The 57,671-nt window shown below is 39.2% G+C and carries 56 protein-coding genes and 2 other annotated features (1 of these 58 running past the window's edge); of the genes, 50 read left to right on the top strand and 6 right to left on the bottom strand.

Annotated features, from left to right (window positions below):
* The 11 genes from H541_RS0100750 to H541_RS12875 all read left to right on the top strand — a co-directional run.
* A protein-coding gene (locus H541_RS0100750) for a UDP-N-acetylmuramoyl-L-alanyl-D-glutamate--2,6-diaminopimelate ligase (RefSeq protein WP_022795446.1) crosses the window boundary here: on the top strand, positions 1–335 show its final stretch. The gene continues 1,162 nt to the left of window position 1, outside the view; the window shows 335 of its 1,497 coding nt (coding positions 1,163–1,497); its start codon lies beyond the left edge, outside the window; the stop codon is at positions 333–335.
* A complete protein-coding gene (gene mraY, locus H541_RS0100745) occupies positions 328–1,290 on the top strand; it encodes a phospho-N-acetylmuramoyl-pentapeptide-transferase (RefSeq protein WP_022795445.1) in 963 nt (320 codons plus the stop codon). The genes H541_RS0100750 and mraY overlap by 8 nt, the downstream gene beginning before the upstream one ends.
* Positions 1,291–1,459: 169 nt before the next feature.
* Entirely contained in the window at positions 1,460–2,866 is a 1,407-nt protein-coding gene (murD, locus tag H541_RS0100740; protein ID WP_156831850.1) for a UDP-N-acetylmuramoyl-L-alanine--D-glutamate ligase, read from the top strand.
* Positions 2,867–3,005: 139 nt separating this feature from the next.
* Positions 3,006–4,106 (top strand): undecaprenyldiphospho-muramoylpentapeptide beta-N-acetylglucosaminyltransferase, encoded by a 1,101-nt coding sequence (murG, locus tag H541_RS0100735; protein WP_022795443.1) that lies wholly within the window; start codon positions 3,006–3,008, stop codon positions 4,104–4,106.
* A 125-nt stretch (positions 4,107–4,231) separates the two neighbouring features.
* Positions 4,232–4,954: a cell division protein FtsQ/DivIB gene (locus H541_RS0100730; protein WP_022795442.1), complete on the top strand. Its 723-nt coding sequence runs from the start codon at positions 4,232–4,234 to the stop codon at positions 4,952–4,954.
* A gap of 188 nt (positions 4,955–5,142) precedes the next feature.
* A complete protein-coding gene (gene ftsA, locus H541_RS11125) occupies positions 5,143–6,534 on the top strand; it encodes a cell division protein FtsA (RefSeq protein ID WP_022795441.1) in 1,392 nt (463 codons plus the stop codon).
* Between the two features lie 35 nt (positions 6,535–6,569).
* The gene (gene ftsZ / locus H541_RS0100720; RefSeq protein ID WP_022795440.1) at positions 6,570–7,850 is read left to right on the top strand and encodes a cell division protein FtsZ; all 1,281 of its coding nucleotides are present in this window, start codon (positions 6,570–6,572) and stop codon (positions 7,848–7,850) included.
* Between the two features lie 230 nt (positions 7,851–8,080).
* Entirely contained in the window at positions 8,081–8,590 is a 510-nt protein-coding gene (locus H541_RS12645) for a cell division protein SepF (protein ID WP_022795439.1), read from the top strand.
* 15 nt (positions 8,591–8,605) lie between these two features.
* Positions 8,606–8,893, top strand: a complete 288-nt coding sequence (locus tag H541_RS0100710) for a YggT family protein (protein WP_022795438.1) — start codon at positions 8,606–8,608, stop codon at positions 8,891–8,893.
* Positions 8,894–9,023: 130 nt separating this feature from the next.
* Positions 9,024–9,812 (top strand): YlmH family RNA-binding protein, encoded by a 789-nt coding sequence (locus H541_RS0100705; protein ID WP_022795437.1) that lies wholly within the window; start codon positions 9,024–9,026, stop codon positions 9,810–9,812.
* Positions 9,813–9,930: 118 nt separating this feature from the next.
* Entirely contained in the window at positions 9,931–10,932 is a 1,002-nt protein-coding gene (locus H541_RS12875) for a DivIVA domain-containing protein (protein ID WP_022795436.1), read from the top strand.
* A 241-nt stretch (positions 10,933–11,173) separates the two neighbouring features.
* On the opposite strand, the gene H541_RS0100695 is transcribed toward H541_RS12875, so the two are convergent.
* The 4 genes from H541_RS0100695 to H541_RS0100680 form a co-directional block, all read right to left on the bottom strand.
* Positions 11,174–12,004, bottom strand: coding sequence for a DUF368 domain-containing protein (locus H541_RS0100695; protein WP_022795435.1), 831 nt, complete (start codon positions 12,002–12,004; stop codon positions 11,174–11,176).
* A 227-nt stretch (positions 12,005–12,231) separates the two neighbouring features.
* Entirely contained in the window at positions 12,232–12,480 is a 249-nt protein-coding gene (locus tag H541_RS0100690; protein WP_022795434.1) for a GlsB/YeaQ/YmgE family stress response membrane protein, read from the bottom strand.
* 177 nt (positions 12,481–12,657) lie between these two features.
* On the bottom strand, positions 12,658–13,902 hold the full coding sequence (locus tag H541_RS0100685; RefSeq protein WP_022795433.1) for a toxic anion resistance protein: 1,245 nt from the start codon (positions 13,900–13,902) through the stop codon (positions 12,658–12,660).
* A gap of 259 nt (positions 13,903–14,161) precedes the next feature.
* A complete protein-coding gene (locus H541_RS0100680; protein WP_022795432.1) occupies positions 14,162–15,037 on the bottom strand; it encodes a 5-bromo-4-chloroindolyl phosphate hydrolysis family protein in 876 nt (291 codons plus the stop codon).
* 300 nt (positions 15,038–15,337) lie between these two features.
* On the opposite strand from H541_RS0100680, the gene H541_RS0100675 reads away from it, so the two are divergent.
* Positions 15,338–15,952, top strand: coding sequence for an NUDIX domain-containing protein (locus tag H541_RS0100675; protein ID WP_022795431.1), 615 nt, complete (start codon positions 15,338–15,340; stop codon positions 15,950–15,952).
* A 50-nt stretch (positions 15,953–16,002) separates the two neighbouring features.
* Complete coding sequence (locus H541_RS0100670) at positions 16,003–16,431, top strand: hypothetical protein (protein ID WP_022795430.1); 429 nt, start codon at positions 16,003–16,005, stop codon at positions 16,429–16,431.
* Between the two features lie 179 nt (positions 16,432–16,610).
* Here H541_RS0100670 and acpS read toward each other — a convergent pair whose 3' ends face one another.
* Positions 16,611–16,952, bottom strand: a complete 342-nt coding sequence (gene acpS, locus H541_RS0100665) for a holo-ACP synthase (RefSeq protein ID WP_022795429.1) — start codon at positions 16,950–16,952, stop codon at positions 16,611–16,613.
* Between the two features lie 622 nt (positions 16,953–17,574).
* Here acpS and H541_RS0100660 point away from each other — a divergent pair.
* The 13 genes from H541_RS0100660 (at position 17,575) to H541_RS13105 (ending at position 28,347) form a co-directional block, all read left to right on the top strand.
* The gene (locus H541_RS0100660; RefSeq protein ID WP_022795428.1) at positions 17,575–18,021 is read left to right on the top strand and encodes a MarR family winged helix-turn-helix transcriptional regulator; all 447 of its coding nucleotides are present in this window, start codon (positions 17,575–17,577) and stop codon (positions 18,019–18,021) included.
* Positions 18,022–18,049: 28 nt separating this feature from the next.
* Positions 18,050–19,024: a beta-ketoacyl-ACP synthase 3 gene (locus H541_RS0100655; RefSeq protein ID WP_022795427.1), complete on the top strand. Its 975-nt coding sequence runs from the start codon at positions 18,050–18,052 to the stop codon at positions 19,022–19,024.
* 378 nt (positions 19,025–19,402) lie between these two features.
* Positions 19,403–19,636, top strand: a complete 234-nt coding sequence (locus H541_RS0100650; protein ID WP_022795426.1) for an acyl carrier protein — start codon at positions 19,403–19,405, stop codon at positions 19,634–19,636.
* Between the two features lie 185 nt (positions 19,637–19,821).
* A complete protein-coding gene (gene fabK, locus H541_RS0100645; protein ID WP_022795425.1) occupies positions 19,822–20,790 on the top strand; it encodes an enoyl-[acyl-carrier-protein] reductase FabK in 969 nt (322 codons plus the stop codon).
* The gene (locus tag H541_RS0100640) at positions 20,787–21,737 is read left to right on the top strand and encodes an ACP S-malonyltransferase (protein ID WP_022795424.1); all 951 of its coding nucleotides are present in this window, start codon (positions 20,787–20,789) and stop codon (positions 21,735–21,737) included. Before fabK ends, H541_RS0100640 begins: the two co-directional genes overlap by 4 nt.
* Before the next feature lie 149 nt (positions 21,738–21,886).
* A complete protein-coding gene (gene fabG, locus H541_RS0100635; RefSeq protein WP_022795423.1) occupies positions 21,887–22,627 on the top strand; it encodes a 3-oxoacyl-[acyl-carrier-protein] reductase in 741 nt (246 codons plus the stop codon).
* Between the two features lie 110 nt (positions 22,628–22,737).
* Positions 22,738–23,973 (top strand): beta-ketoacyl-ACP synthase II, encoded by a 1,236-nt coding sequence (fabF, locus tag H541_RS0100630; RefSeq protein WP_022795422.1) that lies wholly within the window; start codon positions 22,738–22,740, stop codon positions 23,971–23,973.
* 7 nt (positions 23,974–23,980) lie between these two features.
* On the top strand, positions 23,981–24,472 hold the full coding sequence (accB, locus tag H541_RS0100625) for an acetyl-CoA carboxylase biotin carboxyl carrier protein (protein ID WP_022795421.1): 492 nt from the start codon (positions 23,981–23,983) through the stop codon (positions 24,470–24,472).
* A complete protein-coding gene (fabZ, locus tag H541_RS0100620; protein WP_022795420.1) occupies positions 24,473–24,904 on the top strand; it encodes a 3-hydroxyacyl-ACP dehydratase FabZ in 432 nt (143 codons plus the stop codon). It abuts the gene before it with no gap.
* A complete protein-coding gene (accC, locus tag H541_RS0100615; RefSeq protein WP_022795419.1) occupies positions 24,905–26,284 on the top strand; it encodes an acetyl-CoA carboxylase biotin carboxylase subunit in 1,380 nt (459 codons plus the stop codon). It begins immediately after the preceding gene.
* 12 nt (positions 26,285–26,296) lie between these two features.
* Positions 26,297–27,172, top strand: coding sequence for an acetyl-CoA carboxylase, carboxyltransferase subunit beta (accD, locus tag H541_RS0100610; protein ID WP_026501500.1), 876 nt, complete (start codon positions 26,297–26,299; stop codon positions 27,170–27,172).
* A complete protein-coding gene (gene accA, locus H541_RS0100605) occupies positions 27,165–28,007 on the top strand; it encodes a carboxyltransferase subunit alpha (RefSeq protein WP_022795417.1) in 843 nt (280 codons plus the stop codon). The genes accD and accA overlap by 8 nt, the downstream gene beginning before the upstream one ends.
* 169 nt (positions 28,008–28,176) lie before the next feature.
* Positions 28,177–28,347, top strand: coding sequence for a hypothetical protein (locus tag H541_RS13105; protein WP_022795416.1), 171 nt, complete (start codon positions 28,177–28,179; stop codon positions 28,345–28,347).
* Positions 28,348–28,734: 387 nt separating this feature from the next.
* Here H541_RS13105 and rpsD read toward each other — a convergent pair whose 3' ends face one another.
* The gene (gene rpsD / locus H541_RS0100595; protein WP_022795415.1) at positions 28,735–29,346 is read right to left on the bottom strand and encodes a 30S ribosomal protein S4; all 612 of its coding nucleotides are present in this window, start codon (positions 29,344–29,346) and stop codon (positions 28,735–28,737) included.
* 608 nt (positions 29,347–29,954) lie between these two features.
* Here rpsD and H541_RS0100590 point away from each other — a divergent pair.
* The 24 genes from H541_RS0100590 (at position 29,955) to H541_RS0100475 (ending at position 56,969) form a co-directional block, all read left to right on the top strand.
* A complete protein-coding gene (locus tag H541_RS0100590) occupies positions 29,955–31,685 on the top strand; it encodes a septation ring formation regulator EzrA (RefSeq protein WP_022795414.1) in 1,731 nt (576 codons plus the stop codon).
* Positions 31,686–31,867: 182 nt separating this feature from the next.
* A complete protein-coding gene (locus tag H541_RS11110; RefSeq protein WP_052168236.1) occupies positions 31,868–33,001 on the top strand; it encodes a cysteine desulfurase family protein in 1,134 nt (377 codons plus the stop codon).
* A gap of 152 nt (positions 33,002–33,153) precedes the next feature.
* Positions 33,154–34,371 (top strand): tRNA uracil 4-sulfurtransferase ThiI, encoded by a 1,218-nt coding sequence (gene thiI / locus H541_RS0100580; RefSeq protein ID WP_022795412.1) that lies wholly within the window; start codon positions 33,154–33,156, stop codon positions 34,369–34,371.
* Between the two features lie 114 nt (positions 34,372–34,485).
* Positions 34,486–34,983 (top strand): thiol peroxidase, encoded by a 498-nt coding sequence (gene tpx / locus H541_RS0100575; RefSeq protein ID WP_022795411.1) that lies wholly within the window; start codon positions 34,486–34,488, stop codon positions 34,981–34,983.
* Positions 34,984–35,142: 159 nt separating this feature from the next.
* Positions 35,143–36,192, top strand: a complete 1,050-nt coding sequence (locus H541_RS0100570) for an alpha/beta hydrolase fold domain-containing protein (RefSeq protein ID WP_033420680.1) — start codon at positions 35,143–35,145, stop codon at positions 36,190–36,192.
* A 339-nt stretch (positions 36,193–36,531) separates the two neighbouring features.
* The gene (locus H541_RS0100565; RefSeq protein ID WP_022795409.1) at positions 36,532–39,192 is read left to right on the top strand and encodes a valine--tRNA ligase; all 2,661 of its coding nucleotides are present in this window, start codon (positions 36,532–36,534) and stop codon (positions 39,190–39,192) included.
* A 22-nt stretch (positions 39,193–39,214) separates the two neighbouring features.
* On the top strand, positions 39,215–40,519 hold the full coding sequence (locus H541_RS0100560; protein ID WP_022795408.1) for a bifunctional folylpolyglutamate synthase/dihydrofolate synthase: 1,305 nt from the start codon (positions 39,215–39,217) through the stop codon (positions 40,517–40,519).
* 201 nt (positions 40,520–40,720) lie between these two features.
* Positions 40,721–41,410, top strand: coding sequence for a RadC family protein (radC, locus tag H541_RS0100555; RefSeq protein WP_022795407.1), 690 nt, complete (start codon positions 40,721–40,723; stop codon positions 41,408–41,410).
* A gap of 280 nt (positions 41,411–41,690) precedes the next feature.
* Positions 41,691–41,891, top strand: a complete 201-nt coding sequence (locus tag H541_RS0100550) for a cold-shock protein (RefSeq protein ID WP_026501497.1) — start codon at positions 41,691–41,693, stop codon at positions 41,889–41,891.
* A gap of 198 nt (positions 41,892–42,089) precedes the next feature.
* The gene (gene mreB / locus H541_RS0100545) at positions 42,090–43,124 is read left to right on the top strand and encodes a rod shape-determining protein (protein WP_022795406.1); all 1,035 of its coding nucleotides are present in this window, start codon (positions 42,090–42,092) and stop codon (positions 43,122–43,124) included.
* Between the two features lies 1 nt (position 43,125).
* Positions 43,126–43,977 carry a rod shape-determining protein MreC gene (gene mreC, locus H541_RS0100540; RefSeq protein WP_022795405.1) on the top strand — a complete coding sequence of 284 codons (852 nt, stop codon included), beginning with the start codon at positions 43,126–43,128 and terminating at the stop codon, positions 43,975–43,977.
* Positions 43,977–44,507, top strand: a complete 531-nt coding sequence (gene mreD, locus H541_RS0100535) for a rod shape-determining protein MreD (protein ID WP_022795404.1) — start codon at positions 43,977–43,979, stop codon at positions 44,505–44,507. Before mreC ends, mreD begins: the two co-directional genes overlap by 1 nt.
* Before the next feature lie 56 nt (positions 44,508–44,563).
* Positions 44,564–44,690: a sequence feature (ribosomal protein L21 leader region), on the top strand.
* A 17-nt stretch (positions 44,691–44,707) separates the two neighbouring features.
* The gene (rplU, locus tag H541_RS0100530; RefSeq protein WP_022795403.1) at positions 44,708–45,016 is read left to right on the top strand and encodes a 50S ribosomal protein L21; all 309 of its coding nucleotides are present in this window, start codon (positions 44,708–44,710) and stop codon (positions 45,014–45,016) included.
* A 10-nt stretch (positions 45,017–45,026) separates the two neighbouring features.
* Positions 45,027–45,362: a ribosomal-processing cysteine protease Prp gene (locus tag H541_RS0100525; protein ID WP_022795402.1), complete on the top strand. Its 336-nt coding sequence runs from the start codon at positions 45,027–45,029 to the stop codon at positions 45,360–45,362.
* A 59-nt stretch (positions 45,363–45,421) separates the two neighbouring features.
* On the top strand, positions 45,422–45,706 hold the full coding sequence (gene rpmA, locus H541_RS0100520) for a 50S ribosomal protein L27 (RefSeq protein WP_022795401.1): 285 nt from the start codon (positions 45,422–45,424) through the stop codon (positions 45,704–45,706).
* A 146-nt stretch (positions 45,707–45,852) separates the two neighbouring features.
* Entirely contained in the window at positions 45,853–46,851 is a 999-nt protein-coding gene (locus H541_RS0100515) for a class I SAM-dependent methyltransferase (protein ID WP_022795400.1), read from the top strand.
* Positions 46,852–46,883: 32 nt separating this feature from the next.
* Positions 46,884–48,077, top strand: coding sequence for an acetate kinase (locus H541_RS0100510; RefSeq protein WP_022795399.1), 1,194 nt, complete (start codon positions 46,884–46,886; stop codon positions 48,075–48,077).
* A 286-nt stretch (positions 48,078–48,363) separates the two neighbouring features.
* Entirely contained in the window at positions 48,364–50,034 is a 1,671-nt protein-coding gene (locus tag H541_RS0100505; RefSeq protein WP_026501496.1) for a formate--tetrahydrofolate ligase, read from the top strand.
* Positions 50,021–50,626 (top strand): 5-formyltetrahydrofolate cyclo-ligase, encoded by a 606-nt coding sequence (locus H541_RS0100500; RefSeq protein WP_022795397.1) that lies wholly within the window; start codon positions 50,021–50,023, stop codon positions 50,624–50,626. Before H541_RS0100505 ends, H541_RS0100500 begins: the two co-directional genes overlap by 14 nt.
* A gap of 119 nt (positions 50,627–50,745) precedes the next feature.
* Positions 50,746–50,973: a binding site (T-box leader), on the top strand.
* Positions 50,974–51,064: 91 nt separating this feature from the next.
* Positions 51,065–52,213 carry a 5-methyltetrahydropteroyltriglutamate--homocysteine S-methyltransferase gene (locus tag H541_RS0100495; protein WP_022795396.1) on the top strand — a complete coding sequence of 383 codons (1,149 nt, stop codon included), beginning with the start codon at positions 51,065–51,067 and terminating at the stop codon, positions 52,211–52,213.
* Positions 52,214–52,301: 88 nt separating this feature from the next.
* Positions 52,302–53,462: an amidohydrolase gene (locus H541_RS0100490; protein WP_240470877.1), complete on the top strand. Its 1,161-nt coding sequence runs from the start codon at positions 52,302–52,304 to the stop codon at positions 53,460–53,462.
* Between the two features lie 231 nt (positions 53,463–53,693).
* Positions 53,694–54,653, top strand: a complete 960-nt coding sequence (locus tag H541_RS11105; RefSeq protein ID WP_022795395.1) for an ABC transporter ATP-binding protein — start codon at positions 53,694–53,696, stop codon at positions 54,651–54,653.
* The gene (locus H541_RS0100480) at positions 54,640–55,458 is read left to right on the top strand and encodes an ABC transporter permease family protein (protein WP_022795394.1); all 819 of its coding nucleotides are present in this window, start codon (positions 54,640–54,642) and stop codon (positions 55,456–55,458) included. The genes H541_RS11105 and H541_RS0100480 overlap by 14 nt, the downstream gene beginning before the upstream one ends.
* 353 nt (positions 55,459–55,811) lie before the next feature.
* Positions 55,812–56,969 (top strand): ROK family transcriptional regulator, encoded by a 1,158-nt coding sequence (locus H541_RS0100475; protein WP_022795393.1) that lies wholly within the window; start codon positions 55,812–55,814, stop codon positions 56,967–56,969.
* The last annotated feature ends 702 nt before the right edge of the window (positions 56,970–57,671 follow it).

The following is a 57,671-nucleotide window of genomic DNA, read 5'->3' as shown; positions in this document are numbered from 1 at the left end:
ATAGAGATAAATCAATTCGACCAGGATTAGGTAAGGCAGCTTTCACATTGGCTGATCAAGTTGTTTTAACCTCTGAAAGTCCTCGGGATGAGGATCCTAATACCATCATCGATATGATTATTGCAGATAATAGTGGTGCTCCATATAAAAGAGAAATCGATCGTCGTAAGGCGATTCACCAAGCTATTGCACTAGCTCAACCTGGAGACACTGTCGTTTTATCTGGTAAGGGAAGTGAGAATGGGCAGATCATCGGAACAAAGTCCTATCCCTTTGATGAATATGCCTATGCTAGAGAAGCTATCAAGGAATGGATGAGTGAGCATCATGTCTAATGGAATTTATTTATTTATCGCATCATTATCATTTGCTTTATCGGTTTCACTGATGCCCTTTTGGGTCCATTGGATGAAACATAAGCAATATGGGCAGGCTATTCGAGCAGAAGGCCCAAAATGGCACGAACAAAAAAGTGGGACACCTGCAATGGGTGGCGTTATTATCTTGGCAACGGTCTTACTTTTTAGCCTTTTACTGCCATTATTCGATCTACCAACTGACCCTATCTTTTATTCATTGGTCTTTTCTTTAATGGCATTTGGCCTGATCGGGTTTACGGATGACTTCTTAAAGATATTCAAGAAAGAAAATGAAGGATTAAAGTCACTTCAAAAATTTATTGCTCAATTAGTCATTGGGTTGATCGTCATGGTTTGGTTAGTCAGTCATGATCACACCCTCGTCATTCCATTCTTTGCTACACCGATCCATATCGCTTTGTTGGTCGTTCTATTCGGTATTATATGGATGACTGGTTTTTCCAATGCCGTTAATCTGACAGATGGCATCGACGGCTTGTCAGGCTCAACGACGATCTTGTCGTTACTTTTTTTTCTGATTTATGCGCTGCATGTAGAAAATTATGGTATCGTTCTATTTATCAGTATTTTAATTGGCGGGATTCTTGGCTTTTTATGCTATAACTTCAAACCCGCTAAAATATTTATGGGGGATGTTGGCTCTTTAGCAATTGGTGGTGCCTTAGCTGCTATTTCATTAGCATTAAACCAACCTTGGTCTTTATTAGGGATTGGTCTCATTTATGTGATTGAGACCTCAAGTGTGATTCTACAAGTAGCCTATTTCAAGAGGACCGGAAAAAGGCTATTTAAAATGAGTCCTATCCACCATCATTTTGAAATGAGTGGTTGGTCAGAAAATAAAATTGTGATCGTCTTTAGTGTCGTTACAGTTATTGTCTCAGCAGTAACATTGCTGTGGATCTGGTAGTAAGTGATTTTTATATCTTTGTCAGAAAAATAATGATGAGGAACGTGATGATTTATTATCTTACATAATAGACAATGGATGTATAGAAATATAGACTCATGAAAGTATAAAATCTTTAAATAGGAAAGCATGCAAGTATGGAAGCAATAATAATGTGAATTGGGTAAAAATGGTCAAAATCACAGAAAATAAAAGAGGGATTGTTGTGAAAAAGTGTGAGGATCTAAAACAAAAGCATGTCTTAGTTCTTGGCTTGGGTGTGACTGGTTTACCAGTTGCAACAGTCTTACGTCGATTAGGAAATGAGGTAACTATCAATGATCGGCATGAACCAGCAGATGAAGAAACGGTTGAAACGTGCCAAAAGCTAGGCATTGGTTTAGTAACTGGGAGCCATCCAACTAACCTATTGTCTGATAAAGCAATCGATCTTGTCGTCAAAAATCCCGGCATACCTTATGAAAATCCGATGGTCGTTAAGGCGCAAAGCTTGAACATCCCTGTTATAACGGATCTTGAGTTAGTTTCGTTATTATGTGAGGGTGATTTGATTGGAATAACAGGTAGCAATGGAAAAACAACAACGACTGAGATGACTTATCTGTTGTTGAAAGCTGCTTACGACAAGCGTGTTCACTTAGGTGGGAATATAGGAATTCCGCTGATGACCGTTATTCAAACGGTGAAACCAGAGGACTACTTGGTAATGGAACTGTCAAGTTTCCAATTAGCAGGAACTAAGGCCTTGGCCCCTCATATAGCTGCTATCACAAATATCTACTCAGCCCATCTTGATTATCATCATTCACGAGCTGCCTATATTGAAGCAAAAATGAACATTACGAGACACCAAACGGCCGACGATTATATCATATATAATGCTAATGGTGAAGAATTACCGTCTTTGGTTACTTCACATTCCAAGGCTAAACAGATTCCATTCAGTTCAAGTCGTCGCTTGGAAAATGGCTATTGGTGTGATGATCACTCAATTTATTTTGGCGATCAAAAACTCTTCGATAGTTCGATCGTAACAATTCCTGGTATTCAAAATAAAGAAAATGCAATGATAGCAATCGCCGTAGCTCGTTTATTGGGAGTCAGTGATGAAGTGATTGCGGAAAAATTACCAACTTTTAAGGGCGTTAAACATCGGTTGCAGTTTTTAAAAAACTATCATGGCGTTGATATCTATAACGATTCCAAAGCTACTAACATTGCAGCCACTAAAACGGCTTTGCATAGTTTTGACAAGGATGTTGTGCTAATTGCTGGAGGTCTAGATCGTGGGAACGGATTTGATGACTTAAAAGAAGCCGTTAAACCGGTCAAAAAAGCGTTTGTTTATGGCCAAACAAAGGAAAAATTAGCAGATTTCTTTACGCGCTTAGCGATTCCAGTTGTTGTTGTCCCTGATCTTGAATGTGCTACAAAAGAAGCCTTCAAAACTATCCATTCAGGAGATACATTGCTCTTTTCACCTGCCTGTGCAAGTTGGGATATGTACCATACTTTTGAAGAACGTGGTGATCATTTTATATCCTTAGTTACACAATTGACAGCAGACCAAAAGTAGTGAAAACTCAGTTTTGAAGTTTTGAAGGTCAATATTAAGGTCGATATTTAGGGTCAATATTTAAAGACAATAGAACAGTTAGTAAGATTTTGGAGAGATTTAGTAACAGTTAGGACTATTTAGGAAGTTTAGGTGACTTATGAAAGATCAAGAAAAACCACTTAGGATTGTTTTATCTGGTGGTGGAACAGGAGGACATATCTATCCTGCCTTAGCGTTGGCAGAAACGATTAAACAGTGTTCTCCAGACACAAAATTTTTATATATTGGTTCAAAGCGCGGGCTAGAGAAAAATATTGTTCCAAAATTTGGATATGCATTCGAGTCTTTGCGTATCCAAGGGTTGAAACGGTCATTATCTTTGGACAATATCAAGACAGTTTATTACTTGATGACAAGTATTGGAAAAGCTAAGAAAATGCTCAAAGAATTTGCTCCGGATGTTGTTATTGGTACGGGGGGATATGTGTGTGCACCAGTGCTTTATGCGGCACATCTCTTGAATATTCCTACAATCATTCATGAACAAAATAGCGTCGCAGGTGTCACCAATAAGTTATTGAGTCGTTTCGTAGACCGCATTTGTATTTCTTTTGATGATGTGCGGAAAGATTTTGCGGGACAAGAGAATAAAATCGTAATGACGGGCAATCCACGTGGTCAACAGGTAGTAACTTACTTGAAGGAACATCCCATCACCTCAAAATCAGGGGTTGAGGTCGTTATTTTTGGTGGAAGCCGGGGATCTGAAGTGATCAATCAAGCATTCGTCGATGCTTTTGATGGGTTGAGCGATAAACCTTACCACGTTACCATGATCAGCGGGGCAATCTTATATGATGATCTTTTAAAGGCTTTAAATGGTAAAAAGGCTAAGAATATTACGATTGTTCCTTATGTCGATAACATGCCAGAATTATTTGCGATAACAGACTTTGTGGTTTGTCGTAGTGGAGCGACAACCCTGACTGAGTTAACAGCGTTAGGGTTAGCTAGTTTATTGATTCCGAGTCCATATGTGACACATAATCATCAAGAAGCTAATGCATTAAGTCTGGTACATCAGGGCGCTGCAGAAATGATTCTTCAAAAGGATTTGACTGGTGACGCAATGGTTACTGTGATTGATCGTTATGCACTTGATCAAACTAAACGCCAAAAAATGGCAGAAGAAGCAAGAAAAATGGGTATTACCAATGCTAGTAATCGCATTATCTCTATTATCAACGATGTCTTGTGACTTTTGTGATGGTCTATCGCAAATAATTTGGTAAACTATAAGAGAAGTGTCGAGCTGCGATGTAATTGGTGAAACGGAAAAAACAGGTACGCTAGAATACTAAGGTTGTGAGGGTGGCGGATATCATGCGAGAAAAAAGGGTCATAATTCCAAGCTGGCCATTATTGGCTATCCTTTTCACGCTCTTAGTGTTGTGGGGTGCTTTTTTGAGTTCGCCATTTGGTAAAGTCACTACGATCGAGGTGAGTGGGACGCATGATTTAGATGCGACAACCCTGGTCAAAGACATGAATATTAAGCCTGGGATTTCAGTCGTTGATCTTTGGCTAAAAGAAAAAAGTATCGAAAGTAACGTCGAAGCGAGTTCGCCTCAAGTATTAGCTGCTGACTTTTCGTATACGAAGAATATCGGTTGGTGGCTCAAAGTGGACGAGGCTAAAGTTTTAGCATTGTGGCAAAATGGAGATAGTTATTTACCCATTTTGAAAAATGGTCAGACGTTAGAGGCAGTCGATCCCAATGAAGCACCTATTTTACCCATTCTTATTACGCCAAATGATTGGCATGCAAATAAAATATTTCTCGAATCTTTGAATAATCTCGATGATGCGGTTAGGACCAATATCGTTTCGATGACTCTTGCAGAGGATTCTGATGAAGTCTCTCTAACAATGAGTGATCGGCAAGTTGTTATTGGCATATCAGATACAATCATGGTAAAAATGGCAGATTATCCAGCTATGAAAAAGGAAATAGGAAATAAAGAGGGAATTTTGTATCTAGACGAGGGTGCATATTTTAAAGAAAGTGATCAAAATGAGACAGTACCGGTAACACAAGACAACTAATGTCTTCTTTGCTAATTGATGTCTAATAATGTCTCTGCATTACAATTTAAAGAAAACTAGTTTACAAACGAAAAAATCGGTTAAGTAATAGTAAAAGAACTCATTTTTTTAGCTCATTTATGCTAGAATAAGTAAGTATACTAAAGTATAAAATAATTCATATTGAAAGTAAGGAGGTTTCAATAAACATGCATCATAACAGAGTTTATGTCAGTTTAGATATTGGAACCACTTCAATCAAAGTCGTAGTTGCTGAATACGTTAAAGGTCAATTAAATGTTCTCGGGGTTGGAACTGAAAAAACGAATGGATTGAGTCGTGGCGTCATCGTCGATATTGATGACACTGTCACGGCAATCAAGGAAGCTGTCAAGATTGCTGAACAAAAATCTGGAACTACGATTAAAGATGTTGTCGTAGGGATTCCTAGCAACCAAATTCAAATCGAACCTTGCCATGGTATGATTGCTGTGGCCAGTGACAATCGAGAAATAACCGATAAAGACGTCTATAACGTGATAGCGGCGGCTAAAGTAAGATCAGTCGCTCCTGAGCGTGACATTATTTCAGTATTACCAGAGGAATTTATAGTAGACGGATTTGATGGTATCAAGGATCCACGTGGTATGATTGGTGTTCGCTTAGAGTTACATGCGAATATGATCACCGGTCCACGAACGATTATTCATAATATCAAACGCTGCGTTCAAAAAGCGGGATTGAACTTGATTGATTTGGTGGTCCAACCTATTGCTAGCGCTCAAGTAGCTTTGACAGATGGTGAGCGTGAGTTTGGCACGATTCTACTTGATATGGGTGGCGGTCAAACGAGCGTATCGATTTTTCATGAAAACCAATTGAAATTCTCATTTGTCGATCAAGAAGGTGGCGAATTTGTCACACGGGATATTTCGATTATTTTAAATACAAGTCAAAAAAGTGCTGAACAATTAAAGTGCGAATATGGGTATGCTATCGCCTCTCACACATCTGATCAAGAATTTTTCTCTGTTGAGACGATAGGAAAGAAAGAACCAGTGAAAGTGGATGAACATTATTTAGCTGAGATTATTGAAGCTCGGTTACTCCAAACTTTCCAAACACTCAAACGGGCTTTAGCCGAAGTGGATGGTCTAAGGTTACCAGGAGGGATTGTCATAACTGGTGGAGCAGCATCTTTACCAGGAGCTGTTGAATTGGCAGAAGAAGTATTTGAGATTCCGGTTAAACCGTTTATGCCAGATCAAATGGGCTTACGTCATCCAAGTTATACGACCAGTCTGGGTCTTGTAACTTATGCTTGCCAATTAGATGATATTCATCGTATAGCTCAGCAAAGTGAAGCACCGCATCCGATTACTGAAAAAGGAGCACCGATGAACCAGTCGTCGTCATCGGAATCTTCTCGGAATCTTAATACGAACGATCTAGCAAACTCAAAAGAGACTGCTAGCAACCCGCAAAAACAAACGGCTCAAAAAGCCAGACCTAAAGCAAAACATACAACGACTAAACCAAATAATCCAAATGGATTTTGGGCTCGTATCAAAGCCTTTTTTAAATCTCTGATGGAAGAATGACAAATGCAGTGGTTAGCTGCTAAGGAGGATAACAAATGGAATACTCATTTGACAATGCAATGGAAAATGGTGCTGTGATTAAGGTGATTGGTGTCGGCGGAGCAGGTAATAACGCTGTCAACCGTATGATCGACGAAGGTGTTCAAGGTGTTGAATTCATCGTTGCAAACACAGATACTCAAGCTTTAAAAAATTCAAAAGCAGAAACAAAGATTCAATTAGGGCCTAAATTGACCAAGGGATTAGGGGCAGGATCTGTGCCTGAAGTTGGTGCAAAGGCTGCTGAAGAAAGTGAAGAAACCATTCAAGCTGCTCTAGAGGGCGCAGATTTGATTTTCGTTACAGCAGGAATGGGTGGTGGAACTGGAACTGGTGCTGCACCAACTGTTGCTAAAATCGCGAAAAGCTTAGGGGCTTTAACGGTTGGCGTTGTGACTCGTCCATTTAGCTTTGAAGGTCCTAAACGCGGACGTTTTGCGGCAGAAGGCGTTGCTGCAATGAAACAAAATGTAGATACATTAGTCATCATCTCTAACAATCGGTTACTCGAGATTGTTGATAAAAAGACACCAATGCTTGAAGCTTTCCGTGAAGCCGACAATGTTTTACGTCAAGGTGTTCAAGGTATTTCAGACCTTATCACTGCGCCAGGTTACGTTAACTTGGATTTTGCCGATGTTAAGACAGTCATGAAAGATCAAGGCTCTGCATTGATGGGTATCGGTGCTGCTAGTGGTGAAAACCGTACGGCAGAAGCAACTAAGAAGGCTATTTCTTCACCATTACTAGAAGTTTCAATCGATGGTGCTGAACAAATCCTATTGAATATCGCTGGTGGTCCAGATTTGACCTTGTTTGAAGCACAAGATGCGAGTGAGATTGTTGCCCAAGCCTCAACAACTGAAGCCAATATTATTTTGGGTACTTCAATCAACGAAAACTTACAAGATGAAGTCATCGTAACCGTTATTGCTACTGGGATCGATTTAGATAAGCGTAATGAGCGTAAAGCTGTTAGTGATAAAAAATCATCACCATTCAATAGTCGGACACCAAATTCACGGCCACAAGCTAGTAGACAATCAGATTTTAATGAAGACACTACAAGAGCTGAACGTGCTCCACGTGAAAAAGAAGATAAAAACTTGTTTGGAGATTGGGATTTGAAACGTGATCAACCAAATCGTCCAGCTCCAAGTGAACAAGAGGATACAACTGGTTTTGACACGAATTTACCGCCAGTAGAAGAAAATAAAAAGGGTACTGATAATGATGGGTTGGATACTCCACCTTTCTTCCGTAAGAGAAATCGATGATCTGAGTACTGATAAACAGCCTGAACATGAAGTTCATAGATAATAACTTTATAGTATCCTTACGATATTATATGAGGATGGGGCTTTTTGTCCCATCCTGTTTTTTAAAAACAAGTATTAAAAGTGACCAGACAGAGTTCTTGTGGATCTCTAACGTTGGTTACAGAAATGATCCGCTTAAGTGGTCAGTTAAAGTGGTCAGTGAAAAAGGATAGGGAGGTATTTAGATCATGGGTTTGATGGATTCGCTCAAAAATTTTATTTTAATGACAGATGAAGAGGAATATGAAGATTACGAAGAGTCAGAGGATGTTGAGAAAGCTGCTTCATCGTCAACGCCAATGGAACATACGGAGGCTTCTAGTCCATCATCAAGCAGTCGTTCTTCTAGTATGAATAACAGAAGAGAGCGGTATTTAGCACCATTACCTCAACGTAATAAAGGAAAAGTCTCACCTGCACCGGTTTCTAAAATCCATGTGGTGGAGCCAAAGGTTTATGCTGAAGTTGAACCAATTGCAGATGAATTACTCGGCAATCAAGCATTGATTATCAATTTTAAAAATGTTGAGGATGTTGAAGCCCAACGCATTATAGATTTCTTAGCAGGAATCGCCTATGCCGTCGGTGGTGACTTACGAAAAGTTCGTGATGGTATCTTTGTAGCAACACCACCATCAATGACGATTGATGGTGTCTTAGAGGATGCTGAACAAAATGAAAGATTCTTCTCATCATGATAAGGAGGTAAAAAAGTGGGCAATTTTGTATATTATGTATGGCGAGCGTTAGATTCTGCCATTTATGTCTATTCTTTGCTTCTTGTGGTCTATGCCTTGATGAGTTGGTTACCAGGTGCTAGAGATTCAAAACTAGGCGAATGGGTCGAAAAATTAGTGCGACCTTATCTGGAGATATTTGATCGTGTGATCCCATCTATTGGTGGCATCGGCTTCTCAGTAATGGCAGGCGTGATATTTTTACAACTGGTACAACGTGGATTGTATATCCTATTTGTCAGAATTATGATGATGATCCACTAAGATGATCTTCTCCATAATGGACTGGCGTTTTGGTGGTAGGGGATAACAGTAGAACCGTTGTGGAGTAAGTTAGCCAAAAGCTACAGGATTAGGGATAGACGTGTCACAGTTAGACAATGAGGATAGATAAATGGCAACAGATTTATATCAACATTTTAGACCAGAAGAACAATTATTTATTGATCAAATCGAATCTGCTAGGGCGCAAGTTTTGGATCATTATTCGCCATTGTTGTTGCACTTCCTTGATCCAAGAGAGCAATATATCGTTTTGAGCGCTTTAGGAAAAGAAGGAGACGTTCGATTTAGTTATCGCGGAGGATATCATGAAAGTGAACGCAAACGATGCCTACTTTATCCTGACTACTATGAGCCTAGAACAGAGGACTTTGAGATTGGTTTCTTAGAGGTTCATTATCCTGTAAAGTTTGGGAACATTTCTCATCCAAAGATTTTAGGCAGTTTGATGAGTGCGGGGATTAAAAGAGAGCTTTTTGGAGATATTATCACAGATGGCACAAGGTACCAGATTATCTTAGATAAGACAATCATGGATTATGTGGTGACTCAGGTGACCAAAATAGGTAAGATGACGGTTCACCTAGAGCCAATCACTGAAACTAACTTGGTCATCCCAACTGATTTTTGGGAGCCGATTGAAACGACTGTGAGTAGTTTGCGCGTTGATGCAGTTATTAGTTCGATTTTTCATGTTTCAAGGCAAAGAGCTAAGATATTGATTCAACATGGGTCTGTCAAACAAAATTTTGCCATCTGTGAAAGACCTGATGCCTTATTGGATATCATGGATATTGTTTCCGTGAGAGGCCATGGTAGAATAAGAATCGATGAAATATATGGTCGTAGTAAAAAGGATCGCGTGCGAATCGGCGCCAGTATACTTGCAAATAATGGCTGAGCATTGGATAATAACAAGTGAAAGAAAGTCTTGAGATCATTTTTGAAGCGTGCTAGTTTTGTAACTGTAGCTTCAAACTGTCAGGATGACTAGTGATTTAAAAAAGGAGAGAATAATTATGGCAATAACCCCAATAGATATTCACAATAAGGAATTTAATACACGATTCAAGGGATATGATCAAGAGCAAGTCAACGATTATTTAGATGATATCATCCAAGAATTTGAGACATTGCTTCAAAAGAATCAAGAGCTTGAAAAGAAAATTTCATTTTGTGAAGAAAAAATTGGTCATTATGAAGGTATTCAAGAAACCTTGAATAAATCGATCATCGTGGCACAAGAAGCAGCAGACCGTTTGAAGAAAAATGCAAACAAAGAAGCAGAAATGATTATTTTTGAAGCTGAAAGAACAGCTGATAAGTTGTTGAAAGATGCAGCTCGCAAGGCAACTGCTATTAATCGTGAGACGGATGCTCTGCAACGTGATTCTCGTGTCTTCCGTCAAAAACTACAATTATTGATTGAAACACAATTGGAAATGGTGAAAAGCGAAGAATGGGATGAATTATTGAAATCCCAAAAAGATCCTGAAGTTGTTCCGCCAACTGTTAAAGAAGTTGTAGATGCCCGTCGTAAACGTGTGAGAAGAATGGAACGTGAAGCTAATAAGCAATTAGAAAAACGTGATGTTGAACTTCATGATGCTAGTCTGGATGAGACAAGAGCATTCGAACCAATTCATCGTCCAAAACCAACTGATTCTGAAGAACTTCCTGAAGAACCAGTACGTAAAGCACCAAAAGTAACCGCAGAAGTAGCGCCACAGTCAAAACCTGATCAATCATCGGCTAATGAACAAGCTGAGGAAAAAGCTGTAACGCCTGAACAAGACAGACAAGAAGAGAAGCCTGTGGATGTCGTTGTATCGACTGACCAAGATCAAGTGGTTAAAAAGGATGAAGAAGTTACTCCAACAGAAGAACTGACACCTGAAGCGCGTGCTAAAGCAGAAATCGAAAAGAGATTGCGTCGAAGCGAACGTCAAATCGAAGAAGAAAACTACGATTCTAAAAAACCTGTGGCAGCCAAGCATCAAGGATCATTTGACGACGAGTAATAGAAAGATATAGTGTAACCCTGTTCTAGAATACTAGAGGTTAACAGTGGTATAGAACCTAAAAAGAAGATAAGCATGGCAGAAGGTAAATCATCTGCCATGCTTATCTTTTAATTTTTGGTTGAACTATTGTAACTGACAACGTAACTGACGACATGATTGACGTCGTTATTGTTGATTTTACGGTATATCTTTCCCACAAATGAATGGTCATTAGAAAAGTAGGGTCATATTAGGAGGTTTATTTGTACTTGTTTTCTAGTCTGCTCATGAAAGCACCCAACCATGTGCCAGCTAGGAGTAGTAAGATACAACCAATATAGTCTCCGAAACCAATGCCACTATAATCTGTCGGAATAATCATTACAGTTGATGCTAAAACGATTCCTAAGATAAAATGGAAAAGTTGTGGAAAGGCAATGCTGAAGATATAATTCATCAGTTTGGATAGCAGTAACACAGTAGCCAGTCCACCGATTCCAATTGGGATAATGATCGCAAAATCGAAGTTCTTGAACCCATCCGCCATGAGTTTGTAGAGGCCCATATAGAGTAGAAAGTTTGAAGGAGATAGTCCTGGAACGATCATTCCTAGAGCAATCAAGACACCTGCAAAGATCCAATTCAAGAAAGTTGGTTCTACCACTGTAAACAGTGCTGAGCCTTGCCATAAGAAGAGACTACCCGCAATGAAACTAACAGCAAGAATAATATATTCACGAGTTGATCGTCCTTCTTTGCCAGCTTCTTTCCAAAGAGATGGTAGGGTCCCTACAATGCAGCCAACGAAAAACCACAAGATAACTGTTTCGTAGTTGCCCAGTAGGAAACTAACACCAAATGATAATAAGAAAATCCCGAATAGAGCTCCTAGGCCAACGGGTAAGAAGAACAGGAAATTCTCTTTGAACTGCTTGGTGAGATTAGCTAAAAAGCTGATCATCCGTTCATAGATTCCAAAGATAGCAGCTAGTGCGCCACCACTAACACCTGGAAGAATAAAACCTGAACCGATAAACATTCCTTTGATGAATCGCAGCCAAAAGCTGCCGTTTTTTGAATCTTCAGTCATTGTAATAACCCCTCGCATTTTTGACAATAAAATATCGGAAAAAAACATTTCGTCTTTTTCCGACGTTGACCCCATATTATCATAGATCATGATAGATTGGGTAAACTTTATAATTTATTAACTATTTGCTAGCTAGATGCTAGCTAGACGCTAACTGGATGCTAACAAGCTGTTAACTAGGCGCTAACGAGATGATGGGTAATTAAAAGTAAGCTGCTGAAAAAAATCTACTTACTGGTTGCTTTTAGGATCCAACTTACAACGAGTATCAAAATAATAGCACCTAGTAGACTTGGAATGACAGTGTAGCCACCTATTACAGGTCCAAGATCTGGTAGTAAAGCTCCACCAACCCAAGAACCTAACATTCCTGCAACAATATTACCAATAATACCTCCAGGAATATCTTTTCCTAGAATTGCGCCTGCTGCCCATCCGATAACGCCACCAACAATTAAAGACCATAACCAACCCATAAATAATTCCTCCTTTAATTTTTTTCTAATATCGTCAACAAAACTGATGACGACTAATTGACTCGCATTGCCACAACACGACTACTCAAGAGAGATAAGCTCAGAAATATCGTATAGGGATGCTATCAACTATACACTAATTATAAAAGAGAACATATTTAAAGTAAAAGAATATGATTATTGACCACTCTGCTCGCGTCTACTGATTGAGAGCAATTGTTGTTTCAATTGATTTTCCATGACACCGAGCTCTTTTTCTGCTGACCGACGTTTTTGTCTACCTTCTTGTTGGATACGGACTGTTTCTTCAAGCGTTTCTAGCAAGTCGTTTTGCGTCTTTTGCAAAGTCTCGATATCAATGATGCCACGTTCGTTTTCTTTGGCAGTTTCAATAGAGGATTGCTTCAACATTTCTGAGTTTCGTTTCATCAGGTCGTTGGTTGTTTCAGAGACTTGACGTTGTGCCGCTACAGCATCACGTTGACGGAACAAGGTCATTGCAATAGCAATTTGATTTTTCCAAAGTGGAATTGCAGTCGTGATAGAGGACTGAATCTTTTCCGCTAGTGCTTGGTTAGTGTTTTGGATTAAACGAATCTGTGGTGCTTGTTGAATCGTCATTTGCCTTGTCAATTTTAAGTCATGATTTCGTTTATCTAATCGCTCCGCAAAGGCCCGTAAATCACTGACAACTTGGACATCCATTTGATTTTTAGATCCAGTGGTCTTAGAAACGGCTTGAGGGATTGTGACTGTTTCTAGTTCCTCAAGTTTTACTTCGCCAGCAGCAATGTAAACATTCAATGCTTCATAGAAGTTTTTATTCTTTTGATAAATTTGTTCGAGTGTTCGATTGTCATTCATCAGACCAGATTTTGACTGCTTGAGTTTTAAAGCAATCTTGTCGACTTGTGTTCCTACTTGTTGGTACTTAGCAGTCATTTGGTAGACCGATTGTTTTGCCTTCCCAAACCATTTTTTTAGGACATTATTTTCTGCTGCCGCTAATTCTTTTGGATCAGTCTCATTCAATTTGAACATTAATTCAGTGAGGGATTCACCGATTTCTCCGGTGTCCTTATTTTGAACATGGAGTAACATTTGTTGACTAAATTCACTCAGTTGCTTTTGTGCGGCAGCTCCATAAGTGATGATAGCTTGCGGATTAGATTCATCGATTTGTTTTGCTAATGCACGTGCTTGCTGTTGCCGTTCTTCAGTCAATGTATCGATCAATTTTGATTTTGGCGCTTCATCTCCTGAATCTAGATCAAGGTTTTTTGGCGTAAAATCAGCCGTTGTATCGTTTGGATCTCCAAAGGGATTTGATAAGAGGGCGTCAACATCATTTGACTGTCCTCCGTTTGAGGTATGATCTTGATTGTCTGGTGTCAGTTGGTTTGAAATATCGTTATTTGCCATAGAGAAACCTCCTAATAGGTTGAGTTGTTACTTCCTTAAGTTATAGTGACATCCTAATGTCTGTTGATGTATCTGGCGTAATTTTATGCACCTGTCGTATGCTGATATATTGTCTTGATGTTATGACAGTGATGGGATCAGGGTAAAAGGATTAAGGTGAAGAGTATATGAGTAATGGTATTTCGGTTTATTATTAAATCCAAAATACCATAATTAAGACGACTAGTGTAGCTTTAATGATATTCTCAGTGGTGAAGGATTAAAAAGCATCGAAGTCTTGAGCAGATACAGCTGCTTTTTCCTTTTTTAAACTTTCTTCGAGTTCACGTAAAGCCATGTCTGGAACTGCACGTTTTTCTTCTTTTGACATTTCCAGTAATTGTTTATCTTGTTCTAATCGCTCTTTAGCGAGCTGTAAGTCAATTGTGATATCGTCAATGTCATCCGACATGAATTCCCGATATGACCGTTGTACACTAGCACATAAGGCTTCAACGGTTTCGATACTATCAGTCATTGTTTGAAAAGTTTCCTTTGATTTGCTGACATGTTTTTCAATGTCTAAATATTTTTCACTGATTTCTAGCAAAGAAGGAATGTAAGAATACAATAAGGCTTCAACTTCGTATAGTCGTTTTGGTGCCATGGTGATCTCATTGAAATAGTCTTTCAAGATCGGGAACAAGTCATATCTTGTCATGACTGCTTTTAATTTGGTCGACCGACGAGTTGTTTGTTCAAGTGCAATGACTTGTTCTTTTGTTTTGGCCATTTGCCTTCTGAAAAAAACGATATCATTCTCATCAAGCCCTTGCTCTTCATAAAATGCTCTCTTTGATGGAGAGAGGGGAGGCAAGTCATTCTGTCGCTTATTACGTTTCAGTGAAAAACGTTTATGACTAGGTTTATTGAATTGTCTCAAGGTGATCCAACCACCGATATAACTGAATAAAACACTTCCAGTTACAATGATAGCACCGTTAAAAAATCCACCGATACCGGACATGATCGCCATTACGAGAAATCCCATTATCATTCCAATCATAACACTTGTCCATACCAAGGAATAATTCTTCAGAGAATAAGGATCTTGTTGCTTGTTGTCAGTTTTATTATTGAGATCAGTTGACTTCATGGGCGAGTCTCCTCTCTTTCTATAGTAACAGTATATCAATGTTAAGGCTAAAATGTATAAGACTTAAGCACGATTTATCTAAAACTTTTACAAAGTTAGTTGTCAAAACCCTAGTGGTTGCGTATTCTTAAAGAGAAACGTGCTTATAAATAGAAAAAGAAATTGTAGAAAAAGAAGTAATAGAAAGAATAGAAGTAATAGATAGAACTGAAGAAATAGAAGCAGTAGAAGAAAGTGAAGAATAGAAGAAATAGTAGGAATCGCATAACTAGAAAACTAAAGACGAGTGAGGAAAACGTGATGACAAAAGAAGAGCATGTGTTTTATAAAAATGATTTAATCGCAAGCAAAACGGATGATGAAAAGTTCTATGAAAAAACACTGAAAAGGGAACAGATTTTTAAAGGAAAGTTTTTAGATGTTGTCATCGATACAGTTACTCTGCCAAACGGCAAAGAAAGTACCAGAGAACTCGTTCTTCACCCTGGCGCTGGTGCAGTGATTGCCTTTAATGATCAGGATCAATTGTTAGTAGTGAAACAATTTCGAAAACCTTTTGATAAATGTTTGATTGAAATACCAGCAGGGAAAAAAGATCCAGAAGATGCCAGTCCACTTGTCACCGTGAAACGGGAACTAGAAGAGGAGACGCATTATATAGCAGATCGTTGGAAAGAATTAAGGACGACGGCTTTGACATGTGGCTATTCCAACGAATTATTGACCTTCTATGAGGCTAGTGGGTTACACTTAAAAGAAGGGTCGAAAGCAGCAGATGAGGATGAATTTTTAGATGTCGGTTGGTTGACTTATGACCAACTTCATCAATTGATGGTGGATGGGGTCATTATTGATAATAAAACACAATTTGCTTATGACTATTGGACAAATAAACGATTGAGGGTACAAAAATGACATTAGTAGTGCTTTAAATAGAAAGCAGTTGATCAATGGAGGTGATTTAAATGGGTAAACCATTACTGACGAGAGAAGATATTAGAAGAGCAAAAAAAGAAAAACAACGTGCTCTGAAACAATCTAAAGAAGAGGTTGAATACCGTAGAAATGATGGTAGTGATTCTGATGATGTTTATGACGACGGCTATGATGATATCTATGAGGACAACTATGATAGTGGTTATAAAAGTAGACAGCATTATGAAGATAGTAGCCGATTTGAGGATAGAGATCAGTTAGATGATGAGGATGGCTATCTAGAAGAACGAGAAGATGAGGATAAAAAGTCTGAAAGCTTTTTTAAGCGTCATAAAAAGCCTAGATCACGATTTGAATCGAACGAACGCCTTAGACGGTATAACCGCTTCCTCACAAAAGGGATTATTATTACTGCCGTATTGATTGTGATAGTGATAGGAGTGGCATTCTTTATCTAGAGGTCGTTTTACTAGCGGTTATCTTTAAGATATACGATGAGCTTGCAAAGAATTTGTCTTTCTCCAGAGAGGCATACTTAAAACTTAACTGATAGATGAAGAAGTTACTAATAAAGCAGTGTTAAAACACTGTTAAAAAGAGATCGACCACAAGTGTAGAACTTGTGGAACGGCCTCTTTTAATTTAAGATCACAACTGCTATTGCAAGATCATTGGAATGCGAAATAGTGACCTTTTGCTCACCAGTGTAAGGAGAGCTCACTACTGGCTTGCCATACTCTCCCGGTAAGATTTCAATGTCTAACATAGAAAGTTTACCACTGATGCCAGTGCCATAAGCTTTCGCAAAGGCTTCTTTGGCAGCAAATCTCCCTGCTAAGAATTCATATTTTCGATGTCCTTTTAATTCTTTGTAGAGGTCAAGTTCAGCTGGAGTAAGAACTCGGTCAACAAATTTAGCTTGTTTTTCTTGAGCTTGTTTTATGCGGTCTATTTCGATAATATCACTGCCTATTTCCATGAGATGCTCCTTATATCTGTCATTAAGCTTTATTGACATTGTTTAGTTATCTTCTACTAAGAGTGTATTTAATATGAGTGTCGTTAACATGAGTGTCGTTTACGTGGGTGTATTTAACAAGATAGGTCAAACCAAATCTTTTAGGTCATCTATGTTTCTATTATTAAGGCCCTATGCTTCTATTATATAAAGAGCTTCTACTATACTGCTACTATATAGTAGAGAGCTTCTATTATATAGAGATATATTTTTATAGAAAACATTTAAAAAATACCTCTTAAGATAATTTTAACATTTTCATTTTAAGATGTAATCTCTAAAAAATAACAGTGTTTTTGATAGTCATTTATGACGCTGTTCTGTTTTTCTCGGTAAAGGTAAGCCTGTAAAAAGTGCGATGATATCGGTTTTTCTTTTGTTTGATTATACAAGTGCTAGTGGTTAAATGGAATTATTTTGGTATCTTGATGTTCTATTTTGAGGGTTGTCCATTTTTTTAGATGATATTTTTAAGCTGAAAAAGGGTTGACGGTTAGAAAAGCGTTCGTTATGATATAAATACTTTGATTATCAAAGTATTTTTCTGAGAGGTAAGGAGGGAGACGTATTAGAGGTGAAAACGATGGAGCAACCGCAGTTTAAGGATGTTAACAACTACTTAGTGCATGTATTCGACGAGATGTTGAGAATTGAAGAAACTTCACTGAAAGAGAGTGATTTTCATGACTTGTCGATGAAAGAGATGCATACGATTGCTGCCATTGGTTTATATGGCGATAAACGAACTTCCCAAGTAGCTAAGGAATTACATGTCACAGTTGGAACCTTGACGGTATCTGTTAATACCTTAGTCAAAAAAGGTTATGTCTTACGGGTTAGGCAAGAGAAGGATCGACGGGTTGTCAATCTGAAGTTGACTAACCGTGGTAGATTATTGTATCGATTGCATGACAAGTTTCACCGGACGATGGTCAAACGAATCATTACTGATTTGGATGATCCGGAAGTTAGTGCTTTACTGGGAGCTTTGAAAAGTTTATCGAACTATCTTAGCGAGATCAAAATTTAACTCGTTATAAAGGAAGTGACCACTTACTGTGCGTATTGTAAAAACAGGGTCGTATCTCCCTGACACGATAGTGACTAATGATGACTTAGCAGAATATTTAGATACTTCTGATGAGTGGATCCAAAAAAGGACTGGCATTAAAAAGAGGCATGTTGCAAAAGGTGATTCGATCGAGAGTATGGCTTATAAAGCTGTCGAAGATCTTTTTTTCAACTCAATAGGTACAGTGGTTGATAAAAATGATAATAGTGATTTGACCGATAAAGTCAATTGTGGAGAAACAATAGACTTTATCATTGTCGCTACCATGTCTCATAAAAGTTCAAGTCCCGGAATTGCCAATCTTATCCAAGCTAGACTTGGTATCACACAAGTCTTTTGTCTTGATATTTCTGCTGCTTGCAATGGCTTTATTGCCGCATTAAGTGTCGCTAATGGTTTGTTAAAAACACCCACTTACGGGCGTGGTCTTGTTATCGGAGTCGAGAAGATGTCAGATATTTTAGACTGGACAGACCGTTCAACTGCTTGTCTTTTTGGAGATGGGGCTGGGTGTGTCTTAGTCGAGGCTTCTGATGCTCTAGTTTATGCAGAGTCGATTAGTAGCGACGGCGCGCATGGTGAGGATTTGAAAGCACCTCTTGAACAAGCGAAACTTGAGATGAATGGCAGAGGTATTTTTAATTTTGTTAGTCGAGAAGTTCCTAAAAATATCTTATCGACCATTTCTAAAGCGGGACAATCTATAAAAGCTATCGATTATGTTCTTGCACATCAGGCCAATAAAAGATTATTAGGGATGATTAGCAAAAAAACAGGTATAACAGAGGATAAATTTCTGTCCAACATCGATGACGTAGCTAATACATCTGCCGCAAGCATTCCTTTGTTACTGGATAAAGTCGTCAAAGACGGAATTATAACACTAGAAGGCAAGCAATTGGTGGTGTTTGTTGGCTTCGGTGGCGGTTTGAACTGGGGGAGTATTGTCACCCTCGTGTAATTTTTCGCCTTTAATTAGTTTGATATTCAAACTAATTTAGCAGTAGTGATAGTGCATCAGAAAAAGAACATTGAGTATGAGTAGTCGTTTATCATTTCTATAGTAAATACCGTTAATAGCGTTGATACAGTAGATACCGTAGTGACCGTTGATGAAATAGAGGCAGTTGATACAAATTTTCAACTGGAGAAATAAGTTAATAAAACTACTCATACAATAAGTCAAAACAACTACTCAGTTCGATAATTCAGAACAATAATTCAGAACAAAACTCAGAACAATAAGTCAAAAGAAAAATAAACAAGAATAAAGCAAGTAAGACAAATCAATTAAGACAAATCAAGTAGGTAATCATACAAATATATGGAGGTCATTATTATGACAACAACTTTCGATAAAATCAAAACTATCATCGTAGATCAATTAGACGTAGAAGAAACAGCTGTAAAGCCTGAAACAAACTTTGAAAATGACTTAGATGCAGATAGCTTGGATCTTTTCCAAATCATCAATGACATTGAAGACGAATTCGATATCGTAATCGATACTGAAGAAGGATTGATTACAGTTAACGATTTAGTCGCATTTGTTGATAAAGAAGCCACTAAATAACTTCTAGTCACTGAAACAACTAGTACCTCAAAGAAGTGATAACCATGGAGTTATGACATCAAGGCAACTTGATCATGAGGGGCTAGTTCTTTTTTATATTTAATACTTTGATATTCAAACTAAATAAAAGTAAGTCGTAACTAGCAAGTAGTTATACTGAAGTCAAAAGCGAGAGAGTGATTCAATTGAGAACGAAACTATGTGATTTATTAGGAATAGATTATCCGATTGTCCAAGGAGCAATGGCTTGGGTAGCAGATGCTAAGCTTGCCAGTGCTGTTTCTAATGCAGGCGGTATTGGTATTGTAGGAACTGGTCATGATCCAGTTGATGTAGTTCAAAAGAAAGTGGAAGAAGTGAAAGCTTTAACAGATAAACCGTTTGGTGTTAATGTGATGCTTCTTAATCCTCATGTTGAAGAAGTTGTTTCTTATCTCTGTCAAGCCGGTATTCGATTAGTGACTACCGGAGCAGGTAGTCCTGGTAAATACATGACAGCTTTTCAAGAAGCAGGTATCAGAGTAATTCCGGTCGTTGCATCTGTTGCATTAGCCAAACGGATGGAACGGTTAGGTGCCGATGCTGTTGTTGTTGAAGGTATGGAAGCTGGTGGACATATTGGTAAGGGCACGACGATGAGTTTATTACCTCAAGTTGTTGATGCTGTATCAATTCCAGTTATCGCAGCAGGTGGTATAGCCGATGGTAGAGGTGTAGCCGCTGCGTTGATGCTTGGAGCAGAGGGTGTCCAAATTGGGACGAGGTTTGTGTGTTCTACTGAATCTCCTGCTCACGAGAATTTCAAGAATGCCATTTTAAAAGCTAGTGACCTGTCAACTATTGTTACGGGTGAACTTGGAGGGCATCCAGTACGTGTATTGAGAAATCAATTAACCCGAGAGTATGCAGCGCTAGAAAAAGCGGAAACAAGTAAGGAAACTCCTGATTTTGCTAAAATGGATGAACTTGGGCGCGGTGCTTTGAGACGTGCGGTAGTGCTAGGGGATACCCAACGTGGCTCTATGATGTCTGGTCAAGTAGCTGGACTAGTAAAAACAGTCGCTCCTTGTAAAGATATCATCGAAGAATTAGTGCGTGAGGCGGTTGAAGTCTATCATGCTCGTGCCTCTTATTTTAATGAGGGTAAATCATGAAAACAGCAGTGATCTTTACAGGACAAGGGTCCCAATATGTTGGGATGGGACAAGATTTTATTGACACTTATCCTGAAGTCCGTCATTTTTTGACTGAAATGTCTCAAAAAACGGCATTAGATCTCATCGACATTTTTTTAAAGAATAAAGAAGCACAGGCTCAAACTAAATGTGTACAGCCTGCGATCGTGGCTCTTGAACTTGCGATTTCTAAGGTAGTTATGCCTCTCCTTAAGAATAACAACCACGTTCATGTTTTTGCTGGACATAGTTTGGGAGAGTATACAGCACTTGCTGCGAGTGGTTTAGTGAGTCCTGAATCTCTTCTTGACTTTGTTGTCAAGCGGGGACAAGCCATGGCTCAGGCAACTTCTCATTCGGATGGAATGATGCTCGCTGTGATCAAAGTTCCCCAAGAAAAATGTGATGAGCTGTTGGAGGAGTTCAAAGGACGCGTGTGGGCGGCTAATCTTAATAGTCCGTTTCAAACAATCTATGCGGGCCATAAAGAGGCAATTTTGGCCTTTGGGAAAGCACTAAAAGCGGCAGGTTACAAGAAAGTGATGCCGTTAGCGGTTGAAGGAGCTTTTCATACCCCATTGATGGCATCAGCACAATCCTTACTTGGTCCGGCTATTAATCGATTGGTGAGGGAGATAAAAGAAAACTGGTCCCACTGGCAGAATACAGCTGACGTTATCTATAGCAATGTCAGTGGAAAGCCCTTAACACTAGAAGCTTGCCGAACCGAGTTTAGCGATCATTTAGTCAAGCCAGTTGAGTGGCAGAAAACGGTTGAAAACTTTGTAGCAGATGGCGTGACACGTGTGATTGAGATTGGTCCAAAAGCAGTTCTGAGCAAGTTAGTCAAGGCGACCACAGACCAAGTGGAAGTTATTTCCATAACTGCAGTTAAAGACTTAGAACAATTGAAAACGACTCACTAATTATAAGGAATTAGGCGTTATTAGAAATAATGAGGTGTCATTTTAATTATTAGGCGTAACTTAAAAGTAATTAGGTGTTTTTAAGCGTAATAATGAGTAAGTATGAAAGTAAGTACGAGAGTAAGTATGAGAGAAAGTAAGGTGAAGGAATGGCTGAATTAGAAAAGCAACCTGTTGCATTTATAACTGGTGGCACTAAAGGGATCGGACTTGCGATTGCTCAAAAACTTTATAAAGATGGTTATCAGGTTATTTTGACAAGTCGTCATGCTCCAAATGAAGAAACACTTGCTTCTTTTGTTGGCGAAAATGACAGCACACCAGTTGTTTTAACCGGGTCTGTTGCCGATAGTACAGAAGTAAAAGACATCATTGATGAGATTTTTAGTCGTTTTAAACGCCTAGATGTTATTGTCAATAATGCTGGAATTACCTTAGATAAGTTGATTCTACGGATGAGCGCAGAAGACTTTATGTCCGTAATCGAAACAAATTTATTGGGAACCTTTAATGTGATTAAAGCTGTGACACCTTATTTCTTAAAACAAAAGAATGGTGTGATTATCAATATGGCAAGTGTTGTCGGGATTACTGGTAATGCTGGACAAACGAATTATGCGGCGAGCAAAGCCGGTATTATTGGTTTGACTAAGTCTGTTGCCAAAGAGCTAGCTGGACGTAATATCCGATGTAATGCCATTGCACCAGGGTTCATTGAGACAGATATGACTGCTAAGTTGAATGAAAAACAACGGTCTGCAATCTTGCAAGAGATTCCGCTAAAACGATTTGGACAAGTCGACCATATCAGTGAAACAGTCTCTTTTTTGATTCAAAATGATTATGTGACTGGGCAAGTGATAGAGGTCAATGGCGGGTTACATATGTAGTTATTTGGCCTGACCTTGTTTTTTCAAGATATCAATTAGTGGTGAAAATCACAAAAAAAAACAGTTTTATTAATCATGATAGGGCATAAAAAGAAAGTAAAGGTGAATAAATGACTCGAGTAGTGATTACAGGTACAGGAGTTGTCAGTTCGTTAGGAAATGATACCAAAACATTTTGGACTAATGTTTCGGCCGGCAAAAACGGTATCAAACCTATTACAAGTTTTGATGCTAGTGAGACAGGTATAACAGTAGCAAGTGAAGCAAGTGATTTTGATCCGACACTTACGATGTCGCGAAAAGAATATCAACGAATGGACCGCTTTAGTCAGTTTGCCATTGCAGCAAGTGATGAAGCATTAAAAAATAGTGGTCTTGTGGTGGTTGAAGAGACAACAGATGATATCGGTGTATTAGTCAGTTCAGGTATTGGTGGCCTACATGCCATTCAAACAGGGATTTTAAAAATGGCTAAAAAAGGGCCAAAACGGGTGCCACCACTTTTTGTGCCATTAACAATTGGTAATATGGCTGCGGGAAATATCGCTCAAAAGTTTGGAATTAGAGGGATATCTCTAGACATCGTCTCAGCTTGTGCCTCAGCAACTAATGCAATCGGTGAAGCTTATTTAAAGATCAAACATGGTGATTTGACCGCTTGTCTCGCTGGAGGTTGTGAAGCCACCATCAATGAGATTGGGATTGCAGGTTTTGCGGCACTGACGGCTTTATCGACACAAACTGATCCTGAACGAGCTTCAATTCCATTCGATGCCCGTAGAGATGGTTTTGTAATGGGTGAAGGAGCTGGCGTGATTGTTCTTGAAAGCTTAGAGAATGCGCAAAAGCGTGGCGCAACTGTTTTAGCTGAAGTTGTTGGCTACGGCTCGACTGCTGATGCCTATCATATGACCGCCCCTAGGCCAGACGGCAGCGGTGCTGGTAAGGCATTTCTTAAAACACTAGAAGATGCTGGTATTAAGCCAGAAGAGGTTGACTACATCAACGCTCATGGCACAAGTACACCAACTAACGATAGCGGGGAAACAACTGCTATCAAGTACGCTTTTGGAGAACACGCCAAGCATATCCCTATATCAAGCACCAAAAGTATGATTGGTCACCTTTTGGGTGCTGCTGGTGGTGTTGAAGCTATTACGTGTATCGAAGCCTTGCGTCATCAATTTGTGCCACCAACTCGCGGCCTAAAAGAAGCCGATCCGCAGTGCGACTTGGATTACGTGCCTAACGTCGGAAGAGCAGCGGACCTGACTTACGTATTGTCAGATTCCTTAGGTTTTGGGGGCCACAACGCTGTATTATGTTTTAAACGCTGGGAGGAATAAAACTATCATGGATGTCAAATCACTGATCACTCAATTTGATGAGAGCACGATTCGGTTTTTATCCTTGACACAAGGAACTGACCAACTGATTTTATCAAAGGATCCATATCAAGGTCCTTCAGAGTCAAACGGTAATGGTGGTCATGATCAAGTCGCTGTCACACACGCAACTGACTCTTCACCAAAAGAACCAACAGAAGTGATTAGCACAACTGCTAGTCCTAATGAGGAAGTTGATAGTGATGATAGTCAGTTCATCGCTGTTAAAGCACCGTTGGTCGGGATTGTCTATTTAGCGCCAAATCCTGGAGCAGAATCTTTTGTTTCAGTGGGCTCTGTCGTTAAGAAAGGACAAGTCGTCTGTATCATCGAAGCAATGAAAATCATGAATGAAGTCGTAGCACCAGTTAGTGGGACTATCAAGAAAATCAACGTCACTAATGAAGAGGTCGTTGAATATGATCAACCACTTGTAGTGATCGATGAGGAGGAAATATAAATGGAACTAACTAGTCAAGAAGTAATGGAAATCATACCAAATCGTTACCCAATCTTCTTTATTGATAAGGTGACTGAATTGATCCCTGGTCAAAAAGTCGTTTGTCAAAAAAATGTTACAATCAATGAGCCCTTTTTCCAAGGTCACTTTCCAGGTGAACCTGTCATGCCGGGTGTCTTGATTATAGAGAGTTTGGCCCAGGCAGGGTCAATACCATTGTTGAAACAAGATGATTTTAATGGTAAAACAGCTTATTTAGGTGGATTGAACAAAGTGAAATTTCGTCAAAAAGTTGTCCCTGGAGACGTACTACGTTTAGAAGTTGAGATTGTTAAATTAAAACGAAACGCTGGAATTGGTCTAGGAAAAGCGTTTGTAGGTGACAAAAAAGTATGTGAGGCGGAAATGACTTTCATTATTGGAGCTGAGTAAATGTTTAAAAAAGTACTCGTAGCGAATCGTGGTGAGATAGCGGTTCGAATAATTCGTGCCCTTCGCGAAATGGGCATCAAATCTGTTGCAGTTTATTCTACGGCAGATCGTTTAGCACTTCATACGGTGTTAGCAGACGAGGCAGTCTGTATTGGTCCGCCGCGTGTCGCCGACTCTTATAATCATAAGATTCAACTGTTGAGTGCTGCCCTAACGACTGGAGCGGAAGCTATTCATCCAGGATTTGGATTTTTGTCTGAAAATAGTCAGTTTGCAAAGATGTGTGAGGAATGTGATATCACATTTATTGGCCCAAGTTCCGAGGCTATCCATCGAATGGGTAATAAAGCAGTTGCAAGGGAAACCATGATCAAAGCAGGCGTTCCTGTCATTCCAGGGAGTGAAGGCTTTATAGACGATTGCGAAAGTGGACTAGAGTTAGCAAAATCACTTGGCTTTCCAGTCATGCTCAAAGCTGCAGCTGGTGGTGGTGGTAAAGGAATGCGTGAGATCCACTCTGAAGAGCAGTTCAAACAATTGTTTGACCAAGTTAAGCTAGAAGCTGGAGCTGTATTTTCGGATGACCAGGTATACTTAGAGAAAATCATTACTCATGCACGTCATATTGAAGTTCAGATTTTAGGAGATAGCTTTGGAAATGTGATTCATCTTGGCGAACGTGAATGCTCGCTGCAACGTCAACATCAGAAAGTTCTGGAAGAGGCTCCTAGTAGTTTTATTAGCTCAGATGTGAGAGAGCAGCTGGGAAAAGCAGCAGTTGATGCGGCAATCGCGACTCATTATGTGAACGCAGGAACTGTTGAATTTTTGGTTGATCAAAATCAAAACTTCTACTTTATGGAAATGAATACCCGATTGCAAGTAGAACATCCTGTCACTGAAATGGTCACGGGAGTTGATATTGTTAATGAACAAATCCGAATTGCAAGTGGCTTACCTTTGACTTACAGTCAAGAAGATATCAAAATCACTGGTCATGCTATCGAATGTCGGATAAATGCTGAGGATCCGACACATGACTTTAGACCAGCTAGTGGGAAAATCACTGATTTGATTCTTCCAAGCGGTAGTCTAGGGTTAAGAGTAGAGAGTGCCTTATTTGCGGGTAGTGGAATACCCCCTTTTTACGATAGTATGGTAGCAAAGGTCATCACCTATGCTAAAACACGTGATATAGCATTTCGGAAAATGAATCGAGCTCTTATGGAGTTTATGATTGATGGTATACCAACAAATATCGACTTTCAACTCGCTTTGATAGCAGACAAAGGCGTTCTATCTGGTGCATTTGACACACATTATTTAGAGGAGCATTTTTTAAGCAACTTTTTGAAAGCTCATAAACAGAGTGTCGAGTAATCATTGAAATGAATGGAAGGGGTGAATAGGGTGTTATTTAAAAAGAAAAAACCCCAAGTCATCATACCGAGTAAGCAGGAACGGGATAAAATGCACGCTAAAATCCCAGATAATTTGTATTATCGTTGTCCTAGTTGTAAAAAACTAGTTTATGTGGGTGATTTAGCAGTTGAACGTTTCTGCCCTCATTGCCATTATATTTGGCGGATGACTACAAGTGAACGTATCGCTCAATTATTGGATGAATTAAGTTTCACTGAGTGGCTCCCTGAAACCAAAATTTCGAATCCACTATCGTTTGATAACTACGATCAAAAAGTTAAAGCTACTAAAGAAAAAACGGGATTAGATGAGGCAATTACGGTTGGAGAAGCCACAATAACAGGCCAGCCATGTGCGATCGGAATTATGGATAGTCGATTCATTATGGGGAGCATGGGGCAAGCAGTTGGACAGAAACTAACGCACCTGTTCACTGAAGCAACACATAAAAAACTTCCGGTTGTTTTAACGACCGCATCTGGTGGTGCCCGGATGCAAGAGGGAATTTTATCCTTGATGCAGATGGCAAAAGTGAGTAGTGCGGTTAGTAATCATAGTAAAGCTGGGCTTTTTTATTTGGTGTTATTAACGGACCCCACAACTGGTGGTGTGACAGCTAGCTTTGCGATGCAAGGTGATATTATATTAGCAGAACCTCAAGCACTAGTCGGATTTGCCGGACGACGAGTCATTGAACAAACCTTAAAAACGACTTTACCTGATAACTTCCAATCATCAGAAGAAGTTCTTGAAAAAGGATTTATTGATGCTATTGTAAACCGACAAGAACAGCGAAAAGTCATTGGCTCGTTATTAAAAATGCATAGAGGTGATCTAAATGTCTAAAACGAATGAGTTGATTGAAAAGTTGACAGGCAAAGCGCGTCAGAAGGAAGCAGTAGAGGACGCTTATAGTACTGTCAAATTAGCCAGAGCTAAAGATCGACTGTCGACTGAAGACATAGCCCATCATATTTTAGATGATTTTATCGAATTACATGGAGATCGTTACTATGGCGATGATAAGTCAATCGTGTCGGGGGTCGGTTTCTTAGCGGGTCGGCCGGTCACTTTGATTGGGTCGCAAAAAGGACATACCTTAGATGAAAATATAGCCCGAAACTTTGGCTCAAGTTACCCAGAAGGTTATCGTAAAGCTTATCGGATGATGGAACAGGCAGAAAAGTTCCAAAGACCAGTCTTAACTGTTGTGAACACAGCCGGTGCTTACTGTTCGCCAGAGGCTGAAAGTAGGGGAATCGGTTCTGCAATCGCTCAAAACCTATTAGTGATGAGTCAATTGACGGTTCCGATAGTGACCTTGATCGTTGGCGAAGGAGGATCTGGTGGTGCATTAGCGCTAGCTTTTTCAAATAAAGTCTGGATGATGCAGCACAGTATGTATTCGGTTCTGTCACCTGAAGGATTTGCTAGTATTCTATATAAAGATGCCAATTTAGCAAAAGAGGCTGCCAATAAAATGAAATTGACTCCTAATGATTTGCTTGACTTAGGGGTTATTGAACGCATTATAATAGAAGAAAACGAGTCTGATAGCATTCAAAAGAAGGCACTCATGGCACAACTAAAAGCTGATTTTATCTTAGAACTCAGTCAGTATGATCATCTATCTCCAGAAGAAATTGTTGCACAAAGACAAGCTAGGTTTAATCGGTTTTAGACAGCCGATAAATCTGCTTATGGGTGATGTGTTGGGCGATATGATATAATGAGATATCAAGACATTAGCTGATTTTAAAGAGTGATGCATTTATAAAGAGAGATGCATTTATAAAAAATGAGAAGCTTTGTCTATAGGACGTCTAAATAGTAGTAGGGGATGTGTCAGAATGAATGAAACAGTGAAATACTGGTTAGTCTTTATTGCAGTTTTTGTTGTTATCATGGTAGCAAGTGTGATTCTTAAATTAGCAGTAGGATTGATCACGATGATCGCAACAGTTCTTATTTTGGGCTTTATCGGCTATCAAATTTATCTAGCTGTTAAAGATAAGAAGTAATCAGCCTAATCGCTTTTAAAAGGCTTACTCGCTATAAAAAATCACTGGCTATAAAAAAGTACTAGCTATAAAAAGTATCAGCTATAAAAAAGTACTAGCTATAAAAAAAGAGATTTGACAAATTATCTTGTCAAATCTCTTTTTTGAATATCAGTAAATTGTATTGTCAGTAAGGCTAGTCATCAATTAAAAGGACTATGTCATTCATTTATTAGAGGTTAACTGAATCAAAATCTTGCTCACGTCTATCACACAAAACCTCATTAAAGTGTATGTGAAAGTGTATGTGTATGTGAGTATCGAAGAAAGTGTGAAGAGTAGCAACAAGTAGTGATTAGCTAGTCGTATAATAAAGAAATCGACCTATTAAAATGAAATGCCTTATGATTAACTTAATGTGTTGTAGTATTCAACGATGAATGATTCATCGACATCTTGTGTCAATTCTTCGCGAAGTGGTAGACGGTTCAACGAACCTTCTAATTTATCTTCGTCGAACGTCAAGTATTCAGGACGACCGAATAGGCCTTCTAACGAACTCTTGATGATCACTAGATCTTTTGATTTTTCACGAACTGAGATAACTTGTCCAACTTCCACTTCGTATGAAGGGATGTCAACACGTTGACCATCAACAGTGATATGGCCATGGTTTACTAATTGACGAGCTTGACGACGAGTGTTTGCAAGACCTAAACGGTAAACAACGTTGTCTAAGCGACGTTCTAGTAAGACTAAGAAGTTAACACCATGTTTTCCTTCTTTAATTTTACCAGCTTTTTTGAATAAGTTTGAGAACTGACGTTCATTTAACCCATACATAAAGCGTAGTTTTTGTTTTTCTTGTAATTGTTGTCCATATTCTGATAATTTACGACGGCTGTTAGGACCGTGTTGACCAGGAGCATAAGGACGACGATTTAATTCTTTACCTGTTCCAGAAAGTGAAATACCTAAACGGCGAGAACGTTTCCAGCTTGGGCCTGTATAACGAGACATATAAGTTTTCCTCCAATAATATAGTTTGGAGTAAAATAGCTGATCCAATGATCGTGCGTGTGCAGCTCATTTTAGCTGTTCACCCTTTGCAGCCGCGGGTTACTAGTGCTCGCGATTGAACGCGTAACGATCTGTTGACACTCTCACTTCATTGGTGCTGCGTATTTTACACAATCATCATTATAACGCATCATGAGTGTAGCAGTCAATAAAAAATGCTGTATTATTAGCCTGTTAACGCTTGATTGCTAATGGAAGCGAAGTGCTCTTCCTTTATCAGTGACTCTGGTAGGCTTTAGCAAGGGGAAATGAGCTTAAAATCATAAAGCGATAACCTTTTTTTGTGAGATACATGACGTTAAACGTTTTTTTTGGTATACTCATGTATGATATTATAGAGACTAGTAGCATCATTAATAGAAGTGTTGTGTCTAATTGGTGTCTAACAGATGTTTTATAGATGTCTAATAGATGTGTTTAGGTGTCTTTAGGTGTCTTATAGATATAAATCATTAGCACTACTGTAAGTGATCGTGTGAAAAAGAGTTAAAATTGTTAATAGCAGAGAAAAATAATTGTGGCGAGTCACAAGTACTGGAGGAATGGCAATGAATGCCGGCACAGGTTTCATGAATTTACTGATCGGGATCATCATTATCGCAATCATTGGGTATTTTGTATTCTATTATTATCAACATAAGCAAAAAAAGGATATTTCAGAATTGCAGAATCAAAGAGAAGATCTTATGGCGGTTCCTGTAGCTGATACATTATATACCCTGAAAAATATGAATTTGACCGGTCAAACGAGAAGAACATATGAATCATGGCAAGCAACTTGGCAAACGATCACTCGTTTTTCTCTTCCTGAGATTGAAGCCGCGATTATTTCAGCACAACAAGCCAATGAACGCTATAATCTGGTAAAGGCAACTAAATCGATTGATTTTGCAAAACAACAGTTGAAAGAAGCTAAACGTAATATTGATAAAGTTTACAAAGCTTTACAACGTTTATTAGATAGTGAGGAACAAAACCGTAAGAAGGGTGAAGACATCCAAAATGATTATAATGAGCTTCGAAAGAACTTGTTAAGTCAAAGTTTTACTTATGGCGATGCTCTTGATTCTTTGGAGAAACGATTATCTTATTTAGAACTAGACTTCACTAAATTCCATACTCTTTCAAACGAAGGGGACCATATGGAAGCAAAAGACGTCTTGTCTCAGATCGAAACTGAGATGACTGAACTGAATGATGTTATAAAACAAATACCTGAGTTTTATAAGGAAATAAAGGAAACATATGAACCACAAGTGGAAGACTTAGAAAATGGTTACCAACGATTATTGAGTGAAAAGTATCTCTTTAATGACATCGATGTTGAAGCTGATATTAAGGCTATTGAGGACTTAATCGTATCAGCTGAAAATAGTATTAAAGGCATTAAATTAGGAGATGCCCGTAAGGAACTTGACAAAGTCAAACGGGAGATTGATCAGACTTATGACGAAATGGAAGCTGAGATTACGGCAAAACAATACGTCGATTCACATATCCAAACAGTGCATCTTCAACTTGAGAAGGCACTCAAAAACAATCGCTACGGAGCTTTAGAAGTTGACCGTATGGGTCAAAACTATATCCTCCATAATAATGAGGAAGTTAAAATTGCAGAGTTTCAATCACAATTAGAAGAAGAACAAGATAAGCTGAATCATTATGACGAACAATTAGCAGACAATGCTGTAGCATTTTCCTTAGCAAAGGATTATTTAGAGCTTCTTTTAAAACGGTTGACTGATATCATGCATCAACAAAGTGACATGATGAAGCAATTAGCGACCTTAAGACAACAAGAAGAAGCTATCAAAACGAACCTAGATGAGTATGAGATTGAGCTACGGAATATGAAGCGTCATATTGAAAAAGCTAACATCCCCGGTTTGCCAAAATCTTACTTGGATCTTTTTTTTCAAACATCTGATATGATTGAAGCTTTGAATAGTGAATTGAATCGGGTTCGTATTGATTTGCCGGTGCTCAATGCAAAAGATGAAGCAATTGCTAAACAAATCGAACGCCTTGAAGATTTGACAGATTCTATTGTGGACGATGCTCATTTAACGGAGGCTATGATTCAATATGCAAATCGTTATCGGTTAGATAATGAAACGATTGCTTTAGCAATTCAACAATCACTGGCAATATTTGACCGTGAATATGATTATAGCCGGTCCCTTGAGATCATTGAAAAGGCGTTGGCCAAGATCGATGCAGAGGCACCACAAAATGTGCGACAATCTTACCAACGTGACAAAGCAAACCGCGTGTTATAGTTGCTTTAGCAGTTGTTATTAGCTGAAGAATCGGTAAATAGATATAAGACAACAGTGGGGAGTGCGGTTTTGCCGCCTCTCTTTTTCATTGAACAGGGTAATGTTATTTGCTTATCTGAGAACTGAGACTATTACTGAGATTACTGAAGTATTATAGAAGTATTATGGAAGGAAAATTAGAAATGATTTATATCGACAATAGTGCTACAACACCAATCGATACTAGCGTTTTAAACACCTATCAAAAAGTTGCCACGCAATTTTATGGAAATCCAGGTAGTTTACATGTACCTGGTGTTAAAAGCTATCAACTGTTAGAAAAGGCGCGTAAACAAGTGGCCGAAATGATTCAGAAACAAGAAGATGAAGTTATCTTTACCAGTGGTGGCACCGAATCGAATAATCTTGCGATTAGAGGTACTGTTTTTGCCAAAAGAGAATTTGGAAATCATATGATCACTTCAACGATTGAACATCCCTCAGTTTTGAATACAATCGCTCAACTGGAATCGATGGGCTTTATTACAGTCACTTATTTGAGTGTTGATCAAAATGGTGTGGTTGATCCAGAGGAAGTTAGTCAGGCCTTACGACCAGAAACAATTTTGGTTAGTTTAATGGCAGTTAATAATGAAATCGGTAGTATCCAACCCATTTTGGCAGTTGGTGATCTTTTGGAAAGTCATCAAAATGTCCATTATCATGTGGATGGTGTACAGTCTCTTGGAGCGTTTCCAAGTATAATTCCGCATGATAGGATTGACCTGATGACCTTTTCTGCACATAAATTTCATGGTCCTCGGGGAGTTGGCTTCTTATATAAAAAGCATGGCAGAACAATCCAACCTCAATTAACCGGTGGTGGACAAGAGAGACAGTTGCGTAGTACGACAGAAAATGTTGCTGGTATTACAGCGATGGCTAGAGCTTTGCGATTACACCCGAATCACGGGAATGCTGAGCCGTTACGTCAATTACTAAAAAGAGGCATATCGGCTTGTGATAACATCGTGTGGTTATCTCCCACTGACGGGGTACCCTATATCAATTGTCTAGCAATTAAGCATGTGAAAGGGGAAGTTCTTTTACACGCCTTGGAAGACGAGGGGATCTATGTGAGCACGACGAGTGCTTGTTCTAGTAAAACACATAGTGGCCCGCAAACCCTACTTGCCATGGGTATCGAGAAAAAAGTGGCAGAAGGAGCAATACGCTTGTCTTTTTCTGACCAAACGACTAGTTCAGAAATCGAACATGTCTGTGAAGCCTTGAAAAAACATGCGAATCACTTTAAAACTGTTTTTCAAAATCATTAGAAACTAAGGTTATGGCGAACTAAAGCTATGGATAAATTATACTGTGGCTAATTAAAGCTATTGTTAAATAGAGTGATTGAAAAAAAGACAGTGAGAAAACGATAGCGTAGGCAGGAAACAATTGGTAAGGATAGAATGGAGAATGACGCGTTGTGGAGACTTTGAAACCGTATATTTTGGTTCGTTACGGCGAATTATCAACTAAAGGAAAAAATAAAAGAAGATTTACTCAGCAATTAGCCAAAAATATTAAACGGCAGATTGATGGGCTAGGGGATACGATTGTTCGAGCTGGGCATGATTATTTGGAAATTCATCTAGATGAATCCCACATCTCAGAAGCATTAGAACGTTTGAAGTCTGTTTTTGGGATTCAATCCTATTCGCCAGTCTATAAAGTCAAAAAAAATATGGCTGCAATTGAAGCAACGGTGTTACAATTACTGGAAACTGAAGACCTTATTGGTCAAACGTTTAGAATTGCCACTAAGCGTGCTGATCATACTTTTTCACTTGATACCAATGCTATCAACCGAAAACTTGGGCAAGCTGTTGTTGACCGGTTCAAAGGGCTAAAGGTTCAACTGAAGAAGCCAGATATTACGGTAAAGGTTGAAATTCGAGAGGAAGCAGCCTTGATTACCACAAAAGTTTATCTTGGTGCTGGTGGCTTGCCAGTCGGAACGAGTGGTCGTGCGTTATTGATGCTCTCTGGAGGCATCGATTCAGTGGTCGCTGGTTATTTGGCGATGAAACGTGGCATTGAGATAGAGGCGGTTCATTTTGCTAGTCCGCCATATACTAGTCCTCAGGCCGTTCAAAAAGCGAAGGATCTGACAAAGATCTTGACCAAATTTGGCGGTGATATTCAATTTATCACTGTTCCATTCACCAAGACACAAGAAGAAATCAAAGAAAAGATACCAGAAGGCTATTTAATGACGATTACCAGAAGAATGATGTTTAGGGTGATGAACGACCTCTGTGCTGAACGGGAAGCACTAGCCATAGTTACTGGTGAATCGATTGGACAAGTGGCTTCTCAAACCTTGATAAGTCTTGATGTTATTAATGCTATGGCAACTTATCCGGTTATAAGACCTTTGATTACTTATGACAAGTTAGAAATCATCCAATTGGCGAAGGATATCGGAAGTTTTGCCATTTCAATCCTGCCATATGAGGATTGTTGTACTGTATTTGCTCCACCAGCGCCAAAAACGAAGCCAAAAAGTGAAAAGTGTGACTATTATGAAGAAAGTATAGCTGTGTCTGAACGAGTTGATGACTCAGTTAAAGGCATCTTGGTTGAAAACATTAAAACGGTTGGTTCTCAGACTGAATTAGAAGAGATGGATGATCTCTTATAGGAGGGCTAAACCATATTAATTAACTTTCACTCTATTTTTAGTTATAATTTTTAGTGTAAGGGTCGAGTAAATTCTCGACGACAGATATCATTACACTAAAAAGGAGCGGGATGTATGCAAGTAACATTTAAGGGAAGTCCAATAGAAACTAATGGTAATCTTCCGATAGTTGGAAAAGAGTTACCACAATTTAAATTGACTGATTCAGATGGCAAGTCATTTTCTAATGCAGATTTGGTTGATCATGTCACAGTGCTCAGCATCGTACCAAATATTGATACAAGTGTTTGCGATGCACAATCGAAAGCCTTCCATGAGAAAGTCTCACAATTGGATGGTGTCCAATTAGCAACTATTTCTGTCAATACTGCAGAAGAGTTTAATAATTGGTGTGCTGCTAATGGTATTGAAATGAGAACTGTCCCAGACTCAGATCGAGCATTTGGTAAAGCACTAGGACTTTATGTGCCAGATAAAGATATTATTGCTCGGGCGGTTATTGTAGTCGATCAAGATGGTAAGATTACATATGAACAACTTGTACCAGAGATTGCACAAGAACCTGATTATGATCAAGCTGTTGAAGCCGCAAAAGAAGCCTTAGTTGCCTAATTGCTAAGAGAAAGAGCCACAGCATCCGTTGTGGTCTCTTTTTTTAGCTCGTGTATGTTCCGTTGAATTAAGTAAGTAGCATATAGTTGAGTATAAGTTGAGTATAAGTTGAGTATACTTCGTTGGTATGTATGACAGGATTAGGATTATTGGTTTTTAATGTCGAAAAGGTGGCAACAGATTGTAAAGAAAAAGAGTAAGTATTTGGTAACAGCACTTGCTGCTGCCTTGGTAGGGATTCCCTTGGTAACAAAAAGAAGTTGGTCTAGTCGTATCACACGGTTCTTTATTCCCAAATATACTACGAAACCTATTTTGGAAGATCCTAGACTGTTTGCTGTATTAAAGCGCTTTTTGCTAGCTAAGGGTTCTATCCCATTTAGAACACCTCGTAGCCGCTACATCCATTACAGCTTAGATATTTTTAAAGGAAATTTAGAATTGACAATTTATCCGGGGCTTAAATTAAAAAGACAAGGAGAATTATCTCGAGCTGATACGGCAGAAAATGAAAAGACTATTGGAGAAAGTGTCACTGCGACCAGAAACCCTGCTGCTCCTTTACTTTATATCCATGGTGGAGGCTATGTGGAACAACCTACAGAGTATCATTACCGCTTTTTATGGCGATTAGCAACAGCTTTGAAACGGCCAGTTAAGCTTTTTGTTTATCCTGAGGTACCTGATGAGGTTGCTGTTGATGTTATTTCAAAGACTAGTGAGTGGTTAGAAGCGCAAGAGAGAAGTATCGTTTTAGGTGATTCTTCAGGCGGTGGTTTGATCATGAGTGTCATGCAGGTTACTCAATATGAGCCATTGGCTTTAGTGTTGATTTCACCATGGCTAGACGTTAGTATGACGAATCCAGACATTGTTTTAAATGAGAGTCATGATGCCACCCTTTCAAGGGCCGGTTTACTTGAAATCGCAAAACTATATGCTGGTGATTTAGACCTATCTGATCCGCTAGTCAGCCCTATCAATTATCCATTTAAAAAACTGCCAAAAATGGCTATCTATATAGGTACAAACGATATGTTCTTAGCAGATGTTCGAAAATTTGCCCATCTCATCAAAACAGTGACCCCAGCCCTTCATTATGTCGAAGCACCTTATATGGAACACGTCTATCCCATTTTGCCGACAATCGAAGGCGAAGCAGCTGTTCGGGACATTATTCGCTATACTAAAGAGATTTTTTATACTTAAAGTTTGAATATTCAGGCGCGTCATGCTACACTAATGGCAACATTCGGTGATCAAGAGGAGTACTAAGTGCTGCATTTATAGAGAGAGTCTTGAATGGTGAAAGAGACTTATATCTCACTTAGGAAGGTTGCTTGGGAGAATCGTTTCGGAGTCAGACTTCGTTATCAAACAAAGTGGTGATTACTGCTTAAGTTTTTAGCTGTTGATCATTAGTGTGGTGGTACCGCGGTAACTCGTCCGACACAGTTGTGTGGGGCTTTTTTTGTGGCCAATTTTTAAGGCGGATGAGTTTTTAGGACTTGTAGAAAGAGTAATTTGATGAGTAGAAAGGAGTCAACTATGGCTGAAATAGGAGCAAGTAAAAAAGGACAAATGTCAACGAAGTATCAACCATCTGAGGTTGAAAAGGGACGTTATCAAGAATGGATCCAATCAGGAGTTTTCAAGCCGAGTGGGGATCTTAAGGCTAAACCGTATTCAATCGTTATTCCACCTCCCAATGTCACTGGAAAGCTTCACTTGGGACATGCATGGGATGTTACTTTACAGGATATGTTGATTCGCTTTAAGCGGATGCAAGGCTACGACACGCTGTGGTTGCCTGGAATGGATCATGCTGGAATCGCTACGCAAGCAAAAGTTGAGGCAAAATTGGCAGAGTCAGGTCTTAGTCGTTATGATCTAGGTCGCGAAAAGTTTATAGAGAAGACTTGGGAATGGAAGGAAGACTATGCTAGTACCATTAGAAAGCAATGGGCTAAGATGGGGATTTCAGTCGATTACGACCGTGAGCGTTTCACTTTGGACGAGGGTTTGAGTGATGCTGTCAAAAAGGTGTTTGTTGATTTATATAACAAGGGAATTATTTACCGTGGTGAGTATATCATCAACTGGGATCCCAAAGCACAAACAGCACTTTCAGATATTGAAGTTATCCACCAAGACGATGATGGTGCTCTCTATTATATGACGTATCCATTAACAGATGGCAGTGGGGTCGTTGAGATTGCGACGACTCGTCCAGAAACCATGCTTGGTGATACTGCGGTTGCTGTTCATCCGGATGATCCGCGATATCAAGACATCATAGGTAAGACCGTTACTCTTCCGTTGCTCAATAAAGAAATACCAGTTATTGCTGATACTTACGTCGATCGTGACTTTGGGACTGGCGTTGTGAAGATTACTCCGGCTCATGATCCTAATGACTTTTTGGTCGGAAATCGTCATGACTTACCACGTGTTACCGTCATGAATCCTGATGCAACTATGAATGAGAATGCTGGGAAATATGCTGGGTTAACACGAGAAGAAGCCCGAAAGGCCATCGTCTCTGAGTTAAAAGCACTGGGACGTCTTGACAAAGTTGAGCATATGGTCCATAGTGTTGGTCATTCAGAGAGAACAGGAGTAGTGGTTGAACCAATGCTGTCTACTCAATGGTTTGTCAAGATGGACGGTTTAGCTAAGCGGGCTATCGACAACCAGTCCGACCCGAATAATCGAGTTGATTTCTTCCCTAAACGCTTTGAACAAACCTATTTGACTTGGATGGAAAATGTTCATGATTGGGTAATTTCGCGGCAACTTTGGTGGGGCCATCGTATTCCAGCTTGGTACCATAAAAAGACAGGTGAGATGTATGTTGGCATTGATGCACCAAAAGACAGTGACAACTGGGAGCAAGATCCAGATGTCTTAGATACGTGGTTCAGTTCTGCCTTATGGCCATTTTCAACGATGGGGTGGCCTGATGCAGATAATCCAGACTTCAAACGGTATTTTCCTACAGATACATTAGTGACTGGCTACGACATCATTTTCTTTTGGGTTAGTCGGATGATCTTTCAAAGCTTAGAGTTTACAGGGAAAAGGCCATTTAAAAATGTCTTGTTACATGGGTTAATCCGTGCAGCAGATGGCCGTAAAATGAGTAAGTCTCTTGGTAATGGGGTTGACCCGATGGATGTCATCGATAGCTATGGGGCAGACACACTACGGTGGTTTTTAGCGACTGGTTCAGCTCCAGGTCAAGACGTTCGCTATAGTGAAGAAACCATGAAGTCATCATGGAATTTCATCAATAAAATATGGAATGCCAGTCGTTTTGTGCTCTTGAATCTGGAAGGATTTACTGTTCAAGATATCGATTTGAACGGTCCTAAAACACTTGCCGACAAATGGATACTGAGTCGATTGAATGAAGTCATCCAAAAAACAACTGAATTATTTGATAAGTTCGAATTTGGTGAGGCAGGTAGACAACTGTATCATTTCATCTGGGATGATTATTGTGACTGGTATATTGAAATGGCTAAGGAAACACTGACTAGTGATGATCAAGAAGCAGTCCATATGACTAAATCGATCTTAGCTCACACGCTCAATAACATTTTGAGATTGCTTCATCCTATTATGCCATTTGTGACAGAAGAGATTTGGCAAAGTACACCTCACAAATCTGAGTCAATCGTTGTAGCGCCGTACCCAACTGTAGATGACTCTTTGATTGATCCTACTGCAGTTAAAGAGCTAGATATTTTAGTTGCAGCTATCAAAGCAGTCAGAAACATTCGCCAAGAAATGGATACACCACTCTCTAAACCAGTGACTATTCTGATCAAACCGACTCAAGATGCTGTAAAAGAGATGTTGATTGATAATACGGCTTATCTGGAACGTTTCTGCCATCCTGAATATTTAACCATCTCAGAACAGGTGACAGCACCTGCCCAAGCTATGACGGCTGTAATCGATGGGGCGGAGATCTATTTACCACTAGCAGGGTTGATCGATGTTGATGAGGAGATCAAACGGTTAGAGGGCGAATTAGTGAAGTTAGACAAAGAAATCGAACGAATCGACAAAAAATTAGCGAATGAAAGCTTTGTTTCTAAGGCACCTGAGAAAATTGTAACAAAAGAAAAAGAAAAGCGTATAGGTTATGTGAAGCAACATCGGTCAGTATCTGATCGGATCGAGACCTTGCAACAAAACTGATGAGCCATAAGGAGATAGTGAATTGAGTCAGAGTTTCAACACTATAGTTGAGAAGTTGTATGCTGCTAAAAGTGGTCAGCAAAAATTTGAGCGGATGCAGAGGATCACAAAGCCTCTTCTCAAAGAATTGCAAGAAGTGTCATTTGTTCATATTGCGGGAACAAATGGGAAAGGGTCTACGAGTGCTTTTTTAGACCGCTTGCTCCTTGATCATGGTTTTTCGGTTGGGTTATTTACCTCTCCCCATCTGTATTCGGTAACCGAGCGACTCAAATATAACGATGAACAGATCACAGAAAGTGATTTTGTCACTCTTTATGAAAAAACCTATCGGATGATTGCAGAGTGTTTTCCAAATGATCTAGATAATTTAGGCTTTTTCGAGTGGTTGACCGTGATGAATTTTGTGTTTCTCACTGAGATGAGGCCAGACGTCGCTATATTAGAAGTAGGTATTGGTGGGCTTAGAGATTCCACAAATGTGATTGATCCTGATGTAACGATTATTACGACAGTAGGCCTAGATCACCAAAAAATGTTAGGCAATACGATTGATGAGATTGCTATGCAAAAGGCTGGTATTATTAAAAGCCGAAAGCCTGTTTATGTGGGTCGTATGCCAGAAGATGCTTTGTATACGGTAGAAATGACGGCTCAAGCTTACAATGCACCGGTTTATCTTTTGGATAGAGAGTTCAAAGTTAAAAATGTGACTGACGTAGACAGCGGACTTACCAGTTTTGATTTTATCAATGCACAAGCTAATAGTCATTATCATTTGACCTGCCCTTTGATTGGACGCTATCAAGTTGATAATCTGGCATTAGCCCTAGCATGCTTTGAGTATTTGATGGCTAAAAAACACCATCATGTATTAGAAAAAAGATTACCCGAAATATTGATGCATACATCATGGCCAGGCAGATTTGAAAAGGTGTCAACTTATCCCGTTACTTATATTGATTCTGCTCATAATGTGGCAGCAGTTGCTCATTTAATGTTGACGGTCACACAAAACCCAGCTTTTAAGAGTAAATCGATTGTCTTGGTCTTTAGTGCACTAACGCGAAAAAACTATGCGGAAATGCTAGATTTTCTACGCCAAAAGTATCCAGAATATCCGATTGCTTTGACGAGCTTTGATGATTCCCATAGTTTGACTAAATATCTGGTTACGAAGTGGTTGCAGCCAAATAATGTGACTTTCTATCCATCGATTAAAGCTGTTTTATCTAAGTATAGAGAAACTGACACGCAATTGATTTGTTTTGGATCTATCTATTTTATATCGGAAGTCCGATTAGCATTAGTTGGTCCAACAATCTAGTAATGACTCATTAGATTATCTTCGCCAACTGATAGGATCTTTTCATCTGAATCATCTGGATCATCTGGATCATCTGGATTATCTGGAGACTTTGGATTATCTGCCTAGTCTGCAGCAACAAAGAAAAAAGACAAAAAGCTAATAAATCATAGTAGCCCTCTTTTCTCGTCTTTTGATGAGTGAAGGGGGTTTTTATGTCAAATGGTCGTTTCTATTTCTACAAAAGAGGAGTTCCCATTAAATGAACAACCAAGGGAACGTTTATTACATCAAGGTGCAGATGCACTAGCCACACATGAGTTATTAGCCATTTTGTTACGGACAGGTTCAAAAGAGTATTCAGTGATGGGATTAGCCTTACACATCCTGCATGAATTTAAGGATCTAACACGCTTGCGGCGGGCTTCTTTAACTGAGCTACAGCAGATAAAGGGAATTGGAGAGGTAAAAGCGGTCGAATTGAAGGCAGCTTTTGAGCTTGGTCAACGGTTAGTGAATGCAGATCCAATTCGTGGGCAAACAATTCGTTCAGTCACAGATGCTGGTCGGTTGTTTGTACAGGAATTGGCAGATGAACACCAAGAAAAGTTGATAGCACTTTACCTTAACACTAAGAATAATGTCATTATGCAAAAGACGATCTTCGCTGGCTCTTTAAACAATTCGGTCGCTCATCCAAGAGAGATTTTTCGGGAAGCTGTCAAAGAATCTGCAGCTAGAATTATGGTGGCGCATAATCATCCGAGTGGGCAAACGACACCGTCTAAGGCAGATCTAGACTTTACAAATCGATTAGTCGAAGCAGGGCAATTAATTGGTATCGAGGTGTTGGACCATGTGATTGTCGCGGACCATGATTTCATATCATTTAAGCAAGAAGGGTATTTATAACAAAAAAGTTAACTTTCTAATACATATATCACTCACATTAAATGAGTCAGAGAGCTAGTGGCTTATGTGCTAAACATTATCGTAATAAATCGTCGGATTTCAGTGAGATAGCCATGAGAAGCAAGCAAAATTTCTTTTAAAAGGTTGCAATGAACATCATTTGATGCTAATATAATGGTAGTGTTTTTGTTAGGAAATCAATGCTGAGTAATATCAAAATTATTTACCAATCAAGAATATGAATATAATGTGTCAAAAGACACGAGGAGGACATTCGTTCATGGAACAAGGAACAGTAAAATGGTTTAATTCAGAAAAAGGTTTTGGATTTATCGAACGCGAAGGTGGAGACGATGTATTCGTACATTTCTCAGCTATCAACTCTGATGGCTTCAAAACTTTAGAAGAAGGCCAATCTGTTGAATTTGAAGTTGAAGAAGGCGCACGTGGCCCTCAAGCCGCTAACGTAACCAAAATCTAATTCAAATTTATCAATGAACAAACCGACCAAAGGGACTGCCAAACGCAGTCCTTTGGTTTTTTTTTATCCTTTTTAGTGATTCTTATTTGTATAAGTCATAAAGTTACATTAAAGTTGTGGAAACGAAAGCATTCAATTTAATATTTTGGTATACTAAATCAAGGTATTAGACGGTGGATTTTTAAAGGAGACATTTAAATGGCATTAGCAATTAGTCCAGCAAAAGTTGGAATCGATTTAGGAACTGCCAATACGATCGTTTATGTTGAGGGTAAGAGAATCGTCTGTCACGAACCTTCTGTAGTCGCAAGACATAGCGGGTCTGGGGCTATTCTGGCCATTGGTCGAGAAGCTTATGACATGATTGGTAGAACACCAAAAAGCATTACAATCGTGCGGCCATTGAATGACGGTGTAATAGCTGATTTTGAGATGACTGCTGCTATGTTGAGTTATTTTATGAGAGCTGCTGAAGTTAAGCATTTTATCAAGCCTGACGTCATGATCTGTGTTCCAAGTGGTGTAACTCCAGTCGAACAAAAAGCAGTCAGAGATGCGGCACGGCTAGCTGGGGCAAGAGAGGCCTATGTAGTAGAAGAGCCTTTTGCTGCTGCTGTTGGAGCCGGGCTACCAGTTAGTGACCCAACAGGTAGTATGGTAGTCGATATCGGTGGCGGCACAACTGATGTTGCCACTATATCATTGAATGGCATCGTCAAATCGACGACACTTCGTATTGGTGGCAATTTGATGAATCAAGCTATCGAACAAGTAGTAAAAGATGAACACCAAGTGTTGATTGGCGAGAGGACAGCCGAATCATTGAAGATTGCTATCGGATCAGCAAGTGAACGGTTTGCTAAGAAGTACCAGCCCATGACAGTTTGTGGTCGGGATTTGGTGACTGGCCTACCTAAAAATATTACAGTTGATCCAGTCTTGTTAGCACGGGTATTAGCAGAACCAATCGATCGGATCATTTCTGCAGTTAAGACAATCTTAGAAGAAACCCCTCCGGAGATCACTAGTGATGTGATAGAGCATGGTATAGTGCTGACGGGTGGAGGAGCATTGCTTCATAATATCGCCGATGTGGTTGCTCAAGCGACCAAGGTACCTGTCTTTATTGCCAATAGTCCGATGGCTTGTGTCGCAATAGGAACAGGCAAGATATTGAATGATGGAAGAATATTGAAAAAGAGTTTTAAAAACAGTAAACAAATGAGGGACTAGCGTGAACCATTTTTTCTCGAATAAAAAATTAATTGGCCTCTTAGTTGGTGTTATCGGTATAGTGACACTATATACCGTTTCAAGTCGGTATGCGCCGACAGTCGTCACTAAGGGAATCAATGATGTATTGGCACTCCCCGCACGTGCATTAAGTACCCCAGGGAACTTATTAAGGGACTTTGTAGACTCTGTCAATGCATTGACGAATACTTATGAAGAAAATCAATCTCTAAAACGTAAAATAGAAACGACATATGAGTTAGAGGCCCAAGTTGCTGATCTTAAAAAAGACAATGAAAAGATGAAGGACCAATTAGACGTCGTCGATGGGTTGAACGACTATTCATTGATCAACGCTAGTGTTATTGGTAGAAATCCAGATTCATGGTTGGAACAAGTTATTATTAATAAAGGTTCTCAAAACGGTGTTGAGATGGATATGTCAGTAATGAGTGGCAATGGCTTGATAGGTCGAGTGACAGAAGTCAATCTGACAACCTCTAAAATTACGTTGTTGACTAGTTCTGATACAGCAAATACTCGTATTGCAGCAATGATTCAATCGGATGATAAAGTTGTTTACGGAACGATCTCAAACGATCCAAGTCATAATCAACAATTGATCATGACACAGATTGATCAAGATGCGGATATCAAAGAGGGGGATCAAGTCGTTACCTCAGGTTTAGGTGGTATTTCACCAAGGTCCTTATTGATTGGGTCAATTGAATCTGTCAAGATGGATCAATATGGTCTCTTCAAAGAAGTAACCATCAAGCAATCAGCCGATACGAATGATATTCGATATGTGACTTTGGTCAAACGTTCGAGTGAAAGTGAGGAATCTGAGTAATGTTAGCGAGACTCCACTATAAGCGTGGCTACTGGTTATTCCCACTAATGATTTTGATGATGCTTTTAGATGGTGTTCTTGCCTCGACCTTACAGGTTCTTTTATCGACTCAAAATTATGTGATCGTGCCACACTTATTGTTAATGACAGTGACCCTGTTTAGCTTTTATGCCACTGATGAACCCGTGGTGATCTATGCAGGGATAATTGGCTTTTTGTATGATTCCTATTTCATTGGATACTACGGTGTTTACCTCTGTGTCTTTATGGTAGTAGCGTATTTAACGCGACTGATTTCGCCATTCTTCTCTCAAAATGTTTTGTTTGCAACCCTCATTGTTATCTTGGGAATGGCGGTAGCGGACGGAGCTGTGTATCTGTTTTATCAATTTAATGGGATGACATCCATGACTTGGATCCAATTTATGGTCCAACGAATGTGGCCAACTCTCTTATTTAATACCGTTTTATTTTTCTTTATCTATAATCCATTGAAATTTATCAATAATTGGATCCACTACCGAGCATAAAGGCTTGACGGTAGTGGGTCTTTTTGGTAAAATTCGTATGTTGTAATTGTGTAGCACCACAGCTACAACCGCTCAATTATTAGTTTCTAAGCATGATTACCAATCTATCGTTGTCAAAAGGCATTCTTTTGAAGAGGATCGGTTGAGTAACATCACTATTATTTGGCGAGTCTGAGTCTAATCAAACAGGAGGTGCACAGATGTACGCGATAATTAAAACTGGTGGCAAGCAAGTAAAAGTAGAAGTTGGACAACCAATCTACATTGAAAAGCTTGATGCTGAAGAAGGTACAAAAGTATCATTCGACGAAGTTATTTTACTAAGTGGCGATTCTGTTAAGGTGGGAACACCATTCGTAACAGGCGCAACAGTAGAAGGTACCGTTGAAAAACAAGGACGTCAAAAGAAAGTTGTGACGTTTAAATATAAACGTCGTAAAGACACACACCGTAAACAAGGTCATCGTCAACCATATACAAGAGTGATGATCGACGCCATCAACGCTTAATCTATAGCAAATGATTACTTGTCATTTTGTTAGAGAAGATGGGTTATTTTTAGGATTTACTTGTAAAGGACATGCTGATTTTTCAGAGTATGGTAGTGATATCGTTTGTGCTGCTGTTTCGGCTCTGACACTATCAACGGTCAACTCGTTGGAAAGCATCGGTAAGGTTGTTCCTCAGGTTGAAAGTGCAGCTGATGATGGTGGCTATTTAAAGGTTCGTTTACCTGATAGCAACACATTGTCCAAGAAGCAATTAGACGTTTGTCAAATCTTAATGCAGCATCTTTACCTAGGATTAGTGAGTATTTCCGAAGAATATCAAGCCTATATTAGCGTGTTGGATTGACTAGATTGTTGTTGCTCTTTAGGGGGCATGATTTAAAAAAGCACTGGGAGGTGCACACGATGTTAAAATTGAACTTACAATTTTTCGCTCATAAAAAAGGTGGCGGTTCTACTGCCAATGGCCGTGATTCTATCGGTCGTCGTTTGGGCGCTAAACAAGCTGATGGAGAATACGTTTCAGGTGGATCAATCTTGTTCCGTCAAAGAGGAACTCAAATCCATCCAGGCGTTAACGTTGGTAAAGGTGGCGACGATACTTTATTCGCAAAAGTAGATGGTGTCGTTAAATTTGAACGTAAGGGTCGCGACAAGAAACAAGTTTCTGTATACCCTACGGCTAAATAATCACCTTAAAAACAGAGGAAGGTTGGAACTTGGTTCCAGCCTTTTTTATTTGAAAGATTTTTCTTTCAGAATAATCTTTAGTTATTTCTGAATATAACTTATAAGGAGACTATTTTATAGTATCTTAGTTCGAAAGGTGGGAAAAAATGACTAAAGCACATTTAACTGGCTACCGTATTCTACAAGAAAACATCGATCTTTTAAAAGAGGAATTAGGCTCATCTGAAGTTGAGGCACTCGTTGAAACATTACAGAACCTTGCCCATGGTAAGAAGGCTCAAATTGTTGATGGGTTACCAAGTCCGCAAAGTGTAGAGAAATTAAACGAAGGCTATCAAAGTATTAGTGATTATTTAAAAACGCCGCAAGATTGGCGTTTAGCTATTCAGTTAGCCTATTTTCATGCCTGCAAAGAAGATCATATTCAAGCAAATCATATGATGACACCAGAAGCAGTTTCTTTGATTGCTGCTTTATTAGTCAAAGAGCTTGTCGCAGATCAACCATCGATTCATTTGTTAGACCTTGCTGTTGGTGGTGGGAATCTATTAGTGACTGTGACAGAATATCTTGAACAAACCCATCAAGTAGTAGCAGATGGTGTCGAAAATGATGATCTGTTGGTGGCTTTGGCTGAGAACATGGTTGAATTGACAGGGCAACCAGTCAAGCTACATCATCAAGACAGTTTGCAAAACCTGCTAATTGATCCCGTCGATTTTGTTGTGTCTGACTTGCCAATTGGCTATTATCCGATTGATCAAGTCGCTGAACATTACCAATTAAAGCGGTCGGAGGAAAAAAGTTATACCCATGAGCTCATGGTTGAACAAAGTTTGAAGTGGTTGAAAGAAGATGGATTTGGGTTATTTCTATTACCGACACACATCTTGAATGATGAGAACACCAAAAATATGATTGCTTTTCTTAACAAAGAGGCTCATATCCAAGCAATTCTGACACTACCAGTCTCGTTTTTTAAGGATAGTCATCAACAAAAAAGCATTTTGATCGTTCAAAAACGTGGTGAGAAGGCAAAGCAAGCAGATCCTGTACTGATTGGTGAAATACCAGATGTGAAGAATTCGGATAAACTGCTTCACTTTTTAGCTAAGTTTAAACAATGGCATCAAAATATGATATAGTTATTCTAGAATTTAACAGAGGAGCGAAAGACATGTCAAAAACAATTGCTATCAATGCTGGGAGTTCAAGTTTGAAGTTTCAGTTATTCATTATGCCTGAGGAAACAGTCATTGCGAAAGGGTTAATCGAACGGATCGGTTTACCAGTTGCTAATGTGACAATCGAATATGGGGACGATGAAAAATTCAAGTTAGAAAAGCCAATCAAGAACCACGAAGAGGCTGTTGAGATTTTACTTGAACAATTAACTGCATTAGGAATCATCAAGAACTTCGACGAAATTACTGGTGTCGGACACCGCGTAGTCGCAGGTGGCGAAACGTTTAAGGATTCCGCAAGAATGGATACAGAAGAAGATATCCAAAAAGTGGAAGACTTGGCTGAATTTGCACCATTACATAATAAACCTGAAGCTGTCGGTATCAGAGCATTTAAAAAAATCTTGCCTGACATCACTAGTGTTGCTGTATTTGATACGTCATTCCACACAACAATGCCAGAAAAAGCGTATTTATATTCAGTGCCTTATGAATACTATGAAAAATACAAAGGACGCCGTTATGGTGCTCATGGCACGAGCCATCGTTATGTTGCTGACCGTTGTGCTAAATTAATGGGTAAACCCATTGAGGAATTAAAAATTATTACCTGTCATTTAGGGAATGGTGCGTCAATCACAGCTGTCAATGGTGGAAAATCCGTGGATACATCTATGGGCTTTACACCCCTCGGTGGACTCACAATGGGGAGTCGTTCTGGTGATATAGATGCTTCGTTAGTTGGTTTTTTGATGAACAAAACGGGCATCAATGATATTAATGATTTTGTTGATATACTAAATAACAAATCAGGCTTATTAGGACTTTCTGGTGTCTCTAGCGACATGCGAGATGTTCAAAATGCAGCCAAACAGGGTAACCATCGCGCCCAAGTTGCTTATGAAATCTTTATTGACCGCGTTCAAAAATATATAGCTCAGTATATAGCTGTCATGAATGGCGTAGATGCTATCGTCTTTACAGCTGGTATTGGGGAGAACTCTGTTGTAGTGCGTCATGATGTCATTGAAGGAATTACATTCTTTGGATGTGAGATTGATGATGAACGGAATAATGTTCGTCATGAAGCGTTAATTTCTTCTGACGATTCTAAAATTGCTGTGTATAACATCCCAACAAACGAAGAATTAATGATTGCTCGTGATGTAGAACGCTTGAAAAAATAAATCGAATGAATTACGTTGAGACTTTTAAAACTATAGGGACTATTTAGTTTGAGTTCTTGTAGTCATAGGATCATAAGATGTAGGGAAGCTAGTTTTAGCTTCTTTTTTTTATTTCTTGAAATAAAAAAGAACATTATCTCCATTTTTAGAAGATAACATGATAGAATGGGTGTTAATGGCGTATTAAAAAGTTTTTTTGTTAGTAAATGTTCGCTTTACGTCATAGTTTGGTGATGGTGCACTATCAATACAGGTTACAGATGAATGGAGCGATATATTAGTGGATATGAAAACAGATGTTCAAATTGCCCAAGAAGCTAAGATGAAACCAATTAACGAGATTGCTGATCAATTAGGAATTTTGGATGACGAGTTAGAGCTATATGGTCACTATAAAGCAAAAGTCTCATTAGATATTTTAAATCGTTTGAAAAACCAAGAGAATGGCAAGTTAGTCTTGGTCACTGCTATTAGCCCAACACCAGCTGGTGAGGGCAAGACAACGACCAATGTCGGGTTATCGATGGGGTTAAATAAAATTGGTAAAACAGCCATATCAGCATTACGTGAACCGTCTTTGGGACCATGTTTTGGAATAAAAGGTGGGGCAGCTGGTGGTGGATATGCTCAGGTTGTTCCTATGGATGATATTAATTTGCATTTTACTGGTGATTTTCATGCCATCACGTCAGCTCATAATTTACTAGCAGCCATGTTAGATAATCACTTACAACAAGGGAATGAACTCGATATCGATCCAAAGAGAGTAGTATGGAAACGGGTGATCGATATGAACGATCGTGCGCTTCGTAATATTGTAATCGGGCTCGGTAAAAAATCTGATGGAGTGGTTAGAGAAACTGGCTTTGATATCACTGTTGCTTCTGAGATTATGGCTATATTGTGTCTTGCGACGTCTTTAAACGACTTGAAGGAACGTCTTGGGAAAATAGTCGTAGCTTATACCAAGTCTCATCAGGAGGTTACAGCAGCTGATTTAAAGGCAACGAGGGCGATGACGTTACTCTTAAAAGATGCTATCAAACCAAACTTAGTGCAAACCGTTGAAAATACACCAGCTCTGATCCATGGTGGACCATTCGCTAATATTGCTCACGGTTGTAACTCTGTTATGGCTACCAAGGTAGCTCTTAAATTAGCTGATTACACCGTTACCGAAGCTGGTTTCGGTGCAGATTTGGGGGCTGAAAAGTTCTTTGATATCAAGTGTCGTTTGGCTGACTTAGCTCCTGACGCAGTCGTAGTGGTAGCCACAATCAGAGCACTTAAAATGCATGGTGGTAAAGCTATCAAAGAATTAGGCAAGGAAGACCTATCAGCTCTTTCAGAAGGCTTTGCGAATCTTAAACAACATTTAGAGAACATTGCAAAATATGGTGTTCCGGTGGTAGTAGCTATTAACCGTTTCCCATCGGATACGCTTGAAGAAATCAAATGGTTGACGGAAAGTTGTGCCAAGCTAGGTGTCAAAGCTATTTTGGCAGAAGAATTTGTTATAGGCGGGGATGGGGCTATCGATTTAGCGAAGGCTGTTGTTGATATCTGTGACACTAAATCTGCAGATTATCATCCTCTCTATGATGATAATTTGCTAATCACGGAAAAAATCGAGATCGTTGCAAAAGAGATTTATCGAGCTAAGGAGGTTACTTTTACGGCAGAAGCCAAAAAAGAGATTCGAACCTTAGAGAAATTATGGTTAGATAAAATGCCGGTCTGTATTGCTAAAACACAGTATTCGTTCTCGGATAACCCAAAACTATTGGGAGCGCCTAGAGATTTTTCGATCACAGTTCGTGATGTGAAAGTATCCGCTGGAGCAGGTTTCATCGTAGCAATTACTGGGCGTATCATGACGATGCCTGGCCTTCCGAAAGTACCTGCAGCAGAGAGAATGGACATCACTGAGTCGGGTGAGATCATTGGTTTATCTTAAAGATGAGCAACAGTTACTGGTCGCTAAGAAAAAGCTTAGAAATGAGATATTACAAGAAAGACGCTCCCTGGATAGAAACTATCGTGACGTGGCGACGAAAGCCATCACAGAAACTATCTTGGCTATGGCTGAATTCACTAGTTGCCAATGTCTCTTTACCTATATCGGAGTAGGAGACGAATTCGATACAAGAGAGTTGATCAATCGATCAGTCTCAGAGCAGAAACGAGTTGGTGTCCCTAGAGTTAGTGGAAAGCACCAACTCGTGATCCATCAGTTTCAGAATTACGATGCCTTGACTAAAAGTTCCTTTGGCTTGTTGGAACCCCAGAGAGAATCGCCTATAATCGAACCTGCTCAGTTAGATTTGATTATTGTTCCTTGTGTGACAAGTAATCTTAAGGGGGAGCGTCTCGGATATGGTGGGGGGTTCTATGATCATTTCTTAAGAAGTAATCAAGTTAAAGCTGTTACTGTTTTACCGATTTTTTCTCCATTACTTCGTGAAGATATTCCATTAGGGGAGTATGATCAAGCTGTTGATATAGTGGTGACTGAGTCAGGAATCGTCTATAATAGGACCAATCTGTGACGTGTCATCAGGCAAATGATTAAAACTTAATGATAGTAACATGAGAATAAGTGTTGACAAATGAGAACGTAACCTTTATGATTTTCACAACTTCATTTTTGAAGAACAATACATATAGGAAAATAGCGTTGAGGAGAAGAGTAACTGATAACGTTTGGGAAGAGAACCCGGTAGAGTGGGAACGGGGACTAATGTTATCAGTGAAGATGAACTCTGAGCTATGAAAGGGTTAGTGCCTTTTCATCGGGAGCAATCGTTAATTGCCGGGTTTTATCGGAAACCGTCGAGGTAATAGTCGTGAGACTATTATAAATTAGGGTGGTAACACGTATTTTTGCGTCCCTTTACAGTATTTAGACTGCTGTGAAGGGCGCTTTTCTTTTTGTCGGGAATAACAGTAATAGTAGCTATCAGAAAATCATTAGGAGGAAAATAGTTATGACAACCAAAACAATTCAAAAACGGACCATTTCACCTTTTCGCTATGATATCGTAGGAAGTTTCTTGCGACCAGAGCGGTTGAAACAAGCTCGGGAGCAGTTTATAAAGAAAGAAATTACTCATGATGAGCTTAGAAAGATTGAGGATGAGGAAATCATTGATCTTATCAGAAAACAAGAAAAAGCGGGTCTCAAAGCTATCACAGATGGTGAGTTTCGAAGAAGTTGGTGGCATTTAGATTTCTTTTGGGGATTGAATGGGATTAGTTTCAAAGTTCCAGATCATGGGTACCAATTTGTAGGGGAAGAAACTCGTGCTGGTACAGTAACGGTCACTGGAAAAATAAGTGGCGAAAATCATCCTTTTGTGGAAGATTTTAAGTTTGTAAGAGATCACGTGAGTGAAGGCACACAAGTCAAGCAAACGATTCCTGCTCCAGCCCAATTGTTGATTGCTTTAACCATTGGTGAAGAATTGGCTGATGCTAGAAAATTCTATGACACCAATGAGTCTTTGGTAGATGCTATTGTTCAAGCCTATCAAACAGTCATCAAAGACTTTTATGATGCGGGTGCTCGAACTATTCAGTTTGATGATTGCACGTGGGGCTTACTAGTGGCAGAGCCTCCAGATGGCATTCCTTTATTGGAGGGACAGACTGAGCTTGGAGCTCGTGAAGCGTTAAAGCATGTTTTTGTAGATATCAATAACCGAGTTATCACAGGTCTTCCGGATGATCTCATCATTAACACACATGTCTGTCGCGGTAATTATCATTCCAAATGGGCATTTAGTGGTTCTTATGATTTTGTCGCTGATCCGTTGTTCAACTATGAAAATGTCGATGCCTATTACCTAGAATATGATTCTGATCGTTCAGGAGGATTTGAGCCCTTAAAATTAGTTTCAGAGGATAAACTAGTTGTGCTCGGATTAATCACCTCAAAATCCGGACAGTTAGAAGATCGTGCGGTTATCATCGACCGTATTCACGAAGCAGCTCAATTTATCGACTTAGATCGTCTAGCATTGAGCCCACAATGTGGTTTTGCCTCGACTGAAGAAGGCAATGTCTTAACAGAAGAGCAACAATGGACTAAAATTGCATTTATCAAATCTATTGCTGAAGAAGTTTGGGGCGACTAGTAGGTGATAAATGGTAATAGGATGGTAGAAGATCCCAATACATATGAAATGATTGTTCATTTAACTGGAATGGAAGAGGAGGTAAAAAATGGCTGAAATGACAGATAAAATCGCTATTAAGCAGGATGTGGTGACTAAGGCCATCAAAACAAGGCATTATATTCACGCTCACCCTGAGTTGTCTGGTCAGGAATTTGAGACTACAAAACTGATCACCAAAAAATTGTTAGAGTTAGGAATTACCCCGCTAGATCTTCCATTAGTGACAGGTGTCGTTGCTGATATAGGGGATAGTAACAAAGGTCCAACGATTGCACTAAGAGCTGATATGGATGCTTTACCGATTGTTGAAGCTACTGACTTACTTTATGCTTCCGAAACACTAGGCGTGATGCATGCTTGTGGGCACGATTTCCATACAAGTTCATTACTTGCAGCTGCAGAGGTATTAAAGAAGCATGAGGACAACCTAAAGGGAAGGATTCGTTTTGTCTTTCAACCGGCTGAAGAAACAAATCATGGGGCTCGTGAGCTTATAAAAGCAGGTACATTAAAGGACGTTGCTGCTATTATCGGATTTCACAATAAACCAGATCTCCCGGTAGGAACGATTGGCTTTAAAAACGAAGCATTGATGGCTGCTGTTGATCAATTTGCCGTTCGAATCATTGGAACTGGGACACATGCAGCAGCACCTCAAAATGGGAAAGATCCAATCGTGACTGCAAGTCAGATTGTCGCAAATGCTCAAGCTATCATCAGTCGTTATATTGCTCCGACAGATTCTGCTGTCTTAAGTGTGACGCATATCCAAGGTGGTAATACGTGGAATGTGATCCCTAGTGATGTTTTTTTTGAAGGGACAATCAGGACTTTTGATGAAACAGTTAGACAAAAAGTAAAGCAATTATTTGCGGATACAATCTCGCATACAACAGCACTATATGGACAGTCTTTTGAAATAGAATGGATTCCTGGCACACCGGCGCTGTATAACGATACTGACTTAGGCGTTATAGTCAAGGATGTAGTGAGTGATTTTGCAAAGTATCAGGAGACTGGCTTGACGCTTGGCGGAGAAGATTTTGCAAATTATGTTCATCTCATTCCAGGTTTTTTTGTCTTCATTGGAACAGGAACACCCTTTGAATGGCATAATCCAGAGTTTACAGTTAATGATGCAGCCTTTCCCTATGCTATTGCGTATTATGTGAATACTAGTTTGAGATTACTAAGGCATTTTAATTAGCTATTAGCTTCTGATATCGCCCTAAAAGTATCGCTCTAAAAGGTTATAAAAGCTTACATTGTTAGATGATGAGTTAAATAGGTGATCGGGTGTCAACAGTTTACGGTATAATACTCCCAAGTGGATCGTTCTTGCGTATTTTCAATTATCACTCAAACTAACTAGTTCGAGTTTTAGCAAGTGATTCTAACTGAGATCTATCGTTAATTAATGGTTAGGGGTGTCAACAGTATGTTGGTGATACAAGCTGAAGGTGTGACAAAAATATTTGATAATGGAAAAAAAGCAGTAGACGGTTTAAATCTTAGGGTTGAACAGGGGACTGTTTTTGGCTTTCTTGGGCCAAATGGTGCAGGAAAAACGACAACAGTCAAATTATTGAATGGTATCCTTAAACCGGATAGTGGTTCTATTTTGATTCATGGCTATGATCCAGTCGCTTTTCCGAGTCAGATACACGCAATCTCTGGTGTTTTGACAGAACACGCTGCGATGTATGATGATTTATCTGCCAAGGATAATCTTGTATTCTATGGACAACTATATGGTGCAAGCAAGAAAGAAGCGGTAAAGCGAGCTGAGGAGTTATTAGAGTTGCTCGACTTAGCTCCGGCGAAGAAGCAACTTTTGGGAACGTTTTCAACAGGGATGAGACAGCGATTATCTTTGGCTAGGGCTTTGATTAACCGCCCATCAATCTTATTTTTAGATGAACCAACGAGCGGACTGGATCCCGAAAGTGCTAAGGGAGTTAATGAGTTAATCCAACAGTTAGCTAAAGATTCAGGCACAACCATATTTTTATGTACCCACCAATTGCGCTATGCGCAGGAAATATGTACTGAGTATGGCCTGATCGATGATGGCCAACTGCTAGCTACTGGCAGTCTTGACGACTTAAGAGCACTTGTTTTTAATGGTGCTAAGCTAGAACTCAAAAGCAGTCTTCCACCAGATTGGATTCCTTGTAAAGTACTTGGACCAAATCGTTACCAAGTAGATGTTTTAGATGAGTATGAAATCCCCACAATTGTGTCAAAATTAGTGACAAAAGGGGCAGATATTTTTGAAGTGTCATCTCGTCAATTATCTTTAGAAGAAATTTACTTTGCACTAGTAACCCAAAAAAAGGTGACAGGCAAAGTGTCTGAAGTAGAGGCTGGGAGGAGCAAACAATATGTCGCAAAATGAGTTGATTCCACGGTTTTTAACGAAAAGTCAGTTACCTCTGATTCGTAAAGATATTAATGCAGTAGTAAAAAATAAACAGTATTTTTTGACATTACTCCTTGTTCCTCTCCTGTTTACCGTCGTGTTTCCAATTGGAATGGTCTTGATCACTTTTATGATACCAATCGATACCAGTGATTTTACGCAGATTTTAGCGGTTATCCCTGAAAGTATGCGAGAAGCTGATGAACGGTTGTCAGTGTTTAATTTGTTATTTAACATGATGCTTCCCTTGTTCTTTTTATTAATTCCTATTATGGCATCCTCAGTGATGGCGGCAAGTTCCTTTGTGGGTGAAAGACAAAAGCATACTTTAGAAACATTGTGTTATACGCCATTGACCATCAAACAGATTTTCCAAGCAAAAGTTTATGCAGCAGTAGTCATGAGTTTATCTGTTACCTATGGTGGTTTTATAGTGATGATCGTGGTAGTTAATATCGTTCTTGGCTTTCTTGGACAGAATTCAGCTCTTCCTAATTTGACATGGCTCTTCGTTTTAATATTACTTGTTCCCGCTTTGTCATTACTGACAATCGTTTTGATTGTTAAAACATCTGTTAAATCGAAATCGATTGAGGAGGCTCAACAAAAATCTGTTTTCTTTGTTCTACCGATTATTATGGTATTACTGAGCCAATTTAGTGGCTTGTTCTTGGTTAATCAGTGGATATTTGGGGTCATAGGAATCGTGTTACTAACTCTCTCACTAGTTGTTTTGCAAAAGAGCATGGGAAAATATACCTATGAACGCGTTTTGAAATAGAAAATAACTGTAAAAAGATCTGGGACATTATTCTTGTCCCAGATCTTTTTATAGTTGTCCGAATATTTTATTTTTTAGTATTACGATACATAGTATATAACTAATAATATATAATGTGTAAATCAGGATAACTACTGATGACTACTGGCGACTGCTAATAGATGCTAATGGCTGCTAATGGGTGTTAAAAGATGCTGATGATAGGTTTATGATAATGCTGATAATAAAAATGATAGTAAATGGTCAAGATAAAAGTTTTTGAAACGCTAACATTATTTTCAAAAGAATTTAATTAATTTAATTAAATAAAGTAAAATAGAGTGAAGGGAAAATTTAAAGTTAGGAGGTGTGATATGTTACGAGGAACGTTCCAACTTATGAAGTCTGTTAATAAGACATCAATTTTAAATAAAATCAGGTTAGCCGAACCTATTTCTAGGGCACAGATCTCAAAAGAAACGGGGATTACAGCTCCTACAGTAAGTGCTATTGTAAAAGAATTGATCAAAGAAGACTTAGTTGAAGAGAGTGTTTTAGGGAAGTCAAAGGGCGGTAGGAAGCCTACTTTATTACTCCTCAAACGGGATGGTCATTTTGTAATTGGTGTCGATGCGGGATCCAATAGTATTCGGGTTGTTGCGACTAATTTGGTTGGCGATGTTTTATATCACCGTCATCAAGCTGTTTCAAAAGGAATCTCACAAAATGACTATTTGGTTGAACTGAGTCGAGTGATTAAATGGGTATTAGATGATTTGTCAGAGCGCCAGGATAAGGTACTAGGGATTGGTGTCGCAATGCATGGTGTAGTCCGTATTGCTTCTGGTGAAGCTCTATATGCGTCAAGTACTGGATTTCGTCACCTGCCTATCAAAGCTTTTTTAGAGGAACTATTTCCTTATCCCGTTATAGTTGAAAATAACTCAAGAGCAATGACTTTTGGTGAGTATTGGTTTGGCAATTTTGATGATGCTAAGACTTTGATTGGAATCAGTATCGGGAGAGGTGTCGGTTCAGGAATCATTATTAATGGTCGATTGCGGCATGGAGCGCAAGATATTGCTGGTGAAGTTGGCCACATGGTGGTCGATTATCAAGGTATAAAATGCAGTTGTGGTAATTATGGCTGTTGGGAGACGTTGATCACTGGGGATGCTATTGTGAGGCAGGTCATAAAAATGGGCTGGAGTGAGCCTGATATTACGCCAGAGAAGGTCTACCAAGCCGCATTAGATCGTGATCCATTAGCGATAAAGGCTCTAGCAAGTGTTGGTCGAATGATTGGAATTGGAATCGTTAATTTGATTCATATCATTAATCCCGATCAGATTTTATTGGGAGGAGGCGTGATGAATAGTCAAGAGTTCTTGATGCCAGAGATTAGAAAGGTTATTTCTGAGAGAGCATTGACGGAAAAAAGCCGGTTAGAAAACCACATTGTATTATCTCAGTTAAAGGAGAAGGCGACAGTTTTAGGGGCAGCAGCAATAGTGTTGAAAGACCTCTTTTGACAGAAGCATGTTCCGACATGTCAGCCTTTAAGCCGTATTTGTTAGAATTATAGGGTATCCATGTGAGCTTCTATGATGCTAAAATATTGTCGTGATAATAGTGAAAAACGATTGACAATTGTAAGCGTATTCCTTACAATTGTGTTAGTTAATTAATTAAATTAATTAAGTCTAGTTGATTAGTTAAGAATATTAAATTAACGTAATTCGTTAAACTAATTAAGTGTGTTAAGGTGATGGTCAGTTGGTGATCATGGTTTTACAAAGAAACTGGAGGTGGCTCAACAAATTTAGTACTTCTATTTTTGATGAATTAGTAATCAATTGTTAATTACTTGCTAATTACTTGCTAATTACTTGCTAATTACTTGCTAATTACTTGCTAATTACTTGTTAATTGCTTATTAGTTGCTTATTAGTTGCTTATTAGTTGCTTGTTAGTTAATTGTTATCAGTAGATTTAAAAATAGCAGTAGATTTAAAAATCTTTGTGGAACTATGATATTAGTTGGCTCTTATATCGTTTATCTATCGTTTACCATTTACAACTACTGTATCAGTTCTATCGCAATTAATACGGTCAGTCATTATCACAATTTGTATTTACCACAGTTGGTGAGTACTACAACTACTTTTTAGGAGGTCATCAGGATGAATGGTTTTATTCAATGGCTAGAAAAATACATCGTACCAGTTGCCGCA

The organism is Bavariicoccus seileri WCC 4188, assembly GCF_000421665.1.
GTDB lineage: Bacteria > Bacillota > Bacilli > Lactobacillales > Aerococcaceae > Bavariicoccus > Bavariicoccus seileri.
Note: the sequence above shows the minus strand (reverse complement) of the source record. Positions and strands in the feature narration are given on the sequence as shown.

What these genes read in the sequence shown, in the direction of transcription:
- mraY (WP_022795445.1), top strand. Translation starts at nt 328, where the DNA reads ATGTCTAATGGAATTTATTTATTTATCGCATCATTATCATTTGCTTTA.
- murD (WP_156831850.1), top strand. Translation starts at nt 1,460, where the DNA reads ATGGTCAAAATCACAGAAAATAAAAGAGGGATTGTTGTGAAAAAGTGT.
- murG (WP_022795443.1), top strand. Translation starts at nt 3,006, where the DNA reads ATGAAAGATCAAGAAAAACCACTTAGGATTGTTTTATCTGGTGGTGGA.
- H541_RS0100730 (WP_022795442.1), top strand. Translation starts at nt 4,232, where the DNA reads ATGCGAGAAAAAAGGGTCATAATTCCAAGCTGGCCATTATTGGCTATC.
- ftsA (WP_022795441.1), top strand. Translation starts at nt 5,143, where the DNA reads ATGCATCATAACAGAGTTTATGTCAGTTTAGATATTGGAACCACTTCA.
- ftsZ (WP_022795440.1), top strand. Translation starts at nt 6,570, where the DNA reads ATGGAATACTCATTTGACAATGCAATGGAAAATGGTGCTGTGATTAAG.
- H541_RS12645 (WP_022795439.1), top strand. Translation starts at nt 8,081, where the DNA reads ATGGGTTTGATGGATTCGCTCAAAAATTTTATTTTAATGACAGATGAA.
- H541_RS0100705 (WP_022795437.1), top strand. Translation starts at nt 9,024, where the DNA reads ATGGCAACAGATTTATATCAACATTTTAGACCAGAAGAACAATTATTT.
- H541_RS12875 (WP_022795436.1), top strand. Translation starts at nt 9,931, where the DNA reads ATGGCAATAACCCCAATAGATATTCACAATAAGGAATTTAATACACGA.
- H541_RS0100695 (WP_022795435.1), bottom strand. Translation starts at nt 12,004, where the DNA reads ATGACTGAAGATTCAAAAAACGGCAGCTTTTGGCTGCGATTCATCAAA.
- H541_RS0100690 (WP_022795434.1), bottom strand. Translation starts at nt 12,480, where the DNA reads ATGGGTTGGTTATGGTCTTTAATTGTTGGTGGCGTTATCGGATGGGCA.
- H541_RS0100685 (WP_022795433.1), bottom strand. Translation starts at nt 13,902, where the DNA reads ATGGCAAATAACGATATTTCAAACCAACTGACACCAGACAATCAAGAT.
- H541_RS0100680 (WP_022795432.1), bottom strand. Translation starts at nt 15,037, where the DNA reads ATGAAGTCAACTGATCTCAATAATAAAACTGACAACAAGCAACAAGAT.
- H541_RS0100675 (WP_022795431.1), top strand. Translation starts at nt 15,338, where the DNA reads ATGACAAAAGAAGAGCATGTGTTTTATAAAAATGATTTAATCGCAAGC.
- H541_RS0100670 (WP_022795430.1), top strand. Translation starts at nt 16,003, where the DNA reads ATGGGTAAACCATTACTGACGAGAGAAGATATTAGAAGAGCAAAAAAA.
- acpS (WP_022795429.1), bottom strand. Translation starts at nt 16,952, where the DNA reads ATGGAAATAGGCAGTGATATTATCGAAATAGACCGCATAAAACAAGCT.
- H541_RS0100660 (WP_022795428.1), top strand. Translation starts at nt 17,575, where the DNA reads ATGGAGCAACCGCAGTTTAAGGATGTTAACAACTACTTAGTGCATGTA.
- H541_RS0100650 (WP_022795426.1), top strand. Translation starts at nt 19,403, where the DNA reads ATGACAACAACTTTCGATAAAATCAAAACTATCATCGTAGATCAATTA.
- H541_RS0100640 (WP_022795424.1), top strand. Translation starts at nt 20,787, where the DNA reads ATGAAAACAGCAGTGATCTTTACAGGACAAGGGTCCCAATATGTTGGG.
- fabG (WP_022795423.1), top strand. Translation starts at nt 21,887, where the DNA reads ATGGCTGAATTAGAAAAGCAACCTGTTGCATTTATAACTGGTGGCACT.
- fabF (WP_022795422.1), top strand. Translation starts at nt 22,738, where the DNA reads ATGACTCGAGTAGTGATTACAGGTACAGGAGTTGTCAGTTCGTTAGGA.
- accB (WP_022795421.1), top strand. Translation starts at nt 23,981, where the DNA reads ATGGATGTCAAATCACTGATCACTCAATTTGATGAGAGCACGATTCGG.
- fabZ (WP_022795420.1), top strand. Translation starts at nt 24,473, where the DNA reads ATGGAACTAACTAGTCAAGAAGTAATGGAAATCATACCAAATCGTTAC.
- accC (WP_022795419.1), top strand. Translation starts at nt 24,905, where the DNA reads ATGTTTAAAAAAGTACTCGTAGCGAATCGTGGTGAGATAGCGGTTCGA.
- accD (WP_026501500.1), top strand. Translation starts at nt 26,297, where the DNA reads ATGGAAGGGGTGAATAGGGTGTTATTTAAAAAGAAAAAACCCCAAGTC.
- accA (WP_022795417.1), top strand. Translation starts at nt 27,165, where the DNA reads ATGTCTAAAACGAATGAGTTGATTGAAAAGTTGACAGGCAAAGCGCGT.
- H541_RS13105 (WP_022795416.1), top strand. Translation starts at nt 28,177, where the DNA reads ATGAATGAAACAGTGAAATACTGGTTAGTCTTTATTGCAGTTTTTGTT.
- rpsD (WP_022795415.1), bottom strand. Translation starts at nt 29,346, where the DNA reads ATGTCTCGTTATACAGGCCCAAGCTGGAAACGTTCTCGCCGTTTAGGT.
- H541_RS0100590 (WP_022795414.1), top strand. Translation starts at nt 29,955, where the DNA reads ATGAATGCCGGCACAGGTTTCATGAATTTACTGATCGGGATCATCATT.
- H541_RS11110 (WP_052168236.1), top strand. Translation starts at nt 31,868, where the DNA reads ATGATTTATATCGACAATAGTGCTACAACACCAATCGATACTAGCGTT.
- tpx (WP_022795411.1), top strand. Translation starts at nt 34,486, where the DNA reads ATGCAAGTAACATTTAAGGGAAGTCCAATAGAAACTAATGGTAATCTT.
- H541_RS0100570 (WP_033420680.1), top strand. Translation starts at nt 35,143, where the DNA reads ATGTCGAAAAGGTGGCAACAGATTGTAAAGAAAAAGAGTAAGTATTTG.
- H541_RS0100565 (WP_022795409.1), top strand. Translation starts at nt 36,532, where the DNA reads ATGGCTGAAATAGGAGCAAGTAAAAAAGGACAAATGTCAACGAAGTAT.
- radC (WP_022795407.1), top strand. Translation starts at nt 40,721, where the DNA reads ATGGTCGTTTCTATTTCTACAAAAGAGGAGTTCCCATTAAATGAACAA.
- H541_RS0100550 (WP_026501497.1), top strand. Translation starts at nt 41,691, where the DNA reads ATGGAACAAGGAACAGTAAAATGGTTTAATTCAGAAAAAGGTTTTGGA.
- mreB (WP_022795406.1), top strand. Translation starts at nt 42,090, where the DNA reads ATGGCATTAGCAATTAGTCCAGCAAAAGTTGGAATCGATTTAGGAACT.
- mreD (WP_022795404.1), top strand. Translation starts at nt 43,977, where the DNA reads ATGTTAGCGAGACTCCACTATAAGCGTGGCTACTGGTTATTCCCACTA.
- rplU (WP_022795403.1), top strand. Translation starts at nt 44,708, where the DNA reads ATGTACGCGATAATTAAAACTGGTGGCAAGCAAGTAAAAGTAGAAGTT.
- H541_RS0100525 (WP_022795402.1), top strand. Translation starts at nt 45,027, where the DNA reads ATGATTACTTGTCATTTTGTTAGAGAAGATGGGTTATTTTTAGGATTT.
- rpmA (WP_022795401.1), top strand. Translation starts at nt 45,422, where the DNA reads ATGTTAAAATTGAACTTACAATTTTTCGCTCATAAAAAAGGTGGCGGT.
- H541_RS0100515 (WP_022795400.1), top strand. Translation starts at nt 45,853, where the DNA reads ATGACTAAAGCACATTTAACTGGCTACCGTATTCTACAAGAAAACATC.
- H541_RS0100510 (WP_022795399.1), top strand. Translation starts at nt 46,884, where the DNA reads ATGTCAAAAACAATTGCTATCAATGCTGGGAGTTCAAGTTTGAAGTTT.
- H541_RS0100505 (WP_026501496.1), top strand. Translation starts at nt 48,364, where the DNA reads ATGAAAACAGATGTTCAAATTGCCCAAGAAGCTAAGATGAAACCAATT.
- H541_RS0100495 (WP_022795396.1), top strand. Translation starts at nt 51,065, where the DNA reads ATGACAACCAAAACAATTCAAAAACGGACCATTTCACCTTTTCGCTAT.
- H541_RS0100490 (WP_240470877.1), top strand. Translation starts at nt 52,302, where the DNA reads ATGGCTGAAATGACAGATAAAATCGCTATTAAGCAGGATGTGGTGACT.
- H541_RS11105 (WP_022795395.1), top strand. Translation starts at nt 53,694, where the DNA reads ATGTTGGTGATACAAGCTGAAGGTGTGACAAAAATATTTGATAATGGA.
- H541_RS0100480 (WP_022795394.1), top strand. Translation starts at nt 54,640, where the DNA reads ATGTCGCAAAATGAGTTGATTCCACGGTTTTTAACGAAAAGTCAGTTA.
- H541_RS0100475 (WP_022795393.1), top strand. Translation starts at nt 55,812, where the DNA reads ATGTTACGAGGAACGTTCCAACTTATGAAGTCTGTTAATAAGACATCA.